Annotated in this window: 51 protein-coding genes, 1 tRNA gene and 2 pseudogenes (2 of these 54 cut by a window edge); 17 read left to right on the forward strand and 37 right to left on the reverse strand. The window is 66.2% G+C overall.

Annotated features, from left to right (window positions below):
- Window positions 1-341 carry the 3' portion of a PhoH family protein gene (locus Q0263_RS07790; protein WP_298015049.1) on the forward strand. 1,471 nt of this gene lie to the left of the window's left edge, so only the last 341 of its 1,812 coding nucleotides appear in the window; its start codon lies beyond the left edge, outside the window; its stop codon occupies window positions 339-341.
- Complete coding sequence (gene pdxA / locus Q0263_RS07795) at window positions 322-1,347, forward strand: 4-hydroxythreonine-4-phosphate dehydrogenase PdxA (protein ID WP_298015051.1); 1,026 nt, start codon at window positions 322-324, stop codon at window positions 1,345-1,347. The genes Q0263_RS07790 and pdxA overlap by 20 nt, the downstream gene beginning before the upstream one ends.
- A gap of 66 nt (window positions 1,348-1,413) precedes the next feature.
- On the opposite strand, the gene Q0263_RS07800 is transcribed toward pdxA, so the two are convergent.
- The 9 genes from Q0263_RS07800 to Q0263_RS07840 form a co-directional block, all read right to left on the reverse strand.
- Window positions 1,414-2,784, reverse strand: coding sequence for a replicative DNA helicase (locus Q0263_RS07800; protein ID WP_298015053.1), 1,371 nt, complete (start codon window positions 2,782-2,784; stop codon window positions 1,414-1,416).
- Between the two features lie 114 nt (window positions 2,785-2,898).
- Complete coding sequence (rplI, locus tag Q0263_RS07805; RefSeq protein ID WP_298015055.1) at window positions 2,899-3,354, reverse strand: 50S ribosomal protein L9; 456 nt, start codon at window positions 3,352-3,354, stop codon at window positions 2,899-2,901.
- Between the two features lie 15 nt (window positions 3,355-3,369).
- Entirely contained in the window at window positions 3,370-3,642 is a 273-nt protein-coding gene (gene rpsR, locus Q0263_RS07810) for a 30S ribosomal protein S18 (RefSeq protein ID WP_066456389.1), read from the reverse strand.
- A 45-nt stretch (window positions 3,643-3,687) separates the two neighbouring features.
- Window positions 3,688-3,981 carry a primosomal replication protein N gene (priB, locus tag Q0263_RS07815; RefSeq protein ID WP_298015058.1) on the reverse strand — a complete coding sequence of 98 codons (294 nt, stop codon included), beginning with the start codon at window positions 3,979-3,981 and terminating at the stop codon, window positions 3,688-3,690.
- A 19-nt stretch (window positions 3,982-4,000) separates the two neighbouring features.
- A complete protein-coding gene (gene rpsF / locus Q0263_RS07820; protein ID WP_298015060.1) occupies window positions 4,001-4,366 on the reverse strand; it encodes a 30S ribosomal protein S6 in 366 nt (121 codons plus the stop codon).
- A 201-nt stretch (window positions 4,367-4,567) separates the two neighbouring features.
- Entirely contained in the window at window positions 4,568-5,377 is an 810-nt protein-coding gene (gene folE2, locus Q0263_RS07825) for a GTP cyclohydrolase FolE2 (protein ID WP_298015062.1), read from the reverse strand.
- A complete protein-coding gene (dxs, locus tag Q0263_RS07830; protein ID WP_298015064.1) occupies window positions 5,374-7,233 on the reverse strand; it encodes a 1-deoxy-D-xylulose-5-phosphate synthase in 1,860 nt (619 codons plus the stop codon). The genes folE2 and dxs overlap by 4 nt, the downstream gene beginning before the upstream one ends.
- A 33-nt stretch (window positions 7,234-7,266) precedes the next feature.
- The gene (locus tag Q0263_RS07835; protein ID WP_298015066.1) at window positions 7,267-8,187 is read right to left on the reverse strand and encodes a polyprenyl synthetase family protein; all 921 of its coding nucleotides are present in this window, start codon (window positions 8,185-8,187) and stop codon (window positions 7,267-7,269) included.
- Window positions 8,184-8,462: an exodeoxyribonuclease VII small subunit gene (locus Q0263_RS07840; protein ID WP_298015068.1), complete on the reverse strand. Its 279-nt coding sequence runs from the start codon at window positions 8,460-8,462 to the stop codon at window positions 8,184-8,186. Before Q0263_RS07840 ends, Q0263_RS07835 begins: the two co-directional genes overlap by 4 nt.
- Window positions 8,463-8,665: 203 nt before the next feature.
- Between Q0263_RS07840 and Q0263_RS07845 the strand changes: the two genes are divergently transcribed.
- A complete protein-coding gene (locus Q0263_RS07845; protein ID WP_298015070.1) occupies window positions 8,666-9,823 on the forward strand; it encodes an aromatic ring-hydroxylating dioxygenase subunit alpha in 1,158 nt (385 codons plus the stop codon).
- A 58-nt stretch (window positions 9,824-9,881) separates the two neighbouring features.
- On the opposite strand, the gene Q0263_RS07850 is transcribed toward Q0263_RS07845, so the two are convergent.
- Window positions 9,882-10,748 (reverse strand): sulfurtransferase, encoded by an 867-nt coding sequence (locus Q0263_RS07850; protein ID WP_298015072.1) that lies wholly within the window; start codon window positions 10,746-10,748, stop codon window positions 9,882-9,884.
- On the reverse strand, window positions 10,745-11,656 hold the full coding sequence (locus tag Q0263_RS07855; protein ID WP_298015074.1) for a DMT family transporter: 912 nt from the start codon (window positions 11,654-11,656) through the stop codon (window positions 10,745-10,747). The genes Q0263_RS07850 and Q0263_RS07855 overlap by 4 nt, the downstream gene beginning before the upstream one ends.
- A gap of 86 nt (window positions 11,657-11,742) precedes the next feature.
- Here Q0263_RS07855 and htpX point away from each other — a divergent pair, with 86 nt between their 5' ends.
- A complete protein-coding gene (gene htpX / locus Q0263_RS07860; RefSeq protein ID WP_298015076.1) occupies window positions 11,743-12,618 on the forward strand; it encodes a protease HtpX in 876 nt (291 codons plus the stop codon).
- Window positions 12,619-12,632: 14 nt separating this feature from the next.
- Window positions 12,633-14,291, forward strand: coding sequence for a Na/Pi cotransporter family protein (locus tag Q0263_RS07865; RefSeq protein ID WP_298015078.1), 1,659 nt, complete (start codon window positions 12,633-12,635; stop codon window positions 14,289-14,291).
- A gap of 30 nt (window positions 14,292-14,321) precedes the next feature.
- Here the strand turns inward: Q0263_RS07865 and polA are convergent, their stop codons facing one another.
- Complete coding sequence (gene polA, locus Q0263_RS07870; RefSeq protein WP_298015080.1) at window positions 14,322-17,048, reverse strand: DNA polymerase I; 2,727 nt, start codon at window positions 17,046-17,048, stop codon at window positions 14,322-14,324.
- Window positions 17,049-17,100: 52 nt separating this feature from the next.
- Here polA and Q0263_RS07875 point away from each other — a divergent pair, with 52 nt between their 5' ends.
- The 5 genes from Q0263_RS07875 (at window position 17,101) to Q0263_RS07895 (ending at window position 20,868) form a co-directional block, all read left to right on the forward strand.
- On the forward strand, window positions 17,101-17,718 hold the full coding sequence (locus tag Q0263_RS07875) for a TIGR00730 family Rossman fold protein (RefSeq protein WP_298015677.1): 618 nt from the start codon (window positions 17,101-17,103) through the stop codon (window positions 17,716-17,718).
- 111 nt (window positions 17,719-17,829) lie between these two features.
- Window positions 17,830-18,618: a transporter substrate-binding domain-containing protein gene (locus Q0263_RS07880; RefSeq protein WP_298015082.1), complete on the forward strand. Its 789-nt coding sequence runs from the start codon at window positions 17,830-17,832 to the stop codon at window positions 18,616-18,618.
- Between the two features lie 80 nt (window positions 18,619-18,698).
- Window positions 18,699-19,388 (forward strand): ABC transporter permease, encoded by a 690-nt coding sequence (locus Q0263_RS07885; protein WP_298015084.1) that lies wholly within the window; start codon window positions 18,699-18,701, stop codon window positions 19,386-19,388.
- The gene (gene hisM, locus Q0263_RS07890; protein WP_298015086.1) at window positions 19,385-20,095 is read left to right on the forward strand and encodes a histidine ABC transporter permease HisM; all 711 of its coding nucleotides are present in this window, start codon (window positions 19,385-19,387) and stop codon (window positions 20,093-20,095) included. The genes Q0263_RS07885 and hisM overlap by 4 nt, the downstream gene beginning before the upstream one ends.
- A gap of 5 nt (window positions 20,096-20,100) precedes the next feature.
- Window positions 20,101-20,868 carry an ATP-binding cassette domain-containing protein gene (locus Q0263_RS07895; RefSeq protein ID WP_298015088.1) on the forward strand — a complete coding sequence of 256 codons (768 nt, stop codon included), beginning with the start codon at window positions 20,101-20,103 and terminating at the stop codon, window positions 20,866-20,868.
- A gap of 41 nt (window positions 20,869-20,909) precedes the next feature.
- Here the strand turns inward: Q0263_RS07895 and Q0263_RS07900 are convergent, their stop codons facing one another.
- On the reverse strand, window positions 20,910-21,242 hold the full coding sequence (locus Q0263_RS07900; protein ID WP_366140698.1) for a GNAT family N-acetyltransferase: 333 nt from the start codon (window positions 21,240-21,242) through the stop codon (window positions 20,910-20,912).
- 147 nt (window positions 21,243-21,389) lie between these two features.
- A pseudogene (locus Q0263_RS07905) lies at window positions 21,390-22,022 on the reverse strand (YqiA/YcfP family alpha/beta fold hydrolase); the annotation flags it as partial.
- A gap of 345 nt (window positions 22,023-22,367) precedes the next feature.
- Here Q0263_RS07905 and Q0263_RS07910 point away from each other — a divergent pair.
- The gene (locus tag Q0263_RS07910; RefSeq protein WP_298015090.1) at window positions 22,368-22,790 is read left to right on the forward strand and encodes a hypothetical protein; all 423 of its coding nucleotides are present in this window, start codon (window positions 22,368-22,370) and stop codon (window positions 22,788-22,790) included.
- A gap of 78 nt (window positions 22,791-22,868) precedes the next feature.
- Here Q0263_RS07910 and typA read toward each other — a convergent pair whose 3' ends face one another.
- The 8 genes and pseudogenes from typA to scpB all read right to left on the reverse strand — a co-directional run.
- Entirely contained in the window at window positions 22,869-24,689 is a 1,821-nt protein-coding gene (gene typA / locus Q0263_RS07915) for a translational GTPase TypA (protein WP_298015092.1), read from the reverse strand.
- A complete protein-coding gene (truB, locus tag Q0263_RS07920) occupies window positions 24,686-25,441 on the reverse strand; it encodes a tRNA pseudouridine(55) synthase TruB (RefSeq protein WP_298015094.1) in 756 nt (251 codons plus the stop codon). Before truB ends, typA begins: the two co-directional genes overlap by 4 nt.
- A 35-nt stretch (window positions 25,442-25,476) precedes the next feature.
- Window positions 25,477-25,887, reverse strand: a complete 411-nt coding sequence (rbfA, locus tag Q0263_RS07925; protein ID WP_298015096.1) for a 30S ribosome-binding factor RbfA — start codon at window positions 25,885-25,887, stop codon at window positions 25,477-25,479.
- 18 nt (window positions 25,888-25,905) lie between these two features.
- A complete protein-coding gene (infB, locus tag Q0263_RS07930) occupies window positions 25,906-28,815 on the reverse strand; it encodes a translation initiation factor IF-2 (protein ID WP_298015098.1) in 2,910 nt (969 codons plus the stop codon).
- Between the two features lie 51 nt (window positions 28,816-28,866).
- Window positions 28,867-30,351, reverse strand: a complete 1,485-nt coding sequence (gene nusA, locus Q0263_RS07935; protein WP_298015100.1) for a transcription termination factor NusA — start codon at window positions 30,349-30,351, stop codon at window positions 28,867-28,869.
- Window positions 30,348-30,821: a ribosome maturation factor RimP gene (gene rimP, locus Q0263_RS07940; protein ID WP_298015102.1), complete on the reverse strand. Its 474-nt coding sequence runs from the start codon at window positions 30,819-30,821 to the stop codon at window positions 30,348-30,350. The genes nusA and rimP overlap by 4 nt, the downstream gene beginning before the upstream one ends.
- Before the next feature lie 263 nt (window positions 30,822-31,084).
- The gene (gene rluB, locus Q0263_RS07945; protein WP_298015104.1) at window positions 31,085-32,650 is read right to left on the reverse strand and encodes a 23S rRNA pseudouridine(2605) synthase RluB; all 1,566 of its coding nucleotides are present in this window, start codon (window positions 32,648-32,650) and stop codon (window positions 31,085-31,087) included.
- A gap of 91 nt (window positions 32,651-32,741) precedes the next feature.
- Window positions 32,742-33,329: pseudogene (gene scpB, locus Q0263_RS07950) on the reverse strand (SMC-Scp complex subunit ScpB); the annotation flags it as partial.
- Between the two features lie 68 nt (window positions 33,330-33,397).
- Between scpB and Q0263_RS07955 the strand changes: the two are divergent.
- The 5 genes from Q0263_RS07955 (at window position 33,398) to Q0263_RS07975 (ending at window position 37,410) form a co-directional block, all read left to right on the forward strand.
- A tRNA-Met gene (locus Q0263_RS07955) sits at window positions 33,398-33,474 on the forward strand.
- A gap of 293 nt (window positions 33,475-33,767) precedes the next feature.
- A complete protein-coding gene (locus Q0263_RS07960) occupies window positions 33,768-34,574 on the forward strand; it encodes a helix-turn-helix transcriptional regulator (protein ID WP_298015106.1) in 807 nt (268 codons plus the stop codon).
- Window positions 34,575-34,688: 114 nt separating this feature from the next.
- Complete coding sequence (locus tag Q0263_RS07965) at window positions 34,689-35,774, forward strand: ABC transporter substrate-binding protein (protein WP_298015108.1); 1,086 nt, start codon at window positions 34,689-34,691, stop codon at window positions 35,772-35,774.
- The gene (locus Q0263_RS07970; protein WP_298015110.1) at window positions 35,774-36,538 is read left to right on the forward strand and encodes an ABC transporter ATP-binding protein; all 765 of its coding nucleotides are present in this window, start codon (window positions 35,774-35,776) and stop codon (window positions 36,536-36,538) included. Before Q0263_RS07965 ends, Q0263_RS07970 begins: the two co-directional genes overlap by 1 nt.
- A gap of 20 nt (window positions 36,539-36,558) precedes the next feature.
- Window positions 36,559-37,410 (forward strand): ABC transporter permease, encoded by an 852-nt coding sequence (locus Q0263_RS07975; RefSeq protein ID WP_298015112.1) that lies wholly within the window; start codon window positions 36,559-36,561, stop codon window positions 37,408-37,410.
- A 30-nt stretch (window positions 37,411-37,440) separates the two neighbouring features.
- On the opposite strand, the gene Q0263_RS07980 is transcribed toward Q0263_RS07975, so the two are convergent.
- From Q0263_RS07980 to Q0263_RS08010, 7 genes are all read right to left on the reverse strand, one after another.
- A complete protein-coding gene (locus tag Q0263_RS07980) occupies window positions 37,441-38,538 on the reverse strand; it encodes a ribonucleotide-diphosphate reductase subunit beta (protein WP_298015114.1) in 1,098 nt (365 codons plus the stop codon).
- A gap of 76 nt (window positions 38,539-38,614) precedes the next feature.
- Entirely contained in the window at window positions 38,615-41,113 is a 2,499-nt protein-coding gene (locus tag Q0263_RS07985; RefSeq protein ID WP_298015116.1) for a ribonucleoside-diphosphate reductase subunit alpha, read from the reverse strand.
- A gap of 198 nt (window positions 41,114-41,311) precedes the next feature.
- Window positions 41,312-44,488 (reverse strand): EAL domain-containing protein, encoded by a 3,177-nt coding sequence (locus tag Q0263_RS07990; RefSeq protein ID WP_298015118.1) that lies wholly within the window; start codon window positions 44,486-44,488, stop codon window positions 41,312-41,314.
- Between the two features lie 195 nt (window positions 44,489-44,683).
- Complete coding sequence (locus Q0263_RS07995; RefSeq protein ID WP_298015679.1) at window positions 44,684-45,967, reverse strand: TRAP transporter large permease; 1,284 nt, start codon at window positions 45,965-45,967, stop codon at window positions 44,684-44,686.
- A gap of 10 nt (window positions 45,968-45,977) precedes the next feature.
- Window positions 45,978-46,490 carry a TRAP transporter small permease gene (locus Q0263_RS08000; protein WP_298015120.1) on the reverse strand — a complete coding sequence of 171 codons (513 nt, stop codon included), beginning with the start codon at window positions 46,488-46,490 and terminating at the stop codon, window positions 45,978-45,980.
- 12 nt (window positions 46,491-46,502) lie between these two features.
- Window positions 46,503-47,441, reverse strand: a complete 939-nt coding sequence (locus tag Q0263_RS08005; protein WP_298015122.1) for a DctP family TRAP transporter solute-binding subunit — start codon at window positions 47,439-47,441, stop codon at window positions 46,503-46,505.
- Between the two features lie 93 nt (window positions 47,442-47,534).
- Window positions 47,535-48,689, reverse strand: coding sequence for a mandelate racemase/muconate lactonizing enzyme family protein (locus Q0263_RS08010; protein WP_298015124.1), 1,155 nt, complete (start codon window positions 48,687-48,689; stop codon window positions 47,535-47,537).
- 100 nt (window positions 48,690-48,789) lie between these two features.
- Between Q0263_RS08010 and Q0263_RS08015 the strand changes: the two genes are divergently transcribed.
- A complete protein-coding gene (locus Q0263_RS08015) occupies window positions 48,790-49,683 on the forward strand; it encodes a LysR family transcriptional regulator (protein WP_298015126.1) in 894 nt (297 codons plus the stop codon).
- A 29-nt stretch (window positions 49,684-49,712) separates the two neighbouring features.
- Here Q0263_RS08015 and Q0263_RS08020 read toward each other — a convergent pair whose 3' ends face one another.
- From Q0263_RS08020 to pgeF, 8 genes are all read right to left on the reverse strand, one after another.
- A complete protein-coding gene (locus Q0263_RS08020) occupies window positions 49,713-51,140 on the reverse strand; it encodes a 4Fe-4S binding protein (RefSeq protein WP_298015680.1) in 1,428 nt (475 codons plus the stop codon).
- Window positions 51,141-51,220: 80 nt separating this feature from the next.
- Window positions 51,221-52,069: an FTR1 family protein gene (locus Q0263_RS08025; RefSeq protein ID WP_298015127.1), complete on the reverse strand. Its 849-nt coding sequence runs from the start codon at window positions 52,067-52,069 to the stop codon at window positions 51,221-51,223.
- A gap of 15 nt (window positions 52,070-52,084) precedes the next feature.
- The gene (locus tag Q0263_RS08030) at window positions 52,085-52,429 is read right to left on the reverse strand and encodes a cupredoxin domain-containing protein (protein WP_298015129.1); all 345 of its coding nucleotides are present in this window, start codon (window positions 52,427-52,429) and stop codon (window positions 52,085-52,087) included.
- A 1-nt stretch (window position 52,430) separates the two neighbouring features.
- Window positions 52,431-52,967, reverse strand: a complete 537-nt coding sequence (locus Q0263_RS08035) for an iron transporter (RefSeq protein ID WP_298015131.1) — start codon at window positions 52,965-52,967, stop codon at window positions 52,431-52,433.
- A 287-nt stretch (window positions 52,968-53,254) separates the two neighbouring features.
- Window positions 53,255-53,821, reverse strand: coding sequence for a polyhydroxyalkanoate synthesis repressor PhaR (gene phaR / locus Q0263_RS08040; RefSeq protein ID WP_298015133.1), 567 nt, complete (start codon window positions 53,819-53,821; stop codon window positions 53,255-53,257).
- 5 nt (window positions 53,822-53,826) lie between these two features.
- Entirely contained in the window at window positions 53,827-54,564 is a 738-nt protein-coding gene (gene phbB, locus Q0263_RS08045; RefSeq protein WP_298015135.1) for an acetoacetyl-CoA reductase, read from the reverse strand.
- 11 nt (window positions 54,565-54,575) lie between these two features.
- A complete protein-coding gene (phaC, locus tag Q0263_RS08050) occupies window positions 54,576-56,195 on the reverse strand; it encodes a class I poly(R)-hydroxyalkanoic acid synthase (protein ID WP_298015137.1) in 1,620 nt (539 codons plus the stop codon).
- Window positions 56,196-56,338: 143 nt separating this feature from the next.
- A protein-coding gene (pgeF, locus tag Q0263_RS08055) for a peptidoglycan editing factor PgeF (RefSeq protein ID WP_298015139.1) crosses the window boundary here: on the reverse strand, window positions 56,339-56,520 show its end. It continues 604 nt past the right edge of the window; only the last 182 of its 786 coding nucleotides appear in the window; the start codon falls outside the window, past its right edge — the gene reads right to left on this strand; the stop codon is at window positions 56,339-56,341.

A 56,520-nucleotide genomic window follows, 5' to 3' on the forward strand; every position in this document is an offset into this window, starting at 1 on the left:
GGAACAAGACCCCGGCCATGGACCTCATCCGTTCGCGCATCAAGGTCAAGTCCCTGAACTTCATGCGCGGGCGCACCTTCCTGAACAAGTTCCTGATCATCGACGAGGCCCAGAACCTGACGCCCAAGCAGATGAAGACCCTGATCACGCGGGCCGGCCCGGGCACCAAGATCGTCTGCCTGGGCAACATCGCGCAGATCGACACGCCCTACCTGACCGAAGGCAGTTCCGGCCTGACCTACGTGGTGGACCGCTTCAAGGGCTGGCTGCACGCCGGGCACATCACCCTGCAGCGCGGCGAACGGTCCCGCCTGGCCGACTATGCCACCGACGCCCTCTGACGCGCCCGGGCCCGCGCACGCCTCGCTGCCTCTGGCCTTCACGCTGGGGGACGCGGCGGGCATCGGACCGGAGCTGATCGCGCGCCTGTTCGACGAAGGCCTGCCCCACCCCGCCGTGGTCTACGGAGACGCCGGCGCGCTGGAGCGCGCCTGCCGGGCGCTGGGCCTGGACGGCCGCCTGCGGGTCCGGACGCTGGACCATCCCGGCGCCGGCACCACGGGCGGCGTCATCGGGGTCCTGAACCGCTGGCAGGCCCTGCCCGACGACCTGCCCCCCGGGCGCCTGGACGCCCGCGCGGGGCGCGGGGCCTACGAATACCTGTGCCACGCCATCGACGACGCCCAGGCGGGACTCCTGCGGGCGCTGGTGACGGCCCCGCTGCACAAGGGCGCCATGCACGCCGGCGGAGCGGACTTCCCCGGCCACACGGAAATCCTGGCGCAGCGCACCGGCACGGCGGACTACGCCATGATGCTGGCCAACGAGGAACTGCGGGTGCTGCTGGTGACGATCCACATCGCCCTGGCGGACGTGCCCGCCGCGCTCAGCCAGGCGGCTGAAATCCGCGCCATCCGCCTGGCGCAGCGGGCCTGCCGGCAGGCCGGCATCGCCCGTCCCCGGATCGCGGTGGCGGGGCTCAACCCGCATGCCGGCGAAGGCGGAGCCTTCGGCGACGAGGAAGCGCGGCACATCGCGCCCGCCATCGCCCAGGCCCGGGCCGAAGGCCTGGACGCCTCCGGCCCCTGGCCGGGCGACACGATCTTCATGCGGGCGCGCCGGGGCGAATTCGACATCGTCGTGGCCCAGTATCACGACCAGGGGCTGATCCCCGTGAAATACCTGGGCCTGGACGAAGGCGTCAACGTGACAGTCGGCCTGCCCTTCGTGCGCACCAGCGTGGACCACGGCACGGCCTTCGACATCGCCGGCAAGGGCCTGGCCGACCCCGCCTCGCTGCGGGCGGCCCTGCGCATGGCGCTGCGCATGAGCGAGCACGAACCGTAAGGGTCGGAATGGCGCGGCCCGGCGAGCGGGCGAACGCGGTCCGCGCGAGGCGGGCCGGCGCCGCGATCAGAAGCCGGGGGCGGCCGAGAAATTCAGGAAGCGCGTGCTGGCGCCCTGGAAGGTCAGGCGCACGGTGCCGATGGGACCGTTACGCTGCTTGCCGATGATGATCTCCGCCGTGCCCTTGTCGGGCGAATCGGGGTTGTAGACCTCGTCGCGATAAATGAAGATGATCACGTCGGCGTCCTGCTCGATGGCGCCCGATTCGCGCAGGTCGCTCATGACCGGGCGCTTGTTGGGGCGCTGTTCCAGGCTGCGGTTCAGCTGCGACAAGGCGATCATCGGGCAGTTCAGTTCCTTGGCCAGGCCCTTCAGCGAACGGCTGATCTCGGAAATTTCCGTGGCGCGGTTCTCGCCGCCGTTGCCCGACATGAGCTGGATATAGTCGATGATGATCAGGCCCAGCTGGCCGCACTGGCGCGACAGGCGCCGGGCGCGGGCGCGGACCTCCATGGCCGTCAGCGCCGGAGTTTCGTCGATGTAGATCTGCGCCTGCTCGACCTTCTGCACGGCGTGCGTCAGCCGCGGCCAGTCGTCCTGGTTCAGCTTGCCGGTGCGCATGCGGTGCTGATCCAGCATGCCCACCGAGCCGATCATGCGCATGGCCAGCTGCACGGCGCCCATTTCCATGGAAAACACCGCCACCGGCAGCCCCTGTTCGATGGCCACGTGTTCGCCGATGTTCATGGAAAAAGAAGTCTTCCCCATGGACGGACGTCCCGCCACGATCACCAGGTCGCCCGGCTGCAGGCCCGAGGTCATGCGGTCCAGGTCCTCGAAGCCCGTGGGCACGCCGGTGACGTCGGAGTCCCCTTCGCGGTGATAGAGTTCGTCGATGCGCTCCACCACCTGGGCCAGCAGGGGGCGGATCTCCTGGAATCCCGCCATGCCCCGGGCGCCCTCCTGGGCGATCTGGAACACCCGGGATTCGGCATCGTCCAGGATCTGGCGCGCTTCCTTGCCCTGCGGATTGAAGGCGGCGGCGGAAATCTCGTCGGCGATCGACACCAGCTTGCGCAGCATCGACCGTTCGCGCACGATCTCGGCATAGCGGCGGATGTTGGCCGCCGAGGGCGTGTTGTGCGCCAGGGCGTTCAGGTACGGCAGCCCTCCGGTTTCATCGGCCTTGCCGGCGTTCGTCAGGGACTCGTGCACCGTGATCACGTCGGCCGGCCGCGCCAGGCCCACCAGGCGGGTCACGTGCTGCCAGATCAGGCGATGGTCGAAGCGGTAGAAGTCGTCCTCGGTCAGGACGTCGGCGACGCGATCGAACGCGGCATTGTCCAGCAGCAGTCCGCCCAGGACCGATTGCTCGGCCTCGATGGAATGCGGCGGCACCCGCAGATAGTCCAGCTGGGTATCGTTTTCGATGTCCACCGTCAGTCCCTAAACTTGTCTCATCCAATGAAAAAGGCCGGCATGGAGCCGGCCTTTTGACGCTACCTTGCCATTCCTACTGAGAGAAATGTAGCACGGTACCGGGCATGGTGATCACGCCATTTCGCCCTGAACCGTCAGGGTGATGTCGGCCACCACGTCGGCGTGCAGGGCGACCTGCAACGGGAACTCGCCCACGGCCTTGATGGCGCCGTCCGGCATGCGGACCTGGCCCTTGTGCACGTCGGGGAAGCCGGCCTTTTGCAGGGCGGCCGCGACGTCCATGTTGGTGACGGAGCCGAATAGGCGGCCGTCGACACCGGCCTTCTGGCTGATGACGAAGGCGAAGCCGTGCAGCTTTTCCGACAGGGACTGGGCGGCGGCCAGCTTTTCGGCCTGCAGCTTTTCCAGTTCGGCGCGGCGGGCCTCGAATTCCTTCAGGGCGGCGTCGGTGGCGCGACGGGCGATCTTCTGGGGAATCAGGTAATTGCGGGCGTAGCCATCGCGCACGCGCACCACATCACCCAGGTTCCCGAGATTGACGACTTTTTCAAGCAGAATGACTTGCATGACGGGGACCTCGGTTTAGTTGTGGTTGTCGGTGTACGGCAACAGGGCCAGGAAGCGGGCGCGCTTGATGGCGGTGTCCAGCTGGCGCTGGTAGTGCGCCTTGGTGCCGGTCAGGCGGGCCGGGATGATCTTGCCGTTTTCCTGGATGAAATCGCGCAGGGTGTCCAGGTCCTTGTAGTCGATTTCCTCGACCTTGGCGACCGTGAAGCGGCAGAATTTGCGGCGCTTGAACAGCGGATTCTGTTGCCCGAATTTGCGTTTTTCTTTCGACTTCTTGAAGTAAGCCATGATGTTTGCCTTTGTCTGGTTCCGGGACGCGCCCGGAGGGTTCATTCAATGTGCCTGCGCAAGCTGCTGGATATGCAATACCAGCCGATCCGATCCTTGTCGCTGCGGCGCCAGGAATCCGGTGATCCTCACCTGGCTGCCCACAGGGGTCCTGGCCAGGGTCAGAGCGACGTCTCCCAGAGCCACCGCCTTGAATTCCATGGAAATCTGGCGGGGAAAGCCGGCTTCGAGGACCTGGGATTCATGGGCCAACTGCAACTGCAACACGGGCAGGCCTGCCGGTGTGTGACGCAGAGGCGGAATCTCGATCAGTGTCGCTGCCAGCTCGACTCGGTTCACGGATCTCGCGAGCGCCGGATCAGGAGTTCGACGATTCGGCGGAAGCCTTGCGGGCCTCTTCGCGTTCGACCGATTTCATCATGATCGACGGCTCGGTGTGAGCATGCTTGGTCTTGATGAACAGGTGACGCAGGATGGCGTCGTTGTAGCGGAACGAGTGTTCCAGTTCGTCCAGGGCGGACTGGCCGCACTCGATGTTAAAGCACACGTAGTGAGCCTTGACGAGCTTCTGGATCGGGTAGGCCAGCTGGCGGCGGCCCCAGTCTTCGACACGGTGGATCTGGCCGCCGTTGGTCGTGACCATGGTCTGGTAGCGCTCGATCATGGCGGGCACTTGCTCGCTTTGATCGGGATGCACGATAAACACTACTTCGTAGTGACGCATGAATGACTCCTTGTGGATATCTGCGATGTTGACAGACAGCCCGCCGGCACTGGCATGCCGCCCGATTGGACGGGCGGATATTCAGGAACGGTCGAGCAAGTAACCCGGCATTCTAGCACAGGATGGGCAAAGGCGTACCCTTTTCCAGGGCACGGCCCGGCGATCGGCGCGCGGCGTCCGGCGACGCGCACCCGCCCTGCGTCAGCGGCTGCTCACCACCGCATACGCCGAATGATTGTGTATGGATTCGAAGTTCTCGGCCTCGACCTCGTAGGCGGTGACGCCGGGCAGCCCCCGCAGCATGACGGCCACGTCGCGCACCAGGTCCTCGACGAACTTCGGGTTCTCGTAGGCGCGTTCGGTGACGAACTTCTCGTCGGCGCGCTTCAGCAGCCCCCACAGCTCGGATGAAGCCTGGGCCTCGATGCGCGGGATCAGCTCGTCCAGCGACGGCGCCTGGTCGGCCGCGCATTCGAGGCGCACGGTGACGTGCGAGCGCTGGTTGTGGGCGCCGTATTCGGAAATCGCCTTCGAGCAGGGGCACAGGCTGGTCACCGGCACCAGCACCCGCAGGGCGAAGGACGGCGCCCGGCCCCGCCGGGCCCGCACCGTCCAGCCGACCTGGTAATCCATCAGGCTGCGCACTCCCGACACCGGGGCGGCCTTTTCGACGAAATAGGGAAAGGCGGCGGCGATGTCGCCCGCGTCGGCCTGCAACTGATCGAGCATGGACCGGGCCATGGCGCACAGCGAGGCGGGAGTCATCGGCTGGCTGCGATGCGACTCGAGCAAGGCGATGAAGCGCGACATGTGGGTGCCTTTTTCCTCCGGCGGCAGGGCGACGGTCATCTCCCAGTCGGCGATGGTCGCTTGCGGCTGGGCGGCCGTGGCCACCAGCAGGGGGTGGCGCACGCCCCGCACGCCGACCCGCTGAATGGCGATATGCCGGGTATCGGCGCTGCTTTGCACGTCCGGCATGGTGATGACCGCCGGATCCAGCAGGGTGTTCATGAATGTGTCCTTTCCAAACGCTGGCGTATCGACGCCTCGATCCCTTGGGCATCCAGGCCGAGCCCGGCGAGGATGGCCTTCTGGTCCCCATGATCGATGAATTCATCCGGCAGCCCCAGCTGCAGGACCGGGCGCACGATCGCCTCCCGATGCAGGTATTCCGCCACCGCGCTGCCCGCGCCCCCCATGATCGCTGCCTCTTCGACCGTGACGAACAGCGTGTGCTCGTCCGCCAGTTGCGAAAGCAGCGCTTCGTCCAGCGGCTTGACGAAGCGCATGTCCACCAGGGTGGCGTCCAGGGCCTCGGCGGCCTGGGCGGCCTGCGGCAGCAGGGTGCCGAACACCAGGATGGCGACGTCCCTGCCCTGGCGACGCACGACGCCGCGGCCGATGTCCACCGGTTCCAGGCTGTCGCCCGGATCGGCGCCGCACCCCGCCCCGCGCGGATAGCGCACCGAAGCCGGCCCCGGATGGCGATAGCAGGTGTTGAGCAGCAGCCGGGCCTCGTGTTCGTCCGAGGGCGTGGCCACCACCATGTTGGGCACGCAGCGCAGGAAGGCGATGTCGTAATTGCCGGCATGAGTGGCGCCGTCGGCGCCGACGATGCCGGCGCGGTCCAGGGCGAAGGTCACGTCCAGGTTCTGCAGGGCCACGTCGTGGATCAACTGGTCGTAGCCGCGCTGCAGGAAGGTCGAATAGATGGCCACGACCGGCTTGCTGCCTTCGCAGGCCAGGCCGGCGGCGAAGGTGACGGCGTGCTGTTCGGCGATGCCGACGTCGAAATAGCGCTGCGGAAACTGGCGCTCGAATTCGACCAGCCCGCTGCCCTCGCGCATGGCCGGCGTGATGCCGACCAGGCGGGTGTCGCTGGCCGCCATGTCGCACAGCCAGCGGCCGAACACCTGGGTGAAGGTGCGGCGGGCGGGCTGGGCGGGCTTCTGGATGCCGATCGAGGGATCGAATTTCCCCGGCCCGTGATACAGCACGGGATCGGCCTCGGCCAGCTTGTACCCCTGCCCCTTGCGGGTGACGACGTGCAGGAACTGCAGGCCCTTGAGCGCGCGGATGTTTTCCAGCGTCGGAATCAGGGCTTCCAGGTCGTGGCCGTCGATGGGCCCCATGTAGTTGAAGCCCAGTTCCTCGAACAGCGTGGCCGGCGAGAGCATGCCCTTGGCGTGGCCTTCGAGCTTGCGCGCCAGCGCCAATGCCGGCGGCACGTGCTGCAGCATGGCCCGCCCCATCATCTTGGCGCGGGCGTAGAACTGTCCGGACAGCAGCCGGGCGAAGTAGTAGTTCAGGGCCCCGACCGGCGGCGAGATCGACATGTCGTTGTCGTTCAGGACCACCAGCAGGTTGACGTCGGGCGTGACGCCGGCGTTGTTCAGGGCCTCGAAGGCCATGCCCGCCGTCATGGCGCCGTCGCCGATCACGGCGATGTGCTGGCGGTCGATGCCCGCGTTGCGGGCGGCCACGGCCATGCCCAGCGCCGCCGAGATCGAGGTCGAGGAATGCGCGGTGCCGAAGGCGTCGTAGGGCGATTCGCTGCGCTTGGGAAAGCCGGACATCCCGCCCATCTGCCGCAGGCCGGCCATGGCCTGGCGCCGTCCGGTCAGGATCTTGTGCGGATAGGACTGGTGGCCGACGTCCCAGATCAGGCGGTCATCGGGCGTGTTGAAGGCGTAATGCAGCGCCAGCGTCAGTTCGACCGTGCCCAGGTTCGAGGACAGGTGCCCCCCCGTGCGGGCCACGGAATCCAGCACGAAAGCCCGCAGCTCGGCGGCCACGTCCTTCAGTTCCCGCCGATCCAGACGGCGCAGGTCGGCCGGCGAGGCGATTCCTTCCAATAGAGTTGTCATCTTGTCTTCTTCATGTCGGCCCGGACCCGGGATTCAGTGGGTCCGGCCAATGATGTAATCAGCCAGTTCGCGCAGCCGGCAGGCCGAAGGCCCCAGCGGCAGCAGGGCCTGGTGGGCCTGCTCGCGCAGATTCAGCAGCAGTTCGCGGGAAGCGTCCAGCCCCAGGATGGATACGTAGGTGGGCTTGCCCTGCGCGGCATCCTTGCCGGCGGTCTTGCCCAGGGTCGCGGAATCCGCCGTGACGTCCAGAATATCATCGACGACCTGAAACGCCAGCCCCATGGCGGCCGCATAGGATTCCAGACCGGTGCGCACCGTGGAGCTGGCCCCGGCCACCACCCCGCCCAGCAGCACGCTGGCTTCGAGCAGGGCACCGGTCTTCATGCGGTGCATGCGCTGCAGGGATTCGATGGACAGGGCATGGCCCACGCTGGCGCAATCGATGGCCTGCCCGCCCACCATGCCGTCGCTGCCCGCCGCGCGCGCCAGCAGCTGCACGGCCTGGACGATCAGCGCCGGCGCGATCGGCATCTGCACCAGGCAATCGAAGGCCAGCGGCTGCAGCGCATCGCCCGCCAGCATGGCCAGCGCCTCGTCGTCGAACTGGCGATGCACGGTCGGGCGGCCGCGTCGCAGATCGTCGTCGTCCATGCAGGGCAGATCGTCGTGGATCAGGGAATAGGCGTGGATCAGTTCCACCGCCGCCGCCGCCCCGTCCAGAGCCAGATCCTGGGCCGCAGCGGCCACCCCCGGGGTGCAGCTGGCCTCGCCCGCCGCCAGCACCAGGGCCGCGCGGATGCGCTTGCCCGGCCCCAGCACGGCATACCGCATGGCTTCGTGCAGACGCGCGGGACCGTCGTCCTCCAGGGGCGGGAGCACGTCATCGAGCACCCCGCCGACGCGGGCGACGGCGTCCTGCAGCCACTGATCAAAATTGCCGGCCGTCGCGGTCATGACGCGTCCTGCCCCGGAGCGCCCTCGAAGGGTTCCAGCAGCTGTCCCTGGAGCACCTGCACCTGCTGCTCGGCGGCATCCAGCCGCTGCTGGCAGACGCGGGCCAGCGCCACCCCGCGCTGATACAGCGCGATGGATTCTTCCAGGCCCAGAGTGCCGTCGCTCATGCGGGCCGCCAGCGATTCAAGTTCAGCCAGCGCGGATTCGAAATCGGCGGGCAGTGCCTCCGGCGCCGGCGAAGCATCGGGGCTCGGCGCGTTTTTTTCCTTGGCCATGGGGTGTCATCATTGAAGTCCAGACTGGATTGTACGAGAACCCCGGGGCCGGGTGAAAATGACGGCCCGACGAGCCCCGGGGCGACCCTGAAAATGGGCCCGGGCCGACTGGGGTACAATTTTGGCCCCTGTCCCGTCCCCGACGGGCATTTTCTTCGCTCCGGCCCGCATTCCGGCCGGCATCATTCTTGGCGGGGGGAATCATGAGCTACCCAACCATCCCTTCCGGCGCGGACCTGGCCAGCCAGTTGCCCGTCCATCATTATTTCGATCCGGCCGTCCTGGCGCAGGAACGCCGGCAGATCTTCGCCCACAGCGCCCGCTACGTCGGCCACGAACAGATGGTGCCGGAATCGGGCGACTGGCGCACCCTGACCCATGAAGGCGGCGGCCGCGTGCTGCTGCGCGACCGCCACGACGTGCGCCTGCTGTCCAACGTGTGCCGCCACCGCCAGGCGCTGATGCTGGGCAGCCAGAACGGCAGCGACGCGTCCTGCGCATCCGGCAACCTGTGCCAGACCGGCGGGCGCATCCTGTGTCCGGTGCACCACTGGAGCTACGACACCCAGGGCAGGCTGCTGGACGCGCCCCTGTTTCCGGAGCAGCCGGACGCCCGGCTGGTGGATTTTCCGCTGCACCGCTACCACGGCCTGCTCTTCGAAGGCGAACGCCACCCCGCGCAGGACCTGGACGGCCTGTTCGCCCGCCCGGAATTCGATTTCAGCGACTACCAGCTGGACCACGTCGAGGTTCACACCTGCCGTTACAACTGGAAGACCTTCATCGAGGTCTACCTGGAGGACTACCACGTCGGCCCCTTCCATCCGGGTCTGGGGCAGTTCGTGACCTGCGACGACCTGAGCTGGGAATTCGGCGAATTCCACAGCATGCAGAAAGTCGGCGTGCACCAGGCCCTGGGGCAGCCGGGCACGGACATCTACGGCACATGGCACGACCGCCTGCTGCAATACCGCTCGGGGTCGGCGCCGGACTTCGGCGCGATCTGGGTGACGTACTTCCCCACCCACATGATCGAGCTCTATCCGCACGTGCTGGTGCTGTCGACCCTGCATCCGGTCGGCCCCCAGGAAACGGTCAACGTCATCGAGTTCTACTACCCGGAGGAAATCGTCGCCTTCGAGCGCGAGTTCATCGAGGCCCAGCGGGCCGCCTACATGGAAACGGCCGTGGAGGACGACGAGATCGGCGAACGGATGGACGCCGGGCGCCGCGCCCTGATGAAACGCGGCGTCAACGAATGCGGCCCCTATCAAAGCCCGCTGGAAGACGGGATGGCGCATTTCCACGCCTGGTACCGGCGCATGATGAGCCCGGACGCGGATCAGTCCCCCGCGGACTGATCCGCGCCTGGCGAATCGGGGCGCCTTGCCAGGCGCAAGGCGGGGGATCCCGCGAAAGTCAGCGGCCGCGGGCCACCGGCCGTTCGGGGTCGCTGCACCATTCGCTCCAGGACCCGGGATACAGGGCGGAACCCCGCAGGCCTGCCAGTTCCATGGCAAAGACGTTGTGGCAGGCCGTGATGCCCGAGCCGCACTGGTGCACGATGCCGCGATCCAGCCGGCTGCCCAGCAGGGACTCGAATTCCTGGCGCAGGCGCGCCGGAGACTTGAAGCGGCCGTCGGCTTCCACGTTCTGCGAGAAGGGCCGGTTCAGGGCGCCCGGGATGTGCCCGCCCACGGGATCCATGGGTTCGACCTCGCCGCTGAAGCGCTCGGGCGCCCGGGCGTCCAGCACGGTGAAACGGGGTTCGTCCAGATTGGCCAGCACTGCCCGCGCATCCACGGCCGGCATGGAGGGCTGCCCGGTCAGCACCAGGCCCTGCAAGGCCTGGGCCTCGCTGACGGAGGCCGTCCGGGGGCCGGTTTCCACGGCGCCGCCCAGCGCCTGCCAGGCGGCCCAGCCGCCGTCGAGCACCGCCACCGATTCATGCCCCAGCCAGCGCAGCATCCACCACAGATGGGCGGCGAACATGCTGTTGCCCGCATCGTAGACCACGACATCGGAACGCGCCGTCAGGCCCTGAGTCCGCATCAGGGCGGCGAAATCGGCCCGGTCCGGCAGGGGATGCCGGCCGTTGCGGCCGGTGCGCGGCGCGCTCAGCTGGGCTTCGTGATCCAGATACAGGGCGCCCGGGATGTGGCCGGCCTCGTAGGCGCGGCGGCCCGCCTGATGATCGGCCAGATCATGGCGCACATCGAACACCAGGCAGCCCGGACGGCTCAGACGATCACGCAATGCCTCGGCCTGAATCAGTAAGTCGGTCATGATGGGTTTACCTCCTTGGTCTGCGGAGCCCCTGCGGGCGGGCGGCTGCTGCCCCGCAGGGTGCGGGATTCCATATGCGTGCGCCACACCGACAGCAGACCCGAGCCGATAATGAGCGCCATGCCGGCCCAGGCCAGCGGAGCCGGCCGATCACCCCAGAACAGGATGCCGATCAGCGCGGCAAAGATGATGGTGGTGTACTGCAGGGCGGCCGTCAACAGGGTAGACCCCAAGCCGAAAGCCCGCGTCATGGTCAACTGTCCCACCAGGCCTGCCAGCCCCAGTCCGGTCAGGGCCAGCAGCGCCAGGGGATCGGACGTGCGCCACCCCTGCGCGCCGATGCCGACCACGCCGCTGATGCACACGCCGATGGAAAACAGCAGCACGGTGCGCCATTCCGGTTCGCCGATCTGGCCCAGCTGGCGGATCTGCATCATGGCGATGGCCGCCAGGCCGCCCGCCCCCAGCCCCATCAGGGCGGCCAGCCATTGATCGTGCTCGACGCTGGGCCGCAGAATGCCCAGCACCCCCAGGAAGCCGGCCAGCACCGCCAGGACGCGGACGGGGTCGCGCTGCGCGCCGCCGAAGAACAGCAGCCAGCCGGCGATGAACAGCGGCGCGGTGTAGTTCAGGCTGATGGCGGTGGGCAGGGCCAGATGCGACAGGGCGAAGAACCCCAGCCACATGGAGGCGATCCCGCTGATGTTGCGCCAGACGTGCAGGCGCCAGCTGGAAGGACGAATGGTGCGGCGCGTGGATCGCGCCCAGAAAAACAGCAGCAGGACCGACGGGATGCCGCGAAACAGCACGATCTCGGGCAAGGTGGCGCCCAGGTCGGCCGCGACTTTGACGAAAGCCCCCATCATGGCGAACATCGCACAGGCCAGCAGCATCCACAAGGACTGCATGTTTGTCACCACAACCGGATACAGTTCGCAAAGCCGATACTATACACTTTGAGCCATCAAAACCGACTCGCGGAGCCATCCCCCACATGAAGCGCATCATTCTGTTTCTCGCCACCAACATGGCCGTCATGCTGGTGCTCAGCATCACCATGAACCTGCTGGGCGTCGGCCGCTACCTGACGGCCAACGGCATCGACCCGGCCCAGCTGCTGATCTTCGCGGCCCTCATCGGCTTCGGCGGCGCCTTCATCTCGCTGCTGATGAGCAAATGGATGGCCAAGACCAGCACGGGCGCCCAGGTCATCGATCCCCAGGCGCCGCGCAACCAGCGCGAAGCCTGGCTGGTGGATACCGTGCACCAGCTGGCCGACCGCGCCGGCATCGGCCGCCCGGAAGTCGCCATCTACGAAGGCGCCCCCAACGCCTTCGCCACCGGAGCCTTTCGCAACGACTCGCTGGTGGCGGTCTCCACGGGCCTGCTGTCGTCCATGTCCGAAGAGGAAGTCGCCGCCGTCCTGGGCCACGAGGTCTCGCACATCGCCAACGGCGACATGGTCACGCTCACCCTGATCCAGGGCGTGGTCAACACCTTCGTGATATTCCTGTCGCGCCTGGTGGGGTATTTCATCGACCGAGCCATCCTGAAGAACGAGCGCGGCGTGGGCATGGGCTACTACGCCAGCGTCTTCATCTGTGAAATCCTGTTCGGCGTCATCGCCTCGATCATCGTGGCCTGGTTCTCCCGGCAGCGCGAATACCGCGCCGACGCTGGTTCGGCCCGCCTGCTGGGTTCGCGCGAACCCATGATCCACGCCCTGGCGCGGCTGGGCGGCGTCGAGGCCGGCGAACTGCCCAAGTCCTTCCAGGCCTCCGGCATCACGGGCGGCGCGCTGGGCGCCCTGTTCGCCTCGCACCCGCCCATCGAGCAGCGCATCGAAGCCCTGCGCCGCCAGCAGGCCTGACACCGCGCCCCGGCATGAAGGAACTCCAGGTCATCATCGCCTTCAGCGGCTTCATCGCCTTGCTGCTGTGGGGGGTGCACATGGTGCAGACCGGCGTGCAGCGGGCCTTCGGCAAGGCCCTGGGGATGTGGATGGCGCGCGCCATGGGTTCCCTGCCCCGCGCCTTCAGCACCGGCCTGCTCATCACGGCCGCCATCCAGAGCAGCACGGCCACCGGCCTGATGATCGCCGGCTTCGCCATGGACGGGCTGGTCTCTCTGGTGCCGGGCCTGGCCGCCATGCTGGGCGCCAACGTGGGCACGACGCTGATCGTGCAGGCCCTGTCCTTCAATCCCACCGCCCTGGCGCCCGGCCTGATCCTGATCGGCGTCTGGATGTTCCGCCACTATGCGCCCGGGCGCGCCCGCGACCTGGGCCGGACGTTCATCGGCCTGGGCCTGCTGCTGCTGTCCCTGAACGAACTGGTCTCCATGTTCGAGCCGCTGAAAAGCGCTCCCATGCTGGGCACGGCGCTGGACGCCCTGGGCGACGCCCCGCTGCTGGCCCTGCTGGCCAGCACGGCGCTCACCTGGGCCTCCCATTCCAGCGTGGCCGTGGTGGTGCTCATCATGTCGCTGGCCCACCACGGCCTGGCCGATCCCATGCTGGCCTACACCCTGGTGCTGGGCGCCAACCTGGGCACGGCCATCAATCCGGTGCTGGAAGGCGGCCACGACGACAACCCCGCCTCCCGGCGGCTGCCGGTGGGCAATCTGGGCACCCGGGTCGCCGGCTGCCTGCTGGGCATGGCCCTGCTGCCCTGGTCGGGCGACATCATGCAGGCGCTGGGCGGCGACCCCGCCCACGGCGTGGCCAACTTTCACCTGATCTTCAACCTGATCGTGGCGGCCTGCTTCATGCCGGTCCTGCAGCCCTACGCCCATTTGCTGCAACGCCTGTTGCCGCACCGCAGCAACCCCGACGATCCGGCCCGGCCCCGCTACCTGGACGAGTCCGCCCGCGAAGTGCCGGCCGTGGCCCTCGGCCAGGCCGCCCGGGAATCCCTGCGGCTGACGGACCTGCTGCGCGAATCCCTGCAGCTGACGCAGCGCGCCCTGCTGCAGGAAGACGGCCAGGCCACCGGCCGCGCCCGCTACCTGAACGGCGCCATCGGCCAGCTGGACCAGTCCATCACCACCTATCTGGCCACGCTGGAGCAGGAAAGCCTCAGCCCCGACGACGAACAGTACCTGAAAGCCATCCTGACCTTCTCGATGAACATCGCCCACGCCGCCAGCGTCTCGGGCATGGGGCTGCTGGGCCATGCCAGCCGCCTGCACAAGAAGCACTGGTCGCTGGACGCCGAACAGCGGACCGAACTCACCGACACGCTGGACCGCCTGCAGCGCAATCTGCGCCAGGCGGCGTCGCTGTTCGTGTCCGGAGACCGCCAGGTGGCCCGCAACCTGGCCTTTGAAAAAGACTACTTCCGCACGCTCGAAGCCCAGGCGGCCGACCGCCACCTGGAACGCATCAAGACCGGCCGCCTGGATGCCGCCGATCTCGGCGCCTTCTACCTGGAAGTGCTGCGCGACGCCGGCGGCGTGAACGCCTATCTGGTCAACGCCGCCGCCTACCCGATCCTGGCGCGCCACGGCGAGCTGCGCCCCAACCGGCTGCGCGACGCCGACTGAATCCGCGTCCCGCGGAACGCGGGGATGGCGTCAGTGCGCCTCGCCCCAGTCATGCCCCACCCCGACCTCGGCCACCAGGGGCACGGCCAGATCGGCGACGCCGGCCATCAGCCGCGGCACCCGCTCGCGCAGGAGATCGACCTCGTCGGGCGCGGCATCGAACACCAGTTCGTCATGCACCTGCATGATCATCAGGCTGCGCAGGCCGTCCGCGATCATCCAGTCCTGCACCGCGACCATGGCCATCTTGATCAGGTCCGCCGCCGTCCCCTGCATGGGGGCGTTGATGGCGGCGCGTTCCGCAGCCGCGGCCCGGGGGCCCTTGGCGCCGGCCAGCTCCGGGAAATACAGGCGCCGGCCGAAGACGGTTTCCACGTAGCCCTGCTCCCGCGCCTGGCGACGGATGCGGTCCATGTATTCCGCCACGCCCGGGTAGCGCATGAAATACCGGTCGATATAGGATTTGGCCGCCGCGCGGGTGATGCCCAGGTTGGACGCCAGGCCGAACTCGCCCATGCCGTAGATCAGGCCGAAATTGATGGCCTTGGCCGCCCGGCGATGTTCGGCGTCGACCTGGTCGGGCGCCACGCCGAAGACCTCGGCCGCCGTGGCGCGGTGGATGTCCTGGCCTTCGGCGAAGGCGCGGCGCAGATTGGCGTCGCCCGACACGTGCGCCATGACCCGCAGCTCGATCTGGGAATAGTCGGCCGAGACGATGCTGCCCAGGCTGGCGACGAAGGCCGAGCGCACCCGCCGGCCCTCGGCCGTGCGCACGGGGATGTTCTGCAGATTGGGATCCGACGACGCCAGGCGCCCCGTGATGACGGCGGCCTGGGCATACCGCGTGTGCACCCGGCCCGTCCGCGGATCGATCATGCGCGGCAGCTTGTCGGTGTAGGTGGATTTCAGCTTGGCGATGCCCCGGTAATCCAGCAGCAGGCGCGGCAGAGGATAGTCGGCCGCCAGCCGCGTCAGGACCTCTTCGTCCGTGGACGGCGCCCCGCCGGCGGTCTTGCGCAGCACCGGCAGCTGCATCCGCGTGAACAGGATCTCGCCCAGCTGCTTGGGCGAATTCAGATTGAAGGGCTGGCCCGCCAGGGCGTGCACCTGGGATTCCAGATCGATCATCTGCTGTCCCAGTTCGTGGCTCTGCCGGGCCAGGACCTGGGCATCGATGGCCACGCCGTTGCGCTCGATGCGCGTCAGGACGTCCGAGGTCCGGATTTCCAGTTCGTAGGTGCGCAACAGGCCCGGATGCGCCTGCACCTGCGGCAGCAGCACCTGGTGCAGGCGCAGGGTGAAGTCGGCGTCCTCGGCGGCGTAATGCGCGGCGCGTTCCAGATCCACTTCGTCGAAACCGATCTGGCGGGCGCCCTTGCCGCACAGATCTTCATAGGTGGTCCCGGTGAGCCCCAGCCACTGGATGCACAGATCCTGCAGATTGACCCGCCGGTGTGACTGCAGTACGTAGGCCTGCAGCATGGTGTCGTGCCGCACGCCGCGCAGGGCAAGGCCTTCGTTGGCGAACACGTGGGCATCGTATTTGGCGTGATGCAGCAGCTTGGGGGCGGCGGCGTCCTCGATCCAGGGACGCAGCTGGTCCAGCACCCAGGCGCGGTCCAGCTGATCGGGCGTGCCGGGCGCGCGGTGGCCGACCGGGATGTAGGCCGCCCAGCCCGGCTCGACGGCCACCGACAGGCCGATCAGGCGGGCCGCCATGGGATCCAGGCTGGTGGTCTCGGTATCCAGGGCGACCAGGGGCGCCGTCCGCAGCCGATCCAGCCACTGCGCGAAATGGTCCCGATCCAGGATGGTCTCATAGCGCAGTTGATCGGGCGCCTGAAGCGCCGCGTCCGGCTGCGCGGCCCGGGCGTCCTGCCGGGGAATGCGATCCGGCTCGCCCGTGACCTCGCGCAGCCATGACCGGAAGCCGTAGGTTTCGTACAGGCGGGTCAGGACGGCTTGGTCCGGCGCGCGCAGTTCCAGGGCGCCGACGGCGTGTTCGGGCGGCAGTTCGCAATCCAGCTTGATCGTGAGCAATTCGCGGGTCATCGGAAAATGGGCGGCGGCCTGGCGCAGATTGGCCCCGGCCACCCCCTTGATCTGTTCCGCCTGTTCCACCAGCGCTTCGATGCTGCCGTATTCGTTCAGCCACTTGGCGGCGGTCTTGGGGCCGACCTTGTCCACCCCGGGCACATTGTCCACCACGTCGCCCGTCAGCATCAGGTAGTCGATGATGCGTTCCGGCGGCACGCCGAACTTGCGGATCACGCCGTCGCGGTCCTGCCGATCGCCCGACATGGTGTTGATCAGCTCGACCCGGTCGTTCACCAACTGGGCTAGATCCTTGTCGCCGGTGGAAATAATGGTATAAAAGTCGTTTTCAGCCGCCTGGCGCGCCAGGGTGCCGATGACATCGTCGGCCTCGACGCCGGGTGTCACAATCACGGTCCAGCCCAACGCCGCCGCCGCTTCGTGTATGGCGGGAATCTGGGTCCGCAGGTCCTCGGGCATGGACGGCCGGTTGGCCTTGTACTGCGGATACATCTGTTCCCTGAATGATCCCCCGGGGGCGTCAAAGACGCAGGCGCCATACCGCGCCGCATCCTTGTAATCGGCCATCAGCCTCCGTAACATGGAGATGACGCCGTACAAGGCGCCCGTGGGTTCGCCCTGCGCATTGCGCAGATCGGGCATCGCATGATATGCGCGGTACAGGTAGCTGGACCCATCGACAAGCAACAAGGTTTTTTTCATGACAGACAAGAAGACAAAACGGGTCTCGGCAGAACAACAGATTCCCACGATTATTGCAGAGATGCGCAACGCAGCCATCGCTTTCCAGAAAATCGGCATGGGCGTCAGCATTTTCGGCAGCGCCCGCATCCCGCGCGGCCACCCCTTTTACGAGCTGGGCCAGGAGCTGGGCTCCCGCATCGCGCAACTGGGCGTGCCGGTCATCGCCGGCGGCGGGCCGGGCCTGATGGAAGCCGCCAACCGGGGCGCCTTCGAAGCCGGCGGGCGCAGCGTCGGACTGAACATCCGCCTGCCCCGGGAAAATTCCGACAATTCCTACCAGACCGACAGCCTGCACTTCGAATACTTCAATTCGCGCAAGGCCTCGTTCTTCATGCACAGCCTGGCCTACGTCGTGCTGCCCGGGGGCTTCGGCACCCTGGACGAACTGTTCGAGGCCATCACGCTGGTGCAGACCATGAAGCAGCCGCCCGCCCCCATCATCCTGGTCGGCACCGAGTTCTGGTCCGGCCTGATCGACTGGGTCCGCGACCAGCTGATTCCCAACGGCACGGTGAGCCCCTTCGACATCGATCTGCTCACCGTCACCGACGACCTGGACGAGGTCATCCGGCAGATCCAGGAAGCCGTCCAGATCGAACCCGACCGGGAACCCGCCCTGCCCGAATAAGCCCCCTCTACGGGTAATGCTTGATGCGGCCGCGTCGCGACCTGAGTTAACATCACGCCTTGTTACCGCCGGGCGGCCACTCAGCGCCCGGCCCCACAGGAGAACCATCCGATGAAAACGACCCTGCTTGGCGCCGCGCTGCTGATCGCAGCCGGGCTGATTCCCGCCGCCAGCTCGGCGGCCGATGCCCAGGAACTCAAGATCGCCACCGAAGCCGGCTACCCCCCCTTTGAATACCGCAACCCGAACGGCCAGCTCGAAGGCTTCGACATCGACATCGGCAACGAACTGTGCAAGCGCCTGCAGCGCAAGTGCGTCTGGATCGACCAGTCCTTCGACGGCCTGATCCCCGGCCTGCAGGCCCGCAAGTTCGACCTCGCCAATTCCACCATGACGGCCACGGAAGCCCGCAAGAAGGTCATCGACTTCTCCACGCCGATGTACATCGTGCCGGTCAAGCTCATGGTCAAGAAGGGCAGCGGCCTGGAACCCACGGCGGAATCCCTGAAGGGCAAGCGCGTGGGCGTGCAGCAGGGCACCACCATGGAAACCTACGCCCGCAAGTACTGGGCGCCCAAGGGCGTGACCGTGGTGTCCTACCCCAGCTATACCAACGCCTACGTGGACGTCACCGCCGGCCGCCTGGATGCCACATTCCAGGAAGCCCAGAGCGCGGTCGAAGGCTTCCTCAGCAAGCCCGAGGGCGCCGACTATGAACTGGCGCAGATGACGCTGGACGATCCCATCCTGAACGACCCCATCGCCATGGGCCTGCGCAAGGGCAACAAGCTGAAAGCCGACGTCGACAAGGCCCTGAAAGCCATGCTGGCCGACGGCACCCTCCAGGGCTTCGCGAAGAAATACTTCGCCCAAGGCCTGATCCAGTTCCCCGCCCAATAATCCGGCGTGCGGCATGCCGCACACCCTGACCGCCCGGACGGCGCTGCACGACCGGGCGGCCTTCATTCCTGAAGTTTCCCATGTTTCTGAACGGCTATGGCCCCCTGCTGCTGGCGGGGACCTGGGTCACCATCCAGCTGGCGGTGCTGTCCCTGCTGGTCGCCCTGGGCCTGGGCCTGCTGGGCGCCTGGGCGAAGCTCTCCGACTCCTGGAGCGCCCGCCTGCTGGCGACGGCCTACACCACGCTGATCCGCGGAGTCCCCGACCTGGTGCTGATGCTGCTGATCTTCTTCAGCCTGCAGATCTACCTGAACGAGTTCACGGACCTGCTGGGCCTGGACCCCATCGACATCGATCCCTTCGGCGCCGGCGTGCTGACGCTGGGATTCATCTACGGCGCCTACTTCGCCGAGACCTTCCGCGGCGCCTTCATGGCGGTGCCCCACGGCCAGATGGAAGCGGCCACCGCCTACGGCATGCGCGAATTCCAGGTCTTTCGCCGGGTGCTGTTCCCGCAGATGATGCGCCACGCCCTGCCCGGCATCGGCAACAACTGGCAGGTCCTGCTGAAATCCACGGCCCTGGTGTCCCTGATCGGCCTGTCCGATCTGGTCAAGGTCGCCCAGGATGCCGGCAACGTCACCTTCCGGGTGTTTCTCTTCATCAGCCTCACCGGCCTGATCTATCTGGCGCTGACCACCGTGTCCAACGGGGTGCTGTACTGGCTGGACAAGCGCTACAGCGTGGGCGTGCGCGAGGTCGCCCTATGATCGACGTGCTGGATCAATTCTGGCGGGCCTACCTGTACGCCAGCAACGGCAGCCTGTCGGGCATGGCCGTCACCCTGTGGCTGCTGGTGCTGTCGGTATCCATGGGCTTCTTCCTCTCCATCTTCCTGGCCGTGGCCCGGGTGTCGTCGCGTCGCTGGCTGTCGATCCCCCTGTGGACCTTCAGCTACGTCTTCCGGGGCACGCCGCTGTACGTGCAGATCCTGTTCATCTACGCCGGCATCTACAGCTTGGATTTCGTCAAGGGCACGCCCAGCCTGGCGACCTTCTTCCAGAACGGCTTCAACTGCCTGGTCCTGGCCCTGACCCTGAACACGGTCGCCTACACGACGGAAATCTTCGCGGGCGCCATCCGCGCCACCAGCGCCGGCGAAATCGAGGCCGCCCGCGCCTACGGCATGACGCGCTTCGCCTTGTACCGCCGGGTGATCCTGCCCTCGGCGCTGCGCCGGGCGCTGCCCGCCTACAGCAACGAAGTCATCCTGATGCTGCACGCCACCTCCCTGGCCTTCACCGCCACGGTCCCCGACATCCTGAAGGTCGCCCGGGATGCCAATTCCGCCACCTACCAGACCTTCGCGTCCTACGGGATCGCCGCCCTGCTCTACCTGGGGCTGTCGTTTACCCTGATCGGACTGTTCCGCTGGTATGAACGCCGTACACTGGCCTACCTGGGCCTTCACCGATAACACCCATGTCCAAACTCGACGTACTCAACATCCACAAGCGCTACGGTGACAACGAGGTCCTGAAAGGCGTCTCCCTGCAGGCCAACGCGGGCGACGTGATCTGTATCCTGGGCTCCAGCGGCTCGGGGAAATCCACCTTCCTGCGCTGCATCAATTTCCTGGAAAAACCCAACCAGGGCTCCGTGTCGCTGAACGGCGAACTGCTGAAGATCACGCAGGACAAGCACGGCGAGCCCCATGCGGCCGATCTGGACCAGTTGCGCCGCCTGCGCTCGAAGCTCGCCATGGTGTTCCAGCATTTCAACCTGTGGGCGCACATGAACGTCCTGGGCAACGTGATCGAAGCGCCCATCCAGGTGCTCAAGCTCAGCCGCGCCGAAGCCACCGAACGCGCCCGCCACTACCTGGCCAAGGTCGGCCTCGACCCCAAGGTCGAAACCCAGTATCCGTCCTCCCTGTCGGGCGGCCAGCAGCAGCGCGTGGCCATCGCCCGCGCGCTGGCCATGGAACCGGAAGTCATGCTCTTCGACGAGCCCACCTCGGCCCTGGACCCGGAACTGGTGGGCGAAGTGCTGAAGGTCATGCAGAAGCTGGCCGAGGAAGGCCGCACCATGCTGGTCGTGACCCATGAAATGGGTTTCGCCCGCAATCTGGCGTCCCACGTCATGTTCCTGCACCAGGGCGTGGCGGAAGAAACCGGCGCCCCCGCCGACATCTTCGACAATCCGCAAAGCCCCCGGCTGCGGCAGTTCCTGTCGGGCAACCTGAAGTAAAGCCGCGCCGGCGGCGCCTGGCGACGCGGCCGCGAAAGCCGTCAGAAGCGCAGCCGCATCAGCCGGTGCTCGATGCCGGCATCCATGAAGGTCTCGCCTTCCTCCACGAAGCCGTGGCGGGCATAGAAGGGTCGCGCCTGCATCTGGGCGGCCAAGACGACTCCGGCATCGCCGCGCCGGCGGGCGGCGTCCATCAGCGCCGTCAACAGCAGCGAACCGACGCCCGCGCCCCGCCACGACCGGCGCACGGCCATGCGGCCGATATGGCTGTCGGGCAGAAGGCGGCCCGTGCCCACCGCCTGCCCCGCCGCGTCGTAGACGATGGCATGCAGGCACTCGGCGTCCTTGGGATCCAGTTCTTCTTCCAGCGGCACCTGCTGTTCCTGGACAAAGACTTCCAGGCGGATGCGGCCGGCTTCGGCCCCCAGATCGTCCCAGCTGCCCGTGACGACCCGGCAGCCCGCCCGACCCTCGCCCGCGCCAACCTGCGATTCGCCGGCCTCGGCCGGCCGGCCCGGCGCGGGAGCTGCCAGGGCGAAATCCAGGACTTCCGGCAGCCAGCGTTCGAAATCCGAGATGCCATGATCGCTGCCTTCGATGATGCGCTGGCGGCTGCCGGCGAAGCGCGCCCGCATCTCCCGCCAGTCCAGCACTTCATCGCCGGTGGCGGCCAGCAGGAAATAGCGCTCGGGGCGGCTCAGGGCGCGCAGATCGGCTTCGGCCCGGGCCAGCTCATCCACATGGCCGGGCAGAAACTCGAAAGGCTCGTCGCCATGGAAAGTGCGGTGAGAGCCGACCTGCGTGCCCAGATCCCGGGCCGCATGCACGACCGGATTCAGCAACACGGCGCGGCAGCCCAGGCGTTCCGCCAGCCACGTGGCATAGAAACCGCCCAGGGACGAGCCGATGACCGTCAGGCGGGCCGCCGCATCGCCGCCCCCGGCCGAACCGTCCCGCCCGTCTCCGGATGCCGCATCGGCCTCCAGGTGCGCCCGGGCCAGGCTCAGCGCCAGGTCCATCGCGGCCGCGGGGCTGGCGGGCAGCTGCGGGCAGCGCCAGTCGGCCGACAAGCCGCGATCGGCCAGCGCCTGGGCCATCAGGCGGGCCTTGAAGGAATCGGGAGAGGATCGGAATCCGTGCAGATAGAGAATCATGGTGTCCCAGCAGTCGCGGCGATCCGGGCGCCCGGCGGCGCGCAACGGAACCTCGCGTTTCATTGTAAACAGCCCTCCGCTCCGCGGCTCGCCGGGCCCCGCCTGCATCCGTCCGGCGCGGCATTCCACACGGGCTTTCGCAAAAAATTGAAAACTTTGTCAAGCATGGTCAATATCCGCGCGCAAAAGGCGCAACGCCTTGATTCATCATGGTGAAATAAGGCGCGGAGCGTTGATTGCCGGCGGATCCATGGCCGCGAACCGGATGGCCGACCCGCCGCTCCGGACCTCTTCGGACCGCCATGCCCCGGCGGCACGATGCCGCCGCCAGCCCATTTTCCAGCCATGAGAGACAGAGACCTTCGAGCCATCAACGATCAGCAGGCCGCGCGCCTGCTCGAGGCGCTGCGAAGAGCATCGCCTCTCGATCACGCCCAGAGTCCGTCCCCGACGGCATGGGGGGACCCGAACGCCACGGACCCGTTCGACCCGGCGCCTCAGCCACCAGACGAACACCACTACGACAAGGCTCGGAAGCAGGCGCTCGAGGCCATCGCGAAACTGACGGAGCTGGCCGGCATCGATCCCGATCAGGACTCGAAGGGCTGCCACGACGCGCTGCAGGCCGCCCTGGGCATATTGGCCGATCTCGCCAAAACCATCGGCGCCGACTGGCCCGAGGCGGATATCCAGGACCGCGAGCCCGACCTGGAGCCGGCACCGCGGATCTCCCCGCCCAGGCCCGTCACCACGGAAGACGATTACTGAGCCGAAGGCAAGGCCCAGCACACAGCCCGCGGCCGCTTGCCGGCGGCTCTTCGGCGCCTGGGGCGCCGAAGAGCGGAATCAGGCTGATTCGCGCAGGCTGCGGCGGCGCTCGTGTTCCTGCAGATAGCGCTTGCGCAGACGGATCGACTTGGGCGTGACTTCGACCAGTTCGTCGTCGGCGATGAATTCCACCGCGTATTCGAGGTTCAGCGCGATCGGCGGCACCAGGTCGATGTGCTCGTCCTTGCCCGAGGCCCGCACGTTGGTCAGCTTCTTTTCCTTGATCGGGTTGACCACCAGATCGTTGTCGCGGGAATGGATGCCGATGATCATGCCTTCATAGACCGGGTCCTGGGGCGACACGAACATGCGGCCGCGTTCCTGCAGCTTCCACAGCGCGTAGGCCACGGCCGTGCCGTCGTCCTGGCTGATCAGCACGCCGTTGCGGCGTTCGCCCACGCCGCCTTCGCGCACCGGGGCGTAGTCGTCGAAGATGTGGCTCATCAGGCCGGTGCCGCGCGTCAGCGTCAGGAACTCGCTCTGGAAGCCGATCAGACCGCGCGCCGGAATCCGGTATTCCAGGCGGGTGCGCCCGCGCCCGTCGGGCTGCATGTCCTGCAGATCGCCCTTGCGGCGGCCCAATTCTTCCATGACGCCGCCCTGGTGAGCGTCTTCCACGTCCACCGTCAGCAGTTCATAGGGCTCGCATTTCACGCCGTCCAGTTCCTTGAACATCACGCGGGGCCGCGACACGGCCAGCTCGTAGCCTTCGCGGCGCATGTTCTCCAGCAGGATGGTCAGGTGCAGTTCGCCCCGGCCGCAGACCTCGAACACCGTATCGTCGTCCGTGTCGTTGACGCGCAGGGCGACGTTGGACTTCAGTTCGCGGTCCAGGCGGTCGCGCACCTGGCGGCTGGTGACGAACTTGCCCTCGCGCCCGGCCAGGGGCGAGGTGTTCACCATGAAATTCATGGTCAGGGTGGGTTCGTCGATGCGCAGCATCGGCAGGGCTTCGGGCGTTGCCGGATCCATCAGCGTGCAGCCGATGCCGATGTCCTCGATGCCGTTGATCAGCACGATGTCGCCGGCTTCGGCGGAATCCACCAGCACGCGGTCCAGGCCCTGGAACTTCAGCACCTGGTTCACGCGGCCCTTGAAGGACTCGCCTTCCGGACCGAACTTCACCGCCACGTCCTGGCCGGCATGCAGGCGGCCGCGGTTGATGCGGCCCACGCCGATCTTGCCCACGTAGCTGCTGTAGTCCAGGGAAATGATCTGCAGCTGCAGCGGCCCGTCGGCGTCGTCGTCCCGCTGCGGCACGTACTGCAGGATGGCATCGAACAGCGGGCGCATCGTGCCCGAGCGGACGTCGTCGGTCAGGCCGGCATAGCCGGACAGGCCCGATGCGTAGATCACGGGGAAGTCCAGCTGCTCTTCCGTCGCGCCCAGCTTGTCGAACAGGTCGAAAGTGGCATTGACCACGTAATCCGGGCGGGCGCCCGGACGGTCGACCTTGTTGACCACGACGATGGGCTTCAGGCCCAGGGCCAGGGCCTTGCGCGTCACGAAGCGGGTCTGCGGCATGGGGCCTTCGACCGCATCCACCAGCAGCAGCACGCCGTCGACCATGGACAGCACCCGCTCGACCTCGCCGCCGAAGTCGGCGTGTCCCGGGGTGTCGATAATGTTGATGTGCGTGCCTTCGTATTCGACGGCGCAGTTCTTGGCCAGGATGGTGATGCCGCGCTCGCGCTCGATATCGCCGGAATCCATCACCCGCTCGGACACCTGCTGGTTGTCGCGGAAGGTGCCGGACTGCCGCAGCAGCTGGTCAACGAGAGTGGTCTTGCCATGGTCCACGTGGGCGATGATGGCCACGTTGCGCAAAGCTCGCTTCATAAGGTGATTTCCTCGGTAGAAACACTTGCCGGGCGCAGTCCGTCCGGCAAGGCGTGTAAAGGGATGAGCGCCGACTGTGGCGCGGCCATGGCCTGCAGGGCTTCCAGCCCGACGGCGTGCTCGATCGTGAAGGGGCCGACGGCCGTGCGCCGCAAGGCCGACAGATGCCCCAGGCACCCCAGGCGGCGCCCGATGTCCTGGGCCAGGGTGCGCACGTAGGTGCCCTTGCTGCAATGCACTCTCAGCCGCGCGGACACGCCGTCGCAGGACAGCAGGTCCAGCGCGTGAATGGTGATCCGGCGCGGCGGGCGCTCCAGTTCGATGCCCTGGCGCGCGTATTCGTACAAGGGCTTGCCGTCGCGCTTGAGCGCCGACACCATGGGCGGGATCTGTTCGATCTCGCCCCGGAACCCGGCCAGCGCGGATTCCAGTTGATCGGCCGTGACGGCGGGGACGGCGTCCGCGCGCGCCACGATGTGGCCCGTCAGGTCTCCGCTGTCGGTTTCCTCGCCGAAGGCGACCGTCGCCTCGTAGACCTTGTCGGCTTCGAGCATGGCCGCGGAAATTTTCGTGGCGCGGCCGAAACAGCAGATCAGCAGGCCCGTGGCGAAGGGGTCCAGCGTGCCGGTATGCCCCGCCTTGCGGGCATCCACCGTCCGTTTGGCGCGTTGCAGCGCATGATTACTGGAGAGGCCCTCGGGTTTGTCCAGCAACAGGACACCGTCGAGCATCTGCCCGCGTCGGGAAGCCATCGTTCAATCTGTCCAGATGAGTGACGACCGCCCTGTCAGGGCTGGCCGTCCGGGTCTTCGAGTTCGGGGATTTCCGATGCGCCCGCCTGGGGGCGATTGGCCCGATCGATCAGTTGGGTCAGTTCGATCCCCCGCGCCAGTTGCACGTCGTGCACGAAGCGCAGTGTGGGAACCGTATGGATGTGCAGCAATTTGAAGAGCTGCGAATGCAGCCAGCCGGCCTTGTCGTTCAGGGCCTGCGCCGCCGTGCCGGGCTCGGCGCCCAGCACCGTGAAATAGACCTTCGCATGAGCGTAATCCGCCGACAGATCCACCCCGGTCAGGGTGATCAGGCCGGCCCGCGCCACGTCGATCTCGCGCTGCACCAGGGCCGCCAGATCCTGCTGGATCTGGTCGGCCAGGCGCGTGTTGCGGCCGGGATTCGGTTTGGATTTATGACGACCCATGATTCAAAAGCCCCGCCATTACAGCGTGCGGGCGATTTCCTTGATTTCAAAGACTTCGAGCTGGTCACCGACCTGGATGTCGTTGTTGCCCTTGAGCGTGATCCCGCAATCGAAGCCGGCCTTGACTTCCTTGACGTCGTCCTTGAAGCGGCGCAGGGAGTCCAGCATGCCGGTCCAGTGCACGACGTGGTTGCGCAGCAGGCGCACCTGGGAATCGCGCTTGACCAGGCCTTCGAGCACCATGCAGCCCGCGATGTTGCCGACCTTGGACACGGTGAAGATCTCGCGGATCTCGACCATGCCGATGACTTCTTCGCGCTTTTCCGGCGCCAGCATGCCCGAGAGCGCGTTCTTCACGTCATCGATGGCGTCATAGATGATGTTGTAGTAGCGCAGATCGATTTCGTTGGTCTCGGCCAGCTTCTTGGCGGACTGGTCAGCACGCACGTTGAAGCCGATGACGACGGCGCCGGAGGCGATGGCCAGGTTGACGTCGCTTTCCGAGATGCCGCCCACGGCCGCATGCACGACCTGCACGCGGACTTCGTCGGTGGACAGCTTCAGCAGCGACTGCACCAGGGCTTCCTGGGAACCCTGCACGTCGGTCTTGACGATCAACGGCAGCGTGCGGACGCCCTCGCCCAGGTTGTCGAACATGGATTCCAGTTTGGCGGCCTGCTGGCGGGCCAGCTTGACGTCGCGGAACTTGCCCTGGCGGAACAAGGCGATTTCACGCGCCTTGCGCTCGTCGGCCAGCACCAGGACCTCGTCGCCGGCGGCCGGCACTTCGGCCAGGCCCTGGATCTCGACCGGCGTGGAGGGCCCCGCTTCGGCGGTGGGCTTGCCGGTGTCGTTCAGCATGGCGCGAACCTTGCCGAAGGCCACGCCGGCCAGCACGGCGTCGCCGCGATGCAGGGTGCCGCTTTGCACCAGGATGGTCGCGACCGGGCCGCGCCCCTTGTCCAGGCGGGCTTCGATGACGATGCCCTTGGCGGGCGCGTCGATCGGCGCCTTCAGTTCCAGGATCTCGGCCTGCAGCAGCACGTTCTCCAGCAGCTCGTCGATGCCCTGGCCGGTCTTGGCGGACACGGGAATGAAGGGCACGTCGCCGCCGTATTCTTCCGGCACGACTTCCTCGGCCACCAGTTCCTGCTTGACGCGTTCCGGATTGGCTTCGGGCTTGTCGATCTTGTTGATGGCCACGACCAGGGGCACGTTGGCCGCCTTGGCGTGGTGTATGGCTTCGCGGGTCTGCGGCATGACGCCGTCATCGGCCGCCACCACCAGGATCACGATGTCGGTCGCCTGGGCGCCGCGGGCCCGCATGGCCGTGAAGGCCTCGTGGCCCGGGGTGTCCAGGAAGGCCACCACGCCGCGATCGGTCTTGACGCTGTAGGCGCCGATGTGCTGCGTGATGCCGCCGGCTTCGCCCGTGGCGACCTTGGTGCGGCGGATGTAGTCCAGCAGGGAGGTCTTGCCGTGGTCGACGTGGCCCATCACGGTCACGACCGGCGCGCGCGGCAGGGCCTCGGCTTCGTCGGTGGTTTCGGTATCGGCCAGGAAGGCCTCCGGGTCGTCCAGCTTGGCGGCGATCGCCTGGTGGCCGAGTTCCTCGACCACGATCATGGCAGTTTCCTGATCCAGGATCTGGTTGATCGTCACCATCTGGCCCAGCTTCATCAACTGCTTGATGACCTCGGCCGCCTTGACGGACATCTTGTGCGCCAGGTCGGCCACGGAAATGGTTTCCGGGACGTGGACCTCGCGGGCGATGAATTCGGCCTGTTGCGGTTCCTGATGGTGATCCGCCTGGCGACGGCCCTGCCGGCGGCCGCTCTTGCCGCTGCGGCCGCCCTTGCCGCCCGCGCGCCAGGCCTCCTGGCCCGAGCCGGCCGACAGCGTGTCGGCCTTGGACGGCTTCTTGCGGCCGTCGTTGGACCAGCTGGAGGAGACATCGGCGGTCTTGATGACCTTCTTGCCTTCGGTTTCCTTCTTCACGGCGCCCTTGCCCGCGGGCTTGTGCAGCGTCTTGGTGGCGGCTTCCTCGGGTTCCGCGGCGCGCAGGACCTTGCGCGGCTGGCGCATCATCTCGCGCAGCGCGGCCGCTTCGGCTTCGGCAGCCTTGCGGGCGCGATCGCGATCGGCGTCGGCGGGCGCGCGGCGGGCCTTGCCCGGCGTGGCGGCCGGCGCGGACACGGGGGCCGAGGAGGACTCGGGGCGCGATGCCGCATGCGGCGCGGCGCCGGATTCAGGCTGCGCGGAGGATGACTGGGAAGAATCAACGGACGTCTCGGCAGGCGTGGCCTGCGGCTCGACGACAGGGGTTTCGCTCACGATTTCCTGCTTGGATTCAGTGGAGGACGCTTCCGGGACCGCTTCGGGGGCATCCGCCGCGGCCGGCTCGGCGGCGTCGGACGCCGGCGCGGATTCAGCGGGCGCCTCGGGCTCCACCGGGGTTTCCCGCGCCACGGCGGGAGCGGCGGATTCCGCGGCTTGCGGCGCGGCGGCGGGCGCTTCCGCGACGGGAGCGGCCGGCGCCGCGACGGGCGCCTCGGCCAGGATCGGATCAGCGGCCTCCGGAGCCGCCGGCGCGCCCGCGGCCTCGGCGCGGGCGGCTTCCAGCAATTCGGAACGGTCGCGCTTCACCAGCACGCGTTTCTTGCGGACTTCGACCTGAATGGTGCGCGAGCGCCCGGAGCCATCCGCCTGATGGATCTCGGATGTCTTGCGGCGCGTCAGCACGACCTTCTTGCCCGAGTCCGAGCCATGGGAGCGCCGCAGCGACTCCAGCAAGGCGCTCTTGTCCGCCTCGGTCACGTCAGCATTCACCGAATCGAGCTGGACGCCGGCCGAACGGAAGTGGTCCAGCAGGACGTTGGCGGGCATGTTCAGTTCTTCGGCGAATTGGGCGACGGTGTTACTCGGCATTCGACTCTCTCTTTGACTACGTTAAGGGGCTCGGTTCGGTGCGACGGCCGTTCAGGCCTTGTCGTCCTCGAACCAGTGAGCCCGTGCCTGCATGATCATGTCGCTGGCGGTTTCCTCGGGCAGGCCGGTCAGTTCGGCCAGCTCGTCGGCCGCCAGTTCGGCCAGATCATCCAGTGTGGTGATGTTGTTTTCCGCCAGCTTGGCGACCAGCGGGGCATCCATGCCCTGGATCTCCAGCAGGTCCCGGGCCGTCTGCACGCGCTCTTCCTGGGCGATGGCCTCGGTCAGCAGGGCGTTGCGCGCCCGCGTGCGCAGTTCGTTGACGGTCTCCTCGTCGAAGGCTTCGATGTCCAGCAGTTCCTGCAGGGGCACGTAGGCGACTTCTTCCAGGCCGGTGAAGCCCTCGTCGATCAGGATGTCGGCGACTTCCTCGTCCACGTCCAGCTTCGTGATGAAGGCATGGCGCAGGGCCGAGCGTTCCTCGTCCTGGCGATTCTGGCTTTCCTCGGGCGTCATGATGTTGATCTGCCAGCCCGTCAGTTCGGACGCCAGGCGCACGTTCTGACCACGGGCGCCGATGGCCTTGGGCAGGTTTTCCTCGTCCACGACGACGTCCATGGCGTGCTTGTCTTCGTCCACCAGAATGGATTCGACATGCGCGGGCGCCAGGGCGCCGATGACGAATTCGGCGGGATCGTCGGCCCACAGCACGATATCGACCTGTTCGCCGCCCAGCTCGTTGCGCACGGCCGTGACGCGGGAGCCGCGCATGCCGACGCAGGTGCCGATCGGATCGATCCGCTTATCGTACGCCACGACCGCGATTTTGGCACGCACGCCCGGGTCGCGAGCGGCGGCCTTGATCTCGAGCAGGCCCTGCTCGATTTCCGGCACTTCGTTCTCGAACAGTTCGCGGATGAAATCGGGCGAGGTGCGTGACAGGATGACCTGCTGGCCGCGCGCCGTGTGATCGACCTTGAGGACCCAGGCCCGCACCCGATCGCCGGAACGGATGTTTTCCTTGGGGATCATCTCGGAGCGCGGCAGCCGGGCTTCGACCTTGCCGATCTCGATGATGGCGTCGCCCTTGTCCAGGCGCTTGACCGTGCCGGAGATGATGTTTTCCCCACGGTCCAGGAAGTCGTTGAGCACCTGCTCGCGCTCGGCGTCGCGGATCTTCTGCAGGATGGCCTGCTTGGCCGCCTGCGCGCCGATCCGGCCGAACTCGATGGGCTCGAGAGGCTCTTCGATGTATTCGCCGATTTCGATGCCCGGCACGATGTCCTGGGCATCCGTATAGAGTTCCTGGGCATCGGGTTCCTGCAGACCGGCTTCGTCGGGGACGACCAGCCAGCGGCGAAAGCCTTCGTGCTCGCCGGTCTGGCGATCGATGGCCACGCGAATGTCCACGTCTTCCTTGAAGCGCTTTTTCATGGCGGAGGCCAGCGCGCTTTCGAGAGCGCCGAACACCACATCGCGTTCAACGTTTTTTTCACGCGCCAGGGCGTCGACCAGTAGAAGAATTTCGCGACTCATCGCTTCTTACCCTTGAAATCGAGAACAGGATCCAGGTGCGCCCGGTCCACATCGTCAAAAGAAAACGGCAGCGTCTGCGGCTTGCCCGCCTGGTCTTCGTAGTCCAGACTGAGGACGGGCGACGAGGCATCGCCCGCGACGCGCAGCACGCCGGTAAAGACCTTGCGGGATTCGACGGCTTCGCGCAGGCGCAGTTCGATACGCTGGTCGGCGAAGCGGACGTAATCCGCCAATCGGCGCAGCGGCCGGTCCACCCCGGGAGAGCTGACTTCCAGGCGCTTGTAGTCGATGTTGTCGACCTCGAACGCATGCGACAGCTGGCGGGACACCTGTTCGCAGTCCTCGATGCGCACCCCTTCGGGACGATCAATCACCACGCGCAGGAGCCCCAGGGGCGCGCGTTCCACATCGACCAGTTCGACATCGAAACCCAGCAAGGCCTGCTGGGTGACCGCAAAGATATCTGCCATAAATTCCAAAAAAAAGGGGCTGTCCCGCAGCCCTCTGTTGGCCCCGCGGACACGCCGCAAGGTGTATTCAGGAACCGCCGGAAATCTGTCTGTCGCTGCTCGATCGCCGCGCATGATCGCAGATTTGATCGCCAAATACGCGCCAAAAGCGCTGCAATCCGGGCAAGGCAGGTTTCCGGTGGACACAGCACCAAAGCGCTGTAAAGCCTTAGATTATAACAGCATTTCGTTGCCGATATAAGGTTTTTCAGACTCCGCGCCGCCTAGCGGCCACGCCCGACGCGCGCCAGCTGGGACTCGTGGGCATGCGCCCCTTGGGGCTGGTGCTCTCCCCCTCCCTGGCGGCGCGGTTTGGCCGGGCGGCGGTTCTGTTTCTGCGCCGCCGGCTTGTTGGCGGATTTCGGCGCCTTGGGCTGCTGCGCGGCATCCCCCGAAGCGGACCGCACCCGGGCCTTGGGCTCGCGGGAGCGCTGCTGGCCCTCCGGCTGCGGCCTGGACGGCTTGCCTGCCTTCCCCGGCCGCCCGGCGTGGCCGCCGGCCTTGGAGGGCTTGGATTTGTGATGCGGCTTGGGCGAGGCATGCTGCTTGCCGCCGTCCGGGTGGCCATTGGCCAGGCCGCCGCTGATCAGCAGGCCCGTCGTGAAGGGATCGATCGAGGCCTTGCCGCGCCCTCCCGACACCCGGCCGCGCCGATTCAGGCGGGCGCCATTCTGGCCGTTCTGGCCCGGCGTGCCGAAGCCCGGCGGCAGCGCGCTGGCATGCGACAGCGGCTGGCGCTCGACCTGGCCATCGGCATCATCGTCGCCGGTCCGAATCAGCCCCAGCTGCACCATCAGGGCGCCCACCAGTTGCTCGTCCAGCTCTTCCCAGCGGCCGCGCCGCAAGTTGCTGGGCAGGATGACATCGCCGAACCGGGTGCGGATCAGGCGGCTGACCGTCACGCCGGCGGCCAGGAACATGCGCCGGACTTCGCGGTTGCGGCCCTCGGACAGCGTGACCCGATACCAGCGATTGCTGCCTTCGCCGCCGATGTAATCCAGGGAATTGAACTGCGCCTGGCCGTCTTCCAGCTGGATGCCGGTCGTCAGTTCCGTCTGTTTTTCGTCGGCCAGTTCCCCCAGGACGCGCACGGCGTATTCGCGCTCGGCCCCGTAGCGGGGATGGGACAGGCGATTGGCCAGCTCGCCCGACGTCGTCAGGATCAGCAGGCCTTCGGTATTCAGGTCCAGCCGCCCGACCGACAGCCATTTGCCGCTGCGGATGCGCGGCAGCCGCGCGAAGACGGTGGCGCGCCCTTCGGGGTCGTCGTGGCTGACGATCTCGCCCGCCGGCTTATGGTAGAGGATCACTCGGGGCAGTTTGCCGGCCTTGGGGCGCGACACCAGGCGGCCATTGACGCGCACCTTGTCGTTGGGCCCCACGCGCTGGCCCACGTGGGCCGGTTCGCCGTTGACGGACACGCGCCCGGCGACGATGAGTTCTTCCATGTCGCGGCGCGAGCCGATGCCGGCTTCGGCCAGGACCTTGTGCAGCTTGGGCATCAGGGCGTCGCTGTTCAGATAGCGGTCCAGGCGCTGTCGGGTCTGGTGATCCCCCAGATAGGACAAAGCGCGGTCGGCTTCCTCGGCGGGCCCGGCATCCACGGCCTGGGCCTGTTCCGCAGGCGGCGTTTCCCCCTGCGCATCCCCGCGGCGGCGGCGAAACGGCGTGCGCAGCTTGCGGCCCCCGCGTGAACGGCCGGAAGCGCCCTTGCCTTCCTTGGGCGAGGCCGATGACTCGGCCGGCCCCTGGGAAGAGGCATGCGATGTCGTTTCGAGTTCTGCTGTCATGGGGTTCGGTGACTCCTACACAAAATTCTGATCATGATGATGAAGCGGCGGGCGCCTGCGCGTCCTGGTCCGGCGCGGCGTCGGATTCCGGCGCCGGTTCCCCGGCGGCATCGGCATCCGCGGCATCGGGCGCCGCAAGCGCCAGGGTCTCAAGCACCTGCACGGAATCGTCGGCGTCCAGCGCCGGCAATTCGTCCAGGGCCCGCAAGCCCAGGTCTTCGAGAAAACGTCGCGTGGTGCCCAGCAAGGCGGGGCGCCCGGGAGCGTCCCGATAGCCCAGCACTTCGATCCAGCCCCGGTCTTCGAGGGTACGAACAATCTGCGCCGACACGGTGACGCCGCGGATGTCCTCGATATCCCCCCGCGTCACAGGTTGACGCCAGGCGATGATCGCAAGGGTTTCCAGCACGGCGCGAGAATATCGAGGCGGCTTTTCGGGGTTCAGACGCCCCAGGTAACGCTGCATATCGGGACGACTCTGGAACCGCCAGCCGCTGGCCAACTGCACCAGTTCGAGGCCCCTGTCGCGCCAATCCAGCTGCAAGGCAGCCAGGTGACGCCGGATGTCGTCTCCGGAAATCGTGTCTTCGAAGAGGCTGCGCAACTGGGCTGCCGTCAGGGGCGCATCGGCGCACAACAAGGCGGTTTCCAATACCCGCAGGATTTCCGTTTCCGTCATTTTATCGTGAACTCCGAACGTTTGCTTGCATTATTTTCGCAGACTATGCTATAGTTATGTTCTTCAGACGCGGGATGGAGCAGTCTGGTAGCTCGTCGGGCTCATAACCCGAAGGTCATAGGTTCAAATCCTATTCCCGCAACCAGTTTACAGATGGGCCGGCAACCAACAGGTTGCCGGCCCATCTCGTTTTTCGTCCGCCATTTTCCATTCCCCTGCCGGATGCGCGGGGGGGGGATATGGGACTACGGGGACTACGGGGATCGGGGAATTCTGGCAAGCCCAGACGCAAAAAGGAAAAAGGAAAAAGGACCAACCGAAGCACCCGTCCCGGGATTTGTGTCCCGGAAACGGATGCTCCGGCGGTCCGGGGCTCTCGAGGAAGAGAGTAAACTGTCCTGGGATTCAGGTTTGGCGACAAACGGCTTGGAAACAGTTATGAACGGACACATCCCCATCATCCGGCGCGGTTATCTGCGAGCCCTGCCCCGCCCCTTGTACGGCCATATCGACAGCCAGCCCAACATGATCATCCCCGGGCCGCACCGGCACGCCTGGGCGCAACTGTCGTACGCCATCCAGGGACATCTGCAGGTCTGGACGCCGCAAGCCCGCTTCATCGCGCTGTCGCAACGGGCGGTCTGGATTCCGGCGGGCATGCGCCACCGCGTCTACGAATCCCCCCACACCCAGATCCGCAGCCTGTACGTCGACGGCGCCGCGCTGGGGCTGGACTGGACCGACTGCCGCGTGCTGGTCATCAGTCCGCTGCTTCAGGAACTGATCCGCAGCTTCAGCACGATCCCCATCGAATACGATCCCGAGGGGCCGGACGGACGCCTGGCGCGGGTGCTGGTCGACCAGATCGCCGTCAGCCCGGAAGCCGGGCTGGTCCTGCCCTGGCCGTCCGACAAGCGGCTGCTTCCCCTGTGCCGCCAGCTGCATCGGGCGCCCGACACCGCGCCCAACCTGGCCGACTACGGGCGCCAGATCGGGCTGTCGGAAAAGACGCTGACGCGCCTGTTCCTGCAGCAGACCGGCCTGGGCTTTCGCCTGTGGCGCCAGCGCGCCCGGCTGGTCCACGCCCTGCCGCTGCTGGAACGCGGCGAGCGCATCACCGACGTCGCCCTGGCCTGCGGCTACGACAGCCTGTCGTCCTTCATCGCCGCCTTTCGCGAACACACGGGGCAGACGCCCCGGGAATTCTCGCTGCGCAGCCTGCAGGCCAATCCCCGGGCGGACTGAACGCGGAGCCGCCCCGGCGTCATGGACACGGCCCCCGGATCTGTACTACAAGGGATGAACGCGTCCGTCCGGATTCCCTCGCGGCGGACATCAGAATCCTGAGGAACCGCCACCATGCAGCAGAGATTCCGTCCCCCGCATTCCCGTTCTTTCACCCGCGGACTCCTGTCCGGACTTCACGGCTTCGGGCTGGCGTTCATGATCGCATGGACGGCTCTGGCGCCCTCCCCGGCCCGGGCGCAAGCCCCCGCCCTGGCGCTCAAGGTCGGACAGATCAGCGATTCCATCGCCTTCTTCCCGATCTTCGTCGCCCGGCAGCAGGGCTTCTTCAAGCAGCAGGGCCTGGAGGTCGGCGACATCCCCCTGCTGGGCACCGGAGCCAAGCTCGCCGCCGCCCTGCAATCGGGCAGCATCGACGTGGCCGGCGGCAACGGCACCGACCCCCTGAACCTGTACCGCGCCAATAAAGGGACGCGGATGATCGCCCAGCTGGTGAACACCTATTACGTGGACATCATCACGGGGCCCTCCTTTTCCGGGCCGCCTGCCTCGGCCTCCCTGCAGGAAAAAGTCCAGGCGCTGAAGGGCAGGAAGATCGGCATCACCGGCCCGGGCAGCGGCACCCAGGCCCTGGTGAATTTCCTGCTGGGCACCGCCGGCATGAAGTCGGCCACGGACGTCACCCTGGTATCCCTGGGGTCCAACATGATGGGCGCGCTGGGCGCGCTGAAGACCGGGCGCGTCGACGTCCTGTCCTTCCCGCAGCCCGTCGGGCAGCAAGCCGAGGCCACGCAGGTCGGGAGCATCTACATTTCCCCCGCGCGGGGAGACATTCCCCAGTTGAAGACCGTCGTGCACGGCGTCGTGTTCACCACCCAGGACATCCTGGACGCCAAGGGCCCGGCAGTCACGGCCTTCGTGCGCGGCATCGCCGACGCGGAACACTTCATTCACCAGGGGGACCCCAAGGCCGTCCGCGCCCTGTTCAAGGCCTACCGCCCCACCATGAACGACGATACGGTCGACCGGCTGCTGTCCATCCTGCGCGCCGAGATCCCCAAGACCCCCGCCATCAGCCAGGGGGAATACGACGGGGAAGTCAAATTCAACCTGGATTCCGGCCTGATCACCGAGGCGCCCGACTACGCCACCATGGTCCCCGCCCAGTGGATCCGGTCCGCGCTGGAAGGCGCCCGCTGATGGCGGCGGTGTATGACATCCGGGACGTCCACAAGCACTTCCGGAAGGACGACCAGGAACTGGTCGCCCTGCGGGGCGCGGAACTGACGGTCGAGGAAGGCAGCTTCCTGGTGCTGCTCGGGCGCAGCGGCTGCGGCAAATCCACGCTGCTGAACCTGATGGCGGGCCTGACGGTCCCCACGGCCGGCACGCTCGCCTATCGCGGGCGGGCGCTGTCCGGCCCGCTGAATTCCGTCGGCTATCTCACCCAGCAGGACACGCTGATGCCCTGGCGCACCGTCCTGCGAAACGTCGAAATGCCGCTGGAAATCCAGGGCATCGCGCCCCGGGAACGGACGGCCGTCTCCCGGCGGCTGATCGACCGGGTCGGGCTGTCCGGCTTCGAACGCCACTACCCCCGCGAACTGTCCGGCGGCATGCGCCGCCGCGTCAGCCTGGCCCGCATGCTGTGCGGCAATCCGGAAACCCTGCTGCTGGACGAACCCTTCGGGGCGCTGGACGCCCAGCTGCGCGGCGACCTGCAGCAGCAGCTGCTGGAACTCTGGACGGACAGCGGACGCACCGTGGTGTTCGTGACCCACGACATCGAAGAAGCCCTGATGCTGGCCGACCGGATCGTGGTGCTGGGGCCGCTGGGCTCCATCGGGCTCGACATCCGCATCGAACTGCCCCGCCCCCGGGACGCCGACGAAATCCGCCTGCACCCCGATTATCTGGCCCTCTACCGGGCGCTGACGCACGCCCTCAAGCAGGCCCGCCCATGACGCGCCCGGAGTCCCCTTCCATGCCCAGCCCGGACCACCATCCCGCCCCGCAGTCCCAGGGCCCTCTGCTGATTCCGCTGAACCGCAGCTGGTGGCAGCGCAACCGCCGCCGCGCGCTGATCCTGGCGGCCCGGCTGCTGGTGCTGGTCGTCTTCCTGGGCGTCTGGGCGGCGCTTTCGGGGCCGGTGCTCGACCCGCAATTCTTCGGCTCGCCGCAGGGGGTCGCCGCCATGCTGGTCCAATGGACGGCCGACGGCACGCTCTGGCGCAACACCTGGATCACGCTCCAGGAAGTCGTCCTGGGATTCCTGCTGGGCGCGGTCTCGGGGGCCGTCCTGGCCTATCTGATCGCCGCCATCAAGCCGCTGTGGGACGTGCTGATCCCCTACATGCTGGCGCTGTATTCCGTCCCCAAGGTCGCCGTCGCGCCCCTGTTCATCATCTGGTTCGGGATCGATCTCGGGATGAAGGTGCTGCTGGCGGCGATTTCGGTCTTTTTCCTGGTGTTCCTCAGCACCGCCGCGGGCGTCCAGAACGTGGACGAGGGCCTGAAGGACGCGGTGCGCATGATGGGGGGCAGCCGGCGGGACGTGGCGCTGAAGGTCACCCTGCCCGGCTCCGTCGCCGGCCTGCTCACCGGCCTGCGGATGTCCATCCCCTACGCCCTGATCGGCGCGGTCATCGGCGAGCTGGTCGCCTCGAACCGGGGGCTGGGCTTCCTGATCAACGACGCCTCGGCCCAGTTCAACACCAGCGGCGTGTTCGCCGCCCTGGTGGTGCTGGCGATCATCGCCGCCGTGCTGAACATGCTGGTCAACAGCGTCGATCAATGGGCCAACCGCTGGAAGCCCATCGATTCGGACCGCGAATGAGGCCCCGCCCCGCCGGGCGGGAAGCGCTCGTCAGAACTCGTCGTCGAACACCACGCCTTCGTCGGTGCGGCGCATGACGCCGACCTTGTAGGCGGCGATGTCCTGCTCCTGGGGCGAGGCCTGGGTCTTGCTGATGTTCAGCCACTTCTCCATGTACTTGAGCGGATTGGCCGGCGGGAACTCGTAGCGATCCGTGTCGATGCCCAGGGTGTTGTAGACGTCCTTGGCGCAATACAGGGTCCACGCGGCCAGGCGGTCGGCGTTCATGCCGACCAGCTCGCGGCCTTCCGAGAACAGGTACTGGATCCAGTCCAGTTCGCTGTCCACGACTTCGGCGATCAGGGCCTCGATTTCGAAATGGCACTGGGCGAAGGCTTGCCGGCCCCGTTCGGTGCGCAATTCGTGGCGCAGCACGGCGCGGTCCAGCTCGGCGTGGATTTCCAGCTCGTCCTGGGCGATCTTCTGGATGGCCTTGCCGATGGGCTGGAACATGCCGGTGTCGCAGATGGCGAAAGTCACGGCGAAGGAGGCCATGAACTGGATGCGCTCCATGCAGAACAGCGCCACGACCATCATGAAGACGGTGTTGTAGGTGTCCTGGTTATTGTCCAGATTGCCCAGTGCATACTGGTGGGACGCATGGTAGCCCTCGCCGAAAGCCTTGATCACGCGCGACAGCCGCTCGTGCGCCTGTTCCACGCTGAGGATCTCGTCGATGATGGCCGAGGGGTCGTCGAAGGAGTTGCGCACGATCTCCGAGTAGGTCGCCGCGTGCACGACCTCGTTGTCGGAAATGCGTTGCCAGGCGGCCCACAGTTCGGACGAGGTGATGAACGGCGCCAGCACCGGCGCGATGGCGCGGGAGGCCACGCTGTCGGCCTCCCATTGCCACGCCAGGGTCTTGACCATCATGTCGTAGGTCGCGCGCGGGCAGCTCTTGAAGTCGGCGTTGCAGGAAGAATAGTCGAATTCGTTCTCGTCCCAGTCCAGGGATTTCTGGGTCTTGTACAGCGCCCAGATGTCCGGATAGTGGCGGTTGATGGTGTCGAACAGGCCCTGCTTTTCGCCCAGGAAGAGCAGCGGCTTGGCGTAGTCCTGTTTCTGGTAGTTGAAGACGTTCTCAGACATGATGCGTTTTTCCGATGGATGACAGGCATGCGGCACGCCGCACCCGAGGTGCGACGCGCCGCATGCGCGAATGAATCTACAGCGTGCAGCCGCCCTGGCACATGGGGTCGTCATCCAGGCTGGTCACGGGCTGCGGCGCGGCCGGCAACTGGATCCCCGCCGTGGCAAGCTTCACGAAGCCCTGGGCGGCGGCGAAGTCGGCGACTTTCTTCATGCCCGCCGAGGTCTTCTGGTTCATGTAGTACTTGGACTTCAGGCCCATCTTTACGCGATACAGATAGTTCTGGATCATTTCGGTGGACTCGATGCTGGCGTCGCCGATGACCTTGCGGTAGAAGTCGGCCGAAATCCCCTGATCCGTCCATTTCTGGATGATGGCGTAGACGTCGGTCATGTCCTGGGCCGGCACTTCCCAGGCGGATTCGTACCACTGGCCCAGAGTATCGCCTTCCGGGGCGGCCCAGTAGTTGACCCGCTGGTTGTCGGTCTTGATCATCGTCAATTCACGGATGGGATACACGCCGTTGGTCGTGCCCGACGAGTTCGCCGAGGTTTCCGTGGGCATGTGCGCCGCCACCACCGAATTGCGGATCCCGCCATTGGCGACGACGTCCGCCCGCAGGGCTTCCCAGTCGTACTGGTTCCGGAAGTCGGCGACCTTGTCCACATTGGGGTTGTAGGTGTCGATGGGCAGCCAGCCCTGCGGCCACTTGGTCTTGTGCATCCAGGGGGCGTTGCCCAGTTCCTTGCCCAGCTGCAGGCTGGCCCGGACCAGATGATAGTAATGACGCTCGGCCACCCAGTGGATGAACTGCTTGCCGCTGTCGTCGGTATAGCGCTTGTGGTTGCGGGCCATCAGATGCGCCACGCCCAGCATGCCGACCCCGGCATTGAGCCGGGCCTTGGACGTCACGCCCACGTGGGGCAGTTCGTAATCGGCCAGATGGATGCACTTGTCGATCATCAGCAAGGCATAGTAGGCGACTTCCTCGTATTGCTCGTCGGATTCGATGTTCGACACGACGATGCCGGCCAGGTTGCAGGTGGCGACTTCAGGCGAGGAATAGCGCACGATGCGCGCGATGCGCCGGCCGTCGGTCAGCACGTCGCCCGCCGCCAGGTCTTCCAGGTAGACCATGCCCCGGGCGGTGTCCACCGCCCCCGTGCCCGGGCGCACCGTATGCAGCGCGCCGTCGGCATCCTCGAATTCCACGAAGGACACGTCGGTCGATTGGTAGAGCTCGGTGATGTGGTTGTAGGGCGCCGTGGGCAGCGCGATCTCGGAGCACAGGTTCGAGCTGTAGATCGTGCCCTTGAACGGCGTATGGCGGTTCATCTCGTAGATGTTGTGCTCGTAGATGCGCCCCGTCTCGTTCCATTCGTTGATGGCCGTGATCAGCAGTTCCCGCGCATTGACGAACTGCTTCTTGAAGGTCGGATCCTGCTCGTACTGTTCGTACAGGGTTTCGAAGCGGGCCTCGTCGTCGCTGTACAGGGCCTCGTACAAATCGGGCGCCGTATGGCAGTTGAACAGGAAGATGTTTTCGTTGCGGGCGACCTTGCGGGCGAAGAAGCGGTTGCCGCCCCAGGAATAATCCATGCCGCGGATCTTGCGGTCCTCGGTGGACATGGGGTTCTTCAGGCGCAGCAGGGTGTCGATTTCCGGATCGAAAATCGAAAAGTAACTGGTGCAGGCGCCGCCGCGGCCATTCTGCAGGTTCGCCTTGATCTCGGCCACCACCGCGCGCAGGTACGGCAGCTTGCCCTGGTGGCGAATCACGCCGCCGCGCACCGGATCATTGACCGAGCGGGTCTGCAGGTAGGACCCGATGCCGGCGCTCATGTAGGTCATGGTGTTGGCGATGTGATTGCCCACCGCGATCGAACGGGCCGAATCGCCCGACGCATACAGGCAGCAGCTGGCATAGCCGCGCAGGGGCGTGCCCAGATTGATGTGATTGGGCGTGGGCGCGTTGATGCGGTTCTTCGACAGGTGCTCGTAGAACTTCGCGACGTCGCGCATGCGCCGTTCGCGGGGCTGGTCCACGGCCAGGGCCATGGCCATGCGCATGTAGACGAACTGCGGCGTTTCGTAGTGAATGCCCTTGACCCGATCGGAAATCGCATACTTCGAGCGATGCGTGTGGATCTGGTAGTGGGCGTATTCGAAGTCCCGCGTGTGATCAATGATGCCTTCGACCTGGAAGTATTCTTCTTCCGAGTAATCCAGGCGTTCCATGTAGCCCAGGCCTTCCAGGCGACGGTGCAGCGTCAGCACCGTGGGGAACGCCCCGTCGCAGACGTCCTTCAGTTCCTTCTGGGCCAGCGCCGCATACAGGCGGCCCGCCATGCGGTTGTAGGACCAGGTGTCCGCATCCAGGCAATGCCGGATGAGCTGCATCTGCAGGAATTCCGAGGAGCATTCCTCGGGCATGTTCGTGACGGTCTCCAGCACCACGGAGGGCCAGTCCACGCCATCGCCCAGCGTCGTGGCGCCCCATTCCCCCCAGCCATTGAGCTTGGACGGGATGAAGGGTTCTTTGCGTCCATCGCGCTTGATAACGGTCTTGATCATGTCAGTAGTCTTCTTTTGGTGGATGGATAAGGAAAAATAGGGTGCCACACGCTATTCGGACACCAAATCTTGTGCGATCAACCCCCAAAATATACTACATGTAGTGCTTCAAAATCACCCCATCGAATGGCCGGAACACGGGGAGAAAGACCCGGAAACCAGAAGGGGCGGGGCTTGCGCGACACAAAAATTTTGATTTCAATTTGTATCCGAATCGCCCTTCCGAGGGGTCGCCCAGGAGACCGCCCCGCCCTGCTCGACCAGGGCCTCGAGATCCGCGGCGGGCACCGGCGGACTGAACAGATAGCCCTGCCAGGCATGGCAATGATGGCGCTGCAGGAACGCGCGCTGCGCCTCGGTTTCCACGCCCTCCGCGATGACGCGCAGGCCCAGGCTCAGGCCCAGGGCCACGATGGTGCGGGCGATGGCGGCGTCGTTCGGATCGGTCAGCACGTCGCGCACGAAGCTCTGGTCGATCTTCAACTGGTCCAGGGGCAGGCGCTTCAGGTAGGCCAGGGAGGAATAGCCCGTGCCGAAATCATCCAGGGAAAAGCCGACCCCGTAGCTCTTCAGGCGCGCCATTTTCTCGATGGTATCCTCGACGTTCTGCAGCAGCAGGCCCTCCGTCAGTTCCAGTTCCAGGCTTCGGGCATCGGCCCCCGAGCCCGCCAGCGCGGCCAGCACCTGCTCGACGAAGTCCGGCTGGCGGAACTGCCGGGGGCTGACATTGACCGCCACCCGGATCCCGGCCAGGGCGGGCCGGTCCGCCCAGGCGGCCAGCTGGCGGCAGGCCGTGCGCAGGACCCAGTCCCCCAGCGGCAGGATCAGGCCGCTGTCCTCGGCCAGGGGAATGAACGAGGCCGGCGACACATAGCCATCCCGCGGATGCTTCCAGCGCAGCAGGGCCTCGCACCCGACGATGCCGCTGCGATCGAGCTGGGGCTGATAGAACAGCTCGAACTGCCCCTGGTCCAGGCCCACCCGCATGTCCAGTTCCAGCGCCACCCGCTTGTGCACGACCGCCTGCATGTGCGGATCGTAGAACTGCAGGGTGTCCCGCCCGGCGGCCTTGGCCTGGTACATGGCCAGATCCGCCCGCCGCAATTGCTCGTCGGCTGCGGTTTCCTGCCCCTGGAACAGGCTGGCCCCCATGCTGACGCTGGAATGGCAGAATTCGCCGTTCAGCAGATAAGGGGCCCGCAGGGCCTGCAGGATCCCGCGGCCCTGGTCCTCCGCCCGGGCCGCCGCTTCCTCGGGCTGGTCCGACAGGTCTTCCAGGACGATGACGAATTCGTCATCGCCATGCCGGGCGATGGTGTGGGAATCCCGCAGATGTTTCTTCAGACGGTCCGCCACCTGCCGCAGCAGCTCGTCGCCCGCATCGTGGCCCCGGGTTTCGTTGATGGTCTTGAAGTGATCCAGGTCCAGCATCAGCAGCACGCCATAGCGGCGCCGCCGGGCGCTGGCGGCCAGCGCCTGCTGCAGGCGGTCCAGCAGCAGCCGGCGGTTGGGCAGGCCGGTCAAGGGATCGTTGTAGGCCAGGTAGCGGATTTCTTCCTCGGCCGTCTTGCGGACGGTCAGGTCCTCCAGCGTCACCAGATAATCCGTCCCCAGCCGCAGGCCAGACAGCTCCACCGTGCGCCACCGGCCGTCCCGGCAACGGATCCGGCATTCCAGCCGGGCCCTGGATTCGCCGCCATCCGGCGCATGCCGCCACTGGTGTTCCCAGGCGCGGCGCAGATCCCGGCGCGCCGCCGGATCGGGAACGACCAGCGCCCACCAGGAACGGACGTCCGGCGCCTGATCTTCGGCGTACCCGCAGATCCGCAGGAACTGCTGATTGCGAAAGACGATGCACTGCCCCTGTTCCACCAGACAGACGCCCACCGGCAGATGATCCAGCAGGCCGCGCAGGCGCCGTTCGCTGTCGCGCAGGGCGTCCTGCATGCGCCGGCGTTCGGTCACGTCCTGGATCACGGCGACGTGGTAGTCGGGGGCGGCCCCCGGCTGGCGGATCGGCGACACCGTCAGCAGCACCCAGACGGGATGGCCGTCCTTGTGCATCATGCGCTTCTCCATCTGGAATTCCTGGATCTCGCCGGAGCGCACCCGGGCCATCTGCGCCAGATCGGCCGGCAGGTCGTCCGGGTGGCTGAGCGACTGGAAGTCGCACTGCAGCAGCTCCGACTCGGAATAGCCCAGCATGGCGGCGTATTTCCGATTCACCCGCACCAGCCGGCCCGTCGTCATGTCGCTCAGGGACACGCCCACGGCGGCCTGGTTGAACACGGCGCGAAAGCGCTCCTCGCTGCGCTGCAGGGCGTCGCTCGTGCGCGCCGCCTGGGAGACGGCGCGCAGGCGCAGCCGGCACAGCACGCAGGTCAGGCCCGCCAGCAACAGCGACAAGGCTCCGCCGGCAAGCCCTATCCACCAGAGCAGCCGGCGTTCCTCGGCCGAAGCCAGGGCCCGGGTCTGGACGAAATCCAGCCGCCAGCGCCGGTCCAGGACATCCAGGATGCGGGTTTCCCGGCGAGGACCCTGCGTCGCCCTGGGCGCCGGATCCTGCGATAGGCCCAGCAGCGCCTCGCCGAGGCCGGCGCCGGATGTCTTCGCGGACGGCGACCCGCGAGGGCCGATATCCGTCAGGCGCAATGACAGGCCGCGCAGGAAACCCGACTTCCGGACGGCATCGAGCATCTGGTTGGTGCGGATGACGGCTGCCACCGAACCGACGAAATCCGATTGGGCGTCCGCGCCGGGCGTCCTGCGGAAGATCGGGTAGCGCAGCAGGAAGCCGGTCCGATCCGACGTCTCCTGGAACAGGTGAAACGGCGCGGACGCCGTCGGCAGCCCGGTGGCGCGGCCCGCCAGCAAGGCGGCCAGATTGGCCGGCTGAGAGGAGATCTCCAGGCCTTCGACGCCCTGATTGCCTTCCAGGGGCCACAGATATTCCACCACGTAATAATCCGCCTGCCGGCGCAAGGGGTGGATGTCGGCGGCGCCGGACAGCCGCGCACGGTAGCCGGGCAGATCGGCCGCCCTGACCCAGCGCACGAAGGACAGATTGATCAGTTCCGGATAGTGCGCGCGCACCTCGTGCCCTGCCACGACCTGCTCGAACTGGTCGCGACGGAGATCGGGATCGATCAGGAACAGGTCGCGCACGCCGGCCACGATCTCGCGGATGGCGACGATGCGCTGGGCCAGCGCATCGGTGGAGGAACGGACTTCTTCGGAAAAACGGATCTGGGCGACCGTGCGGACCGCCTGCGTCTGGTGACGCACCAGCGCCACCGTCACGACCGACCCCAGCAGCGCCACGAGCAGGCCGGGCCACCACTGCTTGAACACCAGACGGGATCGGGCTGCCGACATGCATTGCGCTCCAGGCCAGGAAACGCCCTCCGCCCAGGGCGCCATACGGACGATGCCCGCGACAGGCATCTATGCACAGCATAGCGAATTTTACGAAAAGTGACACCCGGCGGGCGGGCGCGTCACCACAGCACGAAGAACAGCAGCCAGGCCCAGACGAAAGGCAGCAGCCCCGCGGCCATCGGGACGGCCGGCCTAGCGTATCCCGAAGAGGTAGAGCGAGCCCAGGCTGATCATCGGGACATAGGTGATCAAGGCCAGACACAGCAAAATGACACCGACCATGGGCACCAGATAAGGAATCATGCGATGCAGCGACGTATTGGCCACCGCTGCGGCGGCAAACAGGTTGACGCCGAAAGGCGGCGTGATCATGCCCAAAGCCAGGTTGGTGATCATGATCAGGCCGAAATGCACTGGATCGATCCCGAACTGCGCGGCGACGGGCGCCAGAATGGGCGCAATGACCACGATGGACGCGGAGGTCTCGACGAACATCCCGATGACGAACAGCAATACGTTCACAGCCAGCAGGAACATGAAAGCGCCATCGAAATTTTCGACGATCCACTGGCTGATCGCCGCCGGAATGCCCGCCCGCGTGAGGATGAATGAAAACAGGCCCGCCATCGAGATGATGAACATGATGATGGCCGACGACAGCGTGGATCGCTTCAGCACGGCGATCATCGCGATCAAACTCATTTCCCGATAGACGAACAGGCTGACGACCAGTGCGTAGAACACGGCGACGATGGACGCCTCGGTGGGGGTGAACACGCCCCCGTAGATGCCGCCCAGGATGAGGACCGGCATGAACAGCGCAAAAACCGACCGCCTCAGGCTCACCAGGAACGGGGGTTTCCGCTTCGACGGCACATCGCCGGGGTTGAAGAAAAAACGGGACCAGGTCAACACGAACACGATCAGCGCGGCGGCAATCAAGAAACCCGGGCCGATGCCGGCCACGAACATGTCGCCGACCGGCGCGCTCGCGGCCACCCCATAAAGAATCATGGGAATGGACGGCGGGATGATGACGCCCAGTTCCGCCGCCGTGGCCTGCAGCGATGCGGCGAAGCCCACCGGATACCGTTGCGCCGCCATGGCGGGAATCAGGATGGCGCCGATGGCATAGGTCGTGGCGACGCTGGAGCCGGAGACGGCGGCAAAGATCATGCAGACGACGATGCAGGTCGCCGGCAATCCACCCCGAGTATTGCCGATGAGGCTTTCCACCAGATCGACCAGGCGACGGGAAATACCGCCCGCAGCCATCAGGTTGCCCGCCAAAATGAAGAATGGCACGGCGGCCAGCGGAAATTTGTCGAGTGCGATGAACGCCTGCTGGGGCAACACGATCAACGGCAGATTGGAGAAAGCGGCCACACCCACCAGCCCCGCCAAACCGATGGCGACGGCTACCGGCACGGACAGCGCCATCAGCCCCACGAGGAGCAGGATCATCACGAGCAGCATGGTGTCGTCCTCAGGTATTCTGTGTCTGGTGATCGATATCGGCACGCGGCGCCATGGCATGCGCTATTGTGGAGAACATCGACACGATCGCACCGACCGGCAATGCGGCGTAGCCCCAACTGGTGGGGATGCCCAGTCCGGCAATGGTCTGGAACCGGACGCGCAAGGCCAGCACGACGCCGTACCAGGCGATAAATCCCAACAGGGTCAGCACGCAGACCAGGATCACGCCCCGGACGACATGGCGCATCCGGCCCTTGCTCAAGCCGAGCAGCCAGTCCACGGAGATGAGCGTCCCGGAGCGCAGCGCCCCCGCAATACCCAGGTAAGTCATCCAGATCAGAGTCATCTGGATCAGCGGCTCAGACCACTCCGCCGAACGCTGGAGGACAAACCGTGCGACCACCTGATAGAGCCCGCACAGCGCCGCGAACCCCAGGCCGGCAGTCGCCAGCCCGACCGCCGCCCTGGAAAGCGCGTTCTCGATGCCAAGAAAACAGCGAGACCAAGTGTGAGAGTTCATGGCTCCGCGCCTCTACTTCGTGTCCTGAATGGCATCCAGACGATCCTTGCCGAACCGCTCCGCGAATTTCACATAGAGCCCATCCAGCTTCGCCCGGAAAGCCGCCTTATCGACATCGGCAACGACTTCCACGCCTTGCTGACGCAGCGTGTCCAGCCCCGTCTTCAGGACGGTCTCCACCTCGGCCCGATTGCGCTTCATGGCGTTGCGTCCAGCCTCGGCGAAGATCTGCTTATCTTCATCGGACAGCGCATCGTAGGCCGACGGCGAAATCAGCAGGACCAGCGGCGTGAATGCATGATCGGTCATGCTCAGGTATTTCTGCACCTCGCCGAAACGATTATTGATGATGGCGCCGATCGGGTTCTCCTGGCCGTCCACCACCCCTTGCTGCAGGGCGGTGTAGACCTCCGGGATGGCCATGGGGGTCGGCAGCACGCCCAGTTCCTTCCAGACCGCGATATGCAATTCGTTCTGCTGCGTGCGAATCTTCAGGCCCCGAACGTCTTCCACCGTCCTGACCGGCCGGACATTGTTCGTGAGCTCCCGGAATCCCATCCCGCCGAACGCAAGACCCACCAACCCTTTCTTGGGCAGCAGGGCCAGCATCTCCTCGCCGATCGGACCGGACAGGACGGCTTCAGCATGATCGAAATCCCGGAACAGGAACGGAATATCGAAGAGCGCGAATTCGGGCACGAAATTGACCACCACCGAGGTGCTGGGCACGGCCATGTCCACAGTGCCGAGCTGGACGCTTTCGATCACCTCGCGATCGCCCCCGAGGGCGCCGCCGCCCTGCAGTTCAATCTTGATCCGTCCTTGCGTGCGCGTGGCGATTTCCTCGGAAAACTGCTTCATCGCAATGGCTTCGGGCGCCTGCGGCCCGCCGACGAAACCCAGAGACAGCGTCGTATCGGCAGCCGCGGCCGCCCCCGCCCAGGCCGCCACGGCCAGGCACGTCACCCATATGATTTTCTTCATGATCTCCTCCGACTGCGATTGAATTGCTATTGATATGGATACTGAAACGGGAATGAAGGATCAGGCCTGGATGCTCCAGCGCCCGGTGACGTACTCGCCAAGCGCCTCGATGCGGATCGGAATGCCCAGGCCGGGACCGTCAGGGATGGCGATCCGGCCACTGCCATCGGGTCGCGGATCGAAAACCGCTGCGCGCAAGGGGTTGTAGCTCTGGTCGTATTCGAACAGCGGATAACCGGGCTTTCCGCCATATCCGCAGAGCACCGACGCATACTGCAACGAGGCCAGGAAATTGACGCCGCTGCCCCAGACATGGGGCGCAACCGCCGTATCGAATGCATCGGCCAGACCCGCAATCTTCATGGCTTCGGTCAGGCCGCCGCAAATGGCGAGGTCGGGTTGAAGAACCGCCAAGGCGCCGTCCACCATGACATCCCGGAAGGCCTGGACGCCACAGAAAGACTCGCCGCCCGACAAGGGCACCCGCAGCTTTTCCGCAAGACGGCGATAGCTGGCGGTATTGTCGTGGCGAACCGGTTCTTCGATCCATGCCAGCCGCGACGAAGCCGTGGCATCGGCCAGCGCCAACGTATCCCCGACCGTGGAAGACTCATTAAGGTCGATCATCAGCGCGGCATCGTCGCCCACGATGGCCCGGGCGGCCTCGATGACGCGCACGTCTTCCCCAAAACCGATGCCGACCCGAATCTTCACGGCTTGAAACCCGTCCGCCACGAAGCGCTCGACCGCCTGCTCAAAACCCGCGTACCGGTCCACGCCGGCAGGCAGCAAAGGGCCGCTGGCGTAGGCTGCGATTTCGCTGCGCAAAGCCCCGCCCAGCAGCTCGGCGATGGACCTGCCACTGGATCGCCCCAGCGCGTCCCAAACCGCAATATCGATCGCACTGAGCGCCATGTGCATCTGCCCGCGCCGATCGGGGACGGCGGCGGCGAGCATGGCCTGATGGATGCCGCGCGGATTCGTGATGGATCGACCCAGCACGTGCGGCGCCAGCTGATGCTGGATCAGCGCAGCGGCGGCATGCGGGTAGGCCCAGGTTTCCCCCCAGCCCTCCTGCCCGCCGGCCGTCACGATCCGGACCAGCAAGCCAGACCGCTCGCTGAACACTCGCAATGCGTTGCCTGCCGGCTCGGGCATGGCGCAACACAGGAAATAACCTTCGATCCTGGCGATCGTATCCGCGGTCGAGATCAACGACGGCTCCTCTGTCTTTGATTTGACTGCGGATTATAATTATTTGAAATTCAAGCAACAAATAAGAATTCAACCCCAGATACATCAGAATATTAAATACATGCGCCTCACCCTCGCCCAGCTGGAAGCGTTCTATTGGACCGCCACCCATGGCTCGGTGGACAAGGCCGCTCATACGCTGCACCTCGCGCAACCTACCGTCTCGCTGCGCCTGCGGGGGCTGGAGGACGCCTTGGGATACAAGCCCTTCGAACGCGCGGGCAGAGGTCTGAAGCTCACCCGGCGCGGCCTCGATCTGCTGGACGAATGCCACACGATCTTCGCCAGCCTCGAGACCATCGAGGCGCACTCCGGCGCGCAACGGATCACAGGTCCTATCCGCCTGGGCTTCGCCGAAGGTTTCGCCATGGTCTGCCTGCCCGAGATCCTGTTCAGGCTGCACGCCGACCATCCAGGACTGCAACCCGAAGTGATGGTGGCCACGTCCGCGCAGATCGAACCGGAACTGCACAACCTGGAACTGGACCTGGCCTTCCTCGTGCACCCATCGGAGCACAAACAGTTCAAGCTGGACTCGCTGGGCCGGCAGGAGGCAGCCTGGGTCTCGGCAACACGCTTCCAGTTGCCCACGGTCATCCGGCCCCAGGACATCGCCACGTTGCCGATCATTGCCAACCCGGTCGGCTCCATCAACTACCAGCAGATGATCAGCTGGTTCGCCAGCGCCGGGCTGACACCGAAACGGATCGACTTCTGCAATAGCGTCTCGATGTTGGTCAACCTGGTCGACAAGGGCGTCGGCCTGGGCATCTATCCCTGCAAGCTGGCCGAGAACGCACAGAGCGCCGGCCGGGTGCGCATCCTGCAGTCGAGCCCTCAGATCGACGATACGCCGATCTTTGCCAAGTACCCCCGCCAAGGCTCGAAACCCAAGGTCGATGCGGTACTGAGCACCGTCATTGCGGTACTCAGTGAAATGGATTATCTGAAGTAGCGGTCGGCCGTGTCAGGTGTGTGCCGCACTCACCACAGCACGAAGAACAGCAGCCAGGCCCAGACGAAAGGCAGCAGCCCCGCGGCGACGGCGCCCAGCGCCAGGCCCTTGCGCCAGGCGCTGGCCGTGCGCAAGCCGGCCAGGCGCCACTCGAAACGCAGGCTCCAGGCCAGCGCCAGCGCCAGCAGGGTGAAGCGGACCGGATTGGCCCAACCGGTCGGAACTCCCTCGTGCTGCAGCAGGGTCAGGGTCGTGGCCGACAGGCCCAGGAACACTCCGACTCCCGCGGCGGGGATCAGGCCCTGGGCCAGTTTGTGCACCCCCGCCAGCCGGCTGCGCAGCAACTGGCCGGCCGCATTGCGCACCCCGGGATGCGATGCGGCCGGCAGCACGCGATCGGCCAGCCACAGGCCGCCGAACGCCGCGCCGCCCACCACGCCCGCCGCGCCGAAGATGAACAGCAGGATGACCGTGCCGTCGAGCCAGCTGAAGCTGTCATTGACCTGGGGATAGTGCGTGAGAATGAACCAGGGAGCGTTGTCGGCCAGGGGCCAGTACAGGTCGCGGTTCACCAGCCAGGTCGCCATGGCCTGCTTGAGCGTGACGAACCAGGGGCTGGCGCTCCAGAGGAACGCCCCCACGGCCAGGCCCATCAGGCCGAAGACGATCAGCATTGTCTGCCAGCCGCTGCCCTCGGCCACCTGGACGATCTCCGCTTCCGGCGAACGCGGCGACAGGGTGATGGCCCCGCGATAGTCGCTGCAGCGGCCGCACATGTGGCATTCGGCGGCGCCCTGCATGTTGCGCAGCGGCAGCAGGGGCGCGCAGTTGATGGATTCGATGCGCCGCACCGGAGCCCGCCAGGCCTGGGCGTCCACCCGGTAGTGCCAGGGGGCCAGCTTGGCCAGCAGATTGAAGACCCCGTTGACCGGGCACAGGTATTTGCACCACACCCGCTTGTTGCGCCCATAGAGCCAGCCCACGATCATGGCCGCGATCGTGGAGCCCCCGAGGACTGCCGCCACCGCCCAGGGGTATTGATAGACGCTGACCAGCTGGCCGTAGATCGTCGTCAGGCTGAAGGCCACGAACGGCCAGCCGCCCCAGCGCATCCAGCGCGGGATCGCCCCGCCCCGCCCGTGGCGGCTGGCCCATTCCGTCAGGGCGCCTTCCGGACAGAACAGGCCGCACCAGGCGCGGCCGAACAGGGGAATCGAAACCAGGACGAACGGCCACCAGATGCCCCAGAAGGCGAACTGGGCCACGATGGTGAGGTTGTTGAAGACGGACGCGCTGCGGTCGGGCAGCGGCAGGACGGCGGGAATGGCCAGCAGCGCCACATACACGCCGACGATGATCCACTGGATGGCGCGGATGGCGCGCTGGTGGTCGCGCAGGAAGTCGCCGGCGCGCGCCACCTGCGCCCGAAACCCTTGCCCACGAGAAACCGACTCCATCATGCAGTGTCCTGATTGCGCCTACCGGACGCACAAGGCGCAAAGCGTATACCGAGGATACGCCGCGCGCAAATGCGGTCTCAGGAGGCGGCGACCCCCGCCTGCCGGATGGCGGGGCGGGCCGAAGCCCTGCGCAGCAGGCCGATCACCACGGCCCAGTACCCCAGCCAGATCAACAGCTGCGACAGCGCGGGATAGGCCCGATACCCGGCGAAATCGGCCAGGATCTTGCCCAGCCCGCCTTCGGTCCCCAGCAGCCCGCTGCTGTCCCAGACCGGGTCCACCAGGGTGGGCAGTACGTCCAGGGAGATCAGGCGGTCGGTGGCCGACACCAGCAGGGCGCCGGCCAGCAGGAGCAGCAGGATCTCGGTCAGCTTGAAAAAACGCCGCCACGTGATGATCCGGCCCCCCAGCTGCAGCAGCCAGAAGGTCAGCAGCGCCACGGCGAAGCCGCCCGCGCCGGCCAGGATCATGGACCACAGATTCCCGTCCTGCTGCGAGGACAGCACCGTGCCATACAGAAACACCACGGTTTCGCTGCCTTCGCGGGCCACGGCGATCATGACCAGCGCGAGCAGGCCCCACCAATGGTCCCCGCCGATCTGCGCGGAGGCGCCGCTTTCCAGTTCCCGGCGCAGGCCGCGCCCATGACGACGCATCCAGACGACCATCTGCACCACCAGGGCGCAGGCGGCCAGCGCCATCAGCGCCTGGAACCATTCCTGGCCCGTGTCCGACAGCCACGACGCCACGCCCAGCAGGGCCAGCGCCAGCGCGGCGGCCAGCAGGAGCCCCGCCCCCACTCCGCCCCACAGCCAGGGCAGCCCGCGCCGCCCTTCGGGCGAGGCCTTCAGCCAGGAATACAGGATGCCCACGACCAGCAGGGCCTCGACACTTTCACGCCAGACGATGAAGGCGACTTGTTCCATGAAGCGCGTCCGGAATCAGGGCTTGGGCAGCACGACCAGCGTGCCCTTCACCTGGGGATGGAAATCATCAAAGAAGGGGTATTCCCCCGGCCGGGACAAGGTCAGCACCACGAAGGACGTCACTCCCGGCCCCAGCACTTTTTCCTTGCGCAGGGGCAGGCTTTCGAATTCGACGGCTTCGGTGCTTTCATTGACCAGCACGATCTTGAAGCGCCCGGCCGGGACTTCGAGCCGGGCGGGCTCGAAGGTGCCGTCCGCCTTGAAGGTCAGGGTATGGACCGGCATGTCGGCTTGCGCCACAGCCACGGGCGCCAGCCATCCGGCCAGCGCCGCCATCAGAACGGCCAGCCAGGGACGCATCTCAGTACCCGCCCTTCTTGCCCGTGCCGGCGAACACGAAATCGTATTTCACCTCGAAGGTCTTGAACCACGGCGCCACCCCGGTCTCTTTGTCCACGTGGCGGCCGAAGTGGTTGTTCGGCGCGGTTTCCGGCGAACCGATGACGAAGGTCAGCTGGTATTTGCCCGGGCCGTCGAGCTTGACGTTGTCGCCATAGTGGGGACCGTCGTTGGCCACCATCGGCATCAGATCGCCCTTCAGGACCTTGTCGCTGCCCTGCTTCTGCAGCACGTACTGGATGTTCAGGTACGGCGCCCAGGCCCCTTCGGGCAGGCCGTTCTTGTTGTCGGCCGTGGCATGGATGTCGGCTTCCAGGTGGATGTCGGAATCCTTGGCGGCCAGCATCATGCCCTCGGGTTCCATGACGACCGGCTGCAGATAGACCGCGGCCACCTCGAGGCCGTGAATGTCCTTGGGTTCGCCGATGGGATATTCGGCCGCCAGCGCGGAAGACGCCAGCCCCAGACCCGCCACAGCAATCAACAACTTGTTCACCATAAAGGCTCTCCGTCATGATAAGAAGAATGATTCTCGTTAATTTACCACCACAGCCCGCCGGGCGCAGGGCGAAACACGGATTTTTTTGACGATCCGCAAAAAAGGTCGCCGGACGCGCGGCCGCGCCAGGCCGAACGAACGGCCTCGGGGAATGCGCGGCCGCGCCGGATCGGAGACCGCGCCGGCCGCAGGCCGGGCATGCGCCCACGTCGACGCCGTCCGCGCCCGAGGACGCGGTGTGTCGGTGTCGGCGGCGGCCGCCCCCGGGCTGCGGGGGCGGATGCGGATCAGCGCTTTTTCTTGCCGGGTTCCGGCTGGCCCGGGAAGGGGAAGCCGGTGAACAGATTGCGGGTCTGGTCCTGCATCTGGTCCTGCATCTGCAGGAACACGTGACGGCTTTGCTCGATATAGTTATTCATCATGTTCTGCAAGGCCGGCGTCTGCATGTTCATCAGCTGCGCCCAGGCTTCGGGGCCGAAGTGCTGCTGGTACAGCCCCTGGGACTGTTCGGCCATGCGGTCCTGGATGTCCATGAGCACCTGGATGTTCTTTTCCAGGAAGGTGCCCATGACCCCCTGCATGGCATGGCCGTAGAACCGGATGATCTGGGCCAGCGCATTGGCCGAGAACATCGGCATCCCCCCGGATTCTTCTTCCAGGATGATCTGCAGCAGGATGCTGCGGGTGAGATCTTCGCCGCTTTTCGCGTCCACGACGCGAAAGACGGCGTTCTCCAGCACCAGCTGCTTGATGTCCGCCAAGGTGATGTAGGCGCTGGACTGGGTGTCGTAGAGCCGGCGGTTGGGATATTTTTTGATCAGTCGTTCGGACTGCGCGGAAGTGGTTTGCGGCATTTGACTCAACCCATGTGCAAGCCGCCATTGAGCGAGAAATCCGCCCCGGTGGCAAAACCGGCGTCATCGGACGACAGCCAGGCCACGATGGAGCCGATCTCTTCCGGCGTGCCCAGGCGCTTCACCGGAATCGTGGCGACGATCTTTTCCAGCACGTCGGGACGGATGGCGCGGACCATGTCGGTGCCGATGTAGCCCGGCGATATCGTGTTGACGGTGACGCCCTTGCTGGCGACTTCCTGGGCGAGCGCCATGGTGAAGCCATGGATGCCGGCCTTGGCCGTGGAATAGTTGGTCTGCCCGAACTGGCCCTTCTGCCCGTTGACGGAACTGATGTTGATGATACGCCCCCATTGCCGATCGACCATGTCGTCGATCACCTGCTTGGTGACGTTGAACAGGCTGTTCAGGTTGGTGTCGATGACGGAGCGCCAGTCTTCCTGGCTCATTTTGCGGAACACGCCGTCGCGCGTGATGCCGGCGTTGTTGACCAGCACGTCGACCGGCCCGAACTGTTCCTTGACCTTGACGAAAGCCTGGACCGTGGAATCCCAGTCGGACACGTTCCCGACGGAGGCATTGAACTTATACCCCAGGGCCGCCTGTTCGTTGAGCCATTTGGCGTAGTCGCGGCTGGGGCCGCAGCCCGCCACCACGGTAAAGCCTTCCTTGGCCAGGCGCTGGCAGATCGAGGTACCGATACCGCCCATGCCACCGGTGACGTAAGCCAGTTTTCCACTCATAAGGTTCTCCTTCAGTCAGCTTTTACTTTGACATAGCGCCCAGGAGCGGGTTCTATGACAGGGTACCGTTGATTGCCCAGGGACCGGGCGGCTCGCCGCATGGGTCCGGAATGGTCCGTCAGCCAGGCCAGCCAGTCGGGCCACCAGCTGCCCGTGGCATGCGTGGACGAGGCTTCCCATTCGGACGGATCGCTGGGCAGTTCGCCCGCGCTCCGGAACCAGTAGCCCCGCCGGCCGCGCTCCGGGGGATTGATGACCCCGGCGATGTGGCCGGATTCGCCCAGCACGAAACGCAGAGGGCCGCGCAGCAGCAGGGTGGACGCGTACGCCGATTTCCAGGGCACGATGTGATCGTCGCGCGATGCGTACAGATAAGCGGGCATGTCCAGGGCGCGCAGATCCACCGCCTGCCCGCACACGTGCAGCTGGCCGGTCTTCAGGCGGTTTTCCAGATAGGTGTTGCGGAAGTACCAGGCGAAGAACGGCCCGGGCAGATTGGTGCCGTCGGCGTTCCAGGCCAGCAGGTCGAAGGCGCGGGGGGCCTCGCCCATCAGGTAGTTCGAGCCGACGTAATTCCAGACCAGTTCCGCCGGACGCAGGAAGGAGAAGGTGGTGGACAGTTCGCCGGCCGTCATCAGGCCGCCATCGCCCAGCTGCTGTTCGCGCGTGCGGGCATGCCATTCGTCCACGAAGACGTCCAGGATCCCGGTGTCGCGAAAATCCAGGAAGGTCGTCAGCAGCGTCAGGGCGGCCACGGGATCCTGGCCGCGCGCCCGGGCGACGGCCAGCGCGGTGGACAGCAGCGTGCCGCCGACGCAAAAGCCCAGCGCATTGATCCGCGGCTGGCGGCTGATGGCCTGCGCCACGTCGATGGCCTGCAGGACGCCGTCCTGGATGTAATCGTCCCAGGTCTTGCCGTCGATGCCGTCGGCATCCTCCGGCCGGGGGTTGCGCCAGGAAATCATGAACACCTGGAAACCGGCCTGGAGGGCGTGCGCCACAAGGGAATTCGCGGGCTGCAGGTCCAGTATGTAGTATTTGTTGATGCAGGGCGGCACCATCAGCAGCGGACGCTGATGCACCTGGGCGCATTGCGGCTTGTACTGAATGAGCTGCATCAACGGATTTTCATACACCACGGCGCCGGGCGTGACGGCCAGATTGTCGCCCGGCGCGAAGGCCGATTCGTCGGTCTGGGTGATGCGCCGGCGGCGCAGGTCGTGCAGCAGATTGGCCAGGCCGCGCTGCAGCGTATCGCCGCCGCTGCGCAGCAGGGCCTGCATCGCATCCGGATTGCTGGCCAGGTAGTTGGACGGCGCGGCGGCCTCGACCCACTGCATGACCGAGAACTGCAGCCTTTCGCGGGCGGCATCGCCCAGGTCGGCGGCCTGGGCCAGATCCTGCAGGGCGCGCGCCACGATCAGATAGGCATGCGCCGAAAACAGGGAATGCGGATTGTTCGACCAGGCTTCGGAGGAGAAGCGCCGATCCTTCAAGGGCGCCAGCGCGCCCTGCCGCGCCTGGTCCAGCAAGGCCTGCCAGGACTGGAGGAAGTCGGTCTGGATGGCTGCCAGGCGATCGGACGAGACATGGGGCGGCACTGACCGCTGAGATGAATCCGCATTGCCCATGACATCCCCCTGCCCCGGTGTGGCCTGATGCAGCCCCACGCCTCAATGTTGTTCATTCTGCCATGCTGATCACGGGCGTCAATTCGGGTAAGTCGCTAGTGCCGCGCCGGCCGGGCAAGCGCCGCGGCGCGCCCTTTCCGGGATCATACCAGCCACGCCAGCGTGACTTGGCGCCCCGTGCGTACCTGCCGCCGGTAGGAAAAATATCGATCGGCGCGGCGATAGGTGCATTCCCCGCTGCACTCGACCTGATCGACGCCCGCCCGCGCCAATCGCCGCGCCGCCAGGCCGGCCAGATCCGCCAGCCAATGACCGGCCCGCGCCG

The organism is uncultured Castellaniella sp., assembly GCF_937988725.1.
Taxonomy (GTDB): Bacteria; Pseudomonadota; Gammaproteobacteria; order Burkholderiales; family Burkholderiaceae_B; genus Castellaniella.

What these genes read in the sequence shown, in the direction of transcription:
- pdxA (WP_298015051.1), top strand. Translation starts at nt 322, where the DNA reads ATGCCACCGACGCCCTCTGACGCGCCCGGGCCCGCGCACGCCTCGCTG.
- rplI (WP_298015055.1), bottom strand. Translation starts at nt 3,354, where the DNA reads ATGCAAGTCATTCTGCTTGAAAAAGTCGTCAATCTCGGGAACCTGGGT.
- rpsR (WP_066456389.1), bottom strand. Translation starts at nt 3,642, where the DNA reads ATGGCTTACTTCAAGAAGTCGAAAGAAAAACGCAAATTCGGGCAACAG.
- rpsF (WP_298015060.1), bottom strand. Translation starts at nt 4,366, where the DNA reads ATGCGTCACTACGAAGTAGTGTTTATCGTGCATCCCGATCAAAGCGAG.
- folE2 (WP_298015062.1), bottom strand. Translation starts at nt 5,377, where the DNA reads ATGAACACCCTGCTGGATCCGGCGGTCATCACCATGCCGGACGTGCAA.
- dxs (WP_298015064.1), bottom strand. Translation starts at nt 7,233, where the DNA reads ATGACAACTCTATTGGAAGGAATCGCCTCGCCGGCCGACCTGCGCCGT.
- Q0263_RS07835 (WP_298015066.1), bottom strand. Translation starts at nt 8,187, where the DNA reads ATGACCGCGACGGCCGGCAATTTTGATCAGTGGCTGCAGGACGCCGTC.
- Q0263_RS07840 (WP_298015068.1), bottom strand. Translation starts at nt 8,462, where the DNA reads ATGGCCAAGGAAAAAAACGCGCCGAGCCCCGATGCTTCGCCGGCGCCG.
- Q0263_RS07845 (WP_298015070.1), top strand. Translation starts at nt 8,666, where the DNA reads ATGAGCTACCCAACCATCCCTTCCGGCGCGGACCTGGCCAGCCAGTTG.
- Q0263_RS07850 (WP_298015072.1), bottom strand. Translation starts at nt 10,748, where the DNA reads ATGACCGACTTACTGATTCAGGCCGAGGCATTGCGTGATCGTCTGAGC.
- Q0263_RS07855 (WP_298015074.1), bottom strand. Translation starts at nt 11,656, where the DNA reads ATGCAGTCCTTGTGGATGCTGCTGGCCTGTGCGATGTTCGCCATGATG.
- htpX (WP_298015076.1), top strand. Translation starts at nt 11,743, where the DNA reads ATGAAGCGCATCATTCTGTTTCTCGCCACCAACATGGCCGTCATGCTG.
- Q0263_RS07865 (WP_298015078.1), top strand. Translation starts at nt 12,633, where the DNA reads ATGAAGGAACTCCAGGTCATCATCGCCTTCAGCGGCTTCATCGCCTTG.
- polA (WP_298015080.1), bottom strand. Translation starts at nt 17,048, where the DNA reads ATGAAAAAAACCTTGTTGCTTGTCGATGGGTCCAGCTACCTGTACCGC.
- Q0263_RS07880 (WP_298015082.1), top strand. Translation starts at nt 17,830, where the DNA reads ATGAAAACGACCCTGCTTGGCGCCGCGCTGCTGATCGCAGCCGGGCTG.
- Q0263_RS07885 (WP_298015084.1), top strand. Translation starts at nt 18,699, where the DNA reads ATGTTTCTGAACGGCTATGGCCCCCTGCTGCTGGCGGGGACCTGGGTC.
- hisM (WP_298015086.1), top strand. Translation starts at nt 19,385, where the DNA reads ATGATCGACGTGCTGGATCAATTCTGGCGGGCCTACCTGTACGCCAGC.
- Q0263_RS07895 (WP_298015088.1), top strand. Translation starts at nt 20,101, where the DNA reads ATGTCCAAACTCGACGTACTCAACATCCACAAGCGCTACGGTGACAAC.
- Q0263_RS07910 (WP_298015090.1), top strand. Translation starts at nt 22,368, where the DNA reads ATGAGAGACAGAGACCTTCGAGCCATCAACGATCAGCAGGCCGCGCGC.
- typA (WP_298015092.1), bottom strand. Translation starts at nt 24,689, where the DNA reads ATGAAGCGAGCTTTGCGCAACGTGGCCATCATCGCCCACGTGGACCAT.
- truB (WP_298015094.1), bottom strand. Translation starts at nt 25,441, where the DNA reads ATGGCTTCCCGACGCGGGCAGATGCTCGACGGTGTCCTGTTGCTGGAC.
- rbfA (WP_298015096.1), bottom strand. Translation starts at nt 25,887, where the DNA reads ATGGGTCGTCATAAATCCAAACCGAATCCCGGCCGCAACACGCGCCTG.
- infB (WP_298015098.1), bottom strand. Translation starts at nt 28,815, where the DNA reads ATGCCGAGTAACACCGTCGCCCAATTCGCCGAAGAACTGAACATGCCC.
- nusA (WP_298015100.1), bottom strand. Translation starts at nt 30,351, where the DNA reads ATGAGTCGCGAAATTCTTCTACTGGTCGACGCCCTGGCGCGTGAAAAA.
- rimP (WP_298015102.1), bottom strand. Translation starts at nt 30,821, where the DNA reads ATGGCAGATATCTTTGCGGTCACCCAGCAGGCCTTGCTGGGTTTCGAT.
- rluB (WP_298015104.1), bottom strand. Translation starts at nt 32,650, where the DNA reads ATGACAGCAGAACTCGAAACGACATCGCATGCCTCTTCCCAGGGGCCG.
- Q0263_RS07960 (WP_298015106.1), top strand. Translation starts at nt 33,768, where the DNA reads ATGAACGGACACATCCCCATCATCCGGCGCGGTTATCTGCGAGCCCTG.
- Q0263_RS07965 (WP_298015108.1), top strand. Translation starts at nt 34,689, where the DNA reads ATGCAGCAGAGATTCCGTCCCCCGCATTCCCGTTCTTTCACCCGCGGA.
- Q0263_RS07970 (WP_298015110.1), top strand. Translation starts at nt 35,774, where the DNA reads ATGGCGGCGGTGTATGACATCCGGGACGTCCACAAGCACTTCCGGAAG.
- Q0263_RS07975 (WP_298015112.1), top strand. Translation starts at nt 36,559, where the DNA reads ATGCCCAGCCCGGACCACCATCCCGCCCCGCAGTCCCAGGGCCCTCTG.
- Q0263_RS07980 (WP_298015114.1), bottom strand. Translation starts at nt 38,538, where the DNA reads ATGTCTGAGAACGTCTTCAACTACCAGAAACAGGACTACGCCAAGCCG.
- Q0263_RS07985 (WP_298015116.1), bottom strand. Translation starts at nt 41,113, where the DNA reads ATGATCAAGACCGTTATCAAGCGCGATGGACGCAAAGAACCCTTCATC.
- Q0263_RS07990 (WP_298015118.1), bottom strand. Translation starts at nt 44,488, where the DNA reads ATGTCGGCAGCCCGATCCCGTCTGGTGTTCAAGCAGTGGTGGCCCGGC.
- Q0263_RS07995 (WP_298015679.1), bottom strand. Translation starts at nt 45,967, where the DNA reads ATGCTGCTCGTGATGATCCTGCTCCTCGTGGGGCTGATGGCGCTGTCC.
- Q0263_RS08000 (WP_298015120.1), bottom strand. Translation starts at nt 46,490, where the DNA reads ATGAACTCTCACACTTGGTCTCGCTGTTTTCTTGGCATCGAGAACGCG.
- Q0263_RS08015 (WP_298015126.1), top strand. Translation starts at nt 48,790, where the DNA reads ATGCGCCTCACCCTCGCCCAGCTGGAAGCGTTCTATTGGACCGCCACC.
- Q0263_RS08020 (WP_298015680.1), bottom strand. Translation starts at nt 51,140, where the DNA reads ATGGAGTCGGTTTCTCGTGGGCAAGGGTTTCGGGCGCAGGTGGCGCGC.
- Q0263_RS08025 (WP_298015127.1), bottom strand. Translation starts at nt 52,069, where the DNA reads ATGGAACAAGTCGCCTTCATCGTCTGGCGTGAAAGTGTCGAGGCCCTG.
- Q0263_RS08030 (WP_298015129.1), bottom strand. Translation starts at nt 52,429, where the DNA reads ATGCGTCCCTGGCTGGCCGTTCTGATGGCGGCGCTGGCCGGATGGCTG.
- Q0263_RS08035 (WP_298015131.1), bottom strand. Translation starts at nt 52,967, where the DNA reads ATGGTGAACAAGTTGTTGATTGCTGTGGCGGGTCTGGGGCTGGCGTCT.
- phaR (WP_298015133.1), bottom strand. Translation starts at nt 53,821, where the DNA reads ATGCCGCAAACCACTTCCGCGCAGTCCGAACGACTGATCAAAAAATAT.
- phbB (WP_298015135.1), bottom strand. Translation starts at nt 54,564, where the DNA reads ATGAGTGGAAAACTGGCTTACGTCACCGGTGGCATGGGCGGTATCGGT.
- phaC (WP_298015137.1), bottom strand. Translation starts at nt 56,195, where the DNA reads ATGGGCAATGCGGATTCATCTCAGCGGTCAGTGCCGCCCCATGTCTCG.